The 57,671-nt window shown below is 50.5% G+C and carries 44 protein-coding genes, 7 tRNA genes and 1 pseudogene; 44 read left to right on the plus strand and 8 right to left on the minus strand.

From position 1 onward, the window contains the following. The first annotated feature begins 49 nt into the window (after positions 1 to 49). From AC27IT_RS23430 to rocF, 8 genes are all read left to right on the plus strand, one after another. Positions 50 to 125 (plus strand) — tRNA-Val (locus AC27IT_RS23430). A 20-nt stretch (positions 126 to 145) separates the two neighbouring features. Beyond that, positions 146 to 230, plus strand: a tRNA-Tyr gene (locus AC27IT_RS23435). 4 nt (positions 231 to 234) lie between these two features. Next, positions 235 to 309: transfer RNA gene (locus AC27IT_RS23440), tRNA-Gln, on the plus strand. 5 nt (positions 310 to 314) lie between these two features. Next, positions 315 to 390 (plus strand) — tRNA-Lys (locus AC27IT_RS23445). A 22-nt stretch (positions 391 to 412) separates the two neighbouring features. After that, positions 413 to 486: transfer RNA gene (locus AC27IT_RS23450), tRNA-Arg, on the plus strand. A gap of 48 nt (positions 487 to 534) precedes the next feature. Further along, positions 535 to 611 (plus strand) — tRNA-Pro (locus AC27IT_RS23455). A 48-nt stretch (positions 612 to 659) separates the two neighbouring features. After that, positions 660 to 733: transfer RNA gene (locus tag AC27IT_RS23460), tRNA-Gly, on the plus strand. Between the two features lie 195 nt (positions 734 to 928). Continuing rightward, positions 929 to 1,825 carry an arginase gene (rocF, locus tag AC27IT_RS23465; RefSeq protein ID WP_005832279.1) on the plus strand — a complete coding sequence of 299 codons (897 nt, stop codon included), beginning with the start codon at positions 929 to 931 and terminating at the stop codon, positions 1,823 to 1,825. A gap of 93 nt (positions 1,826 to 1,918) precedes the next feature. On the opposite strand, the gene AC27IT_RS23470 is transcribed toward rocF, so the two are convergent. Then, positions 1,919 to 2,068, minus strand: a complete 150-nt coding sequence (locus AC27IT_RS23470; RefSeq protein WP_005832277.1) for an aspartyl-phosphate phosphatase Spo0E family protein — start codon at positions 2,066 to 2,068, stop codon at positions 1,919 to 1,921. A 178-nt stretch (positions 2,069 to 2,246) separates the two neighbouring features. Between AC27IT_RS23470 and sigW the strand changes: the two genes are divergently transcribed. The 19 genes from sigW to AC27IT_RS23565 all read left to right on the plus strand — a co-directional run bounded on the left by sigW (position 2,247) and on the right by AC27IT_RS23565 (position 31,328). Then, positions 2,247 to 2,810 carry an RNA polymerase sigma factor SigW gene (gene sigW, locus AC27IT_RS23475; RefSeq protein ID WP_221843659.1) on the plus strand — a complete coding sequence of 188 codons (564 nt, stop codon included), beginning with the start codon at positions 2,247 to 2,249 and terminating at the stop codon, positions 2,808 to 2,810. A 17-nt stretch (positions 2,811 to 2,827) separates the two neighbouring features. Further along, the gene (locus AC27IT_RS23480; RefSeq protein WP_005832273.1) at positions 2,828 to 3,451 is read left to right on the plus strand and encodes a zf-HC2 domain-containing protein; all 624 of its coding nucleotides are present in this window, start codon (positions 2,828 to 2,830) and stop codon (positions 3,449 to 3,451) included. Positions 3,452 to 3,558: 107 nt separating this feature from the next. Further along, positions 3,559 to 4,377, plus strand: a complete 819-nt coding sequence (gene cdaA / locus AC27IT_RS23485) for a diadenylate cyclase CdaA (RefSeq protein ID WP_007780837.1) — start codon at positions 3,559 to 3,561, stop codon at positions 4,375 to 4,377. Beyond that, a complete protein-coding gene (locus AC27IT_RS23490) occupies positions 4,370 to 5,617 on the plus strand; it encodes a CdaR family protein (RefSeq protein ID WP_005832269.1) in 1,248 nt (415 codons plus the stop codon). The genes cdaA and AC27IT_RS23490 overlap by 8 nt, the downstream gene beginning before the upstream one ends. A gap of 43 nt (positions 5,618 to 5,660) precedes the next feature. After that, entirely contained in the window at positions 5,661 to 7,007 is a 1,347-nt protein-coding gene (gene glmM, locus AC27IT_RS23495) for a phosphoglucosamine mutase (protein ID WP_005832267.1), read from the plus strand. A 458-nt stretch (positions 7,008 to 7,465) separates the two neighbouring features. Beyond that, positions 7,466 to 9,298, plus strand: coding sequence for a glutamine--fructose-6-phosphate transaminase (isomerizing) (glmS, locus tag AC27IT_RS23500; protein ID WP_025845657.1), 1,833 nt, complete (start codon positions 7,466 to 7,468; stop codon positions 9,296 to 9,298). 810 nt (positions 9,299 to 10,108) lie between these two features. Beyond that, entirely contained in the window at positions 10,109 to 11,578 is a 1,470-nt protein-coding gene (locus AC27IT_RS23505) for a type I restriction-modification system subunit M (protein WP_025845659.1), read from the plus strand. After that, on the plus strand, positions 11,571 to 12,608 hold the full coding sequence (locus AC27IT_RS23510) for a restriction endonuclease subunit S (RefSeq protein ID WP_025845661.1): 1,038 nt from the start codon (positions 11,571 to 11,573) through the stop codon (positions 12,606 to 12,608). Before AC27IT_RS23505 ends, AC27IT_RS23510 begins: the two co-directional genes overlap by 8 nt. A 19-nt stretch (positions 12,609 to 12,627) precedes the next feature. Next, entirely contained in the window at positions 12,628 to 15,975 is a 3,348-nt protein-coding gene (locus AC27IT_RS23515; protein WP_025845663.1) for a DEAD/DEAH box helicase family protein, read from the plus strand. Positions 15,976 to 16,280: 305 nt separating this feature from the next. After that, on the plus strand, positions 16,281 to 17,084 hold the full coding sequence (locus AC27IT_RS23520) for a hypothetical protein (RefSeq protein ID WP_025845666.1): 804 nt from the start codon (positions 16,281 to 16,283) through the stop codon (positions 17,082 to 17,084). Beyond that, a complete protein-coding gene (locus tag AC27IT_RS23525; protein WP_025845668.1) occupies positions 17,060 to 20,557 on the plus strand; it encodes a DEAD/DEAH box helicase in 3,498 nt (1,165 codons plus the stop codon). The genes AC27IT_RS23520 and AC27IT_RS23525 overlap by 25 nt, the downstream gene beginning before the upstream one ends. 946 nt (positions 20,558 to 21,503) lie before the next feature. Next, positions 21,504 to 23,261 (plus strand): Rieske (2Fe-2S) protein, encoded by a 1,758-nt coding sequence (locus tag AC27IT_RS23530; protein ID WP_025848717.1) that lies wholly within the window; start codon positions 21,504 to 21,506, stop codon positions 23,259 to 23,261. A 217-nt stretch (positions 23,262 to 23,478) separates the two neighbouring features. Next, positions 23,479 to 24,351, plus strand: coding sequence for a LysR family transcriptional regulator (locus AC27IT_RS23535; RefSeq protein ID WP_025848715.1), 873 nt, complete (start codon positions 23,479 to 23,481; stop codon positions 24,349 to 24,351). 224 nt (positions 24,352 to 24,575) lie between these two features. After that, the gene (locus tag AC27IT_RS23540; RefSeq protein ID WP_025848714.1) at positions 24,576 to 25,697 is read left to right on the plus strand and encodes a C45 family autoproteolytic acyltransferase/hydrolase; all 1,122 of its coding nucleotides are present in this window, start codon (positions 24,576 to 24,578) and stop codon (positions 25,695 to 25,697) included. Positions 25,698 to 25,736: 39 nt separating this feature from the next. After that, complete coding sequence (locus tag AC27IT_RS23545) at positions 25,737 to 27,341, plus strand: ABC transporter substrate-binding protein (protein ID WP_025848712.1); 1,605 nt, start codon at positions 25,737 to 25,739, stop codon at positions 27,339 to 27,341. A gap of 73 nt (positions 27,342 to 27,414) precedes the next feature. Next, positions 27,415 to 28,365 (plus strand): ABC transporter permease, encoded by a 951-nt coding sequence (locus tag AC27IT_RS23550; RefSeq protein ID WP_005827881.1) that lies wholly within the window; start codon positions 27,415 to 27,417, stop codon positions 28,363 to 28,365. A 14-nt stretch (positions 28,366 to 28,379) separates the two neighbouring features. After that, a complete protein-coding gene (locus AC27IT_RS23555; protein ID WP_487092122.1) occupies positions 28,380 to 29,300 on the plus strand; it encodes an ABC transporter permease in 921 nt (306 codons plus the stop codon). Between the two features lie 20 nt (positions 29,301 to 29,320). Next, positions 29,321 to 30,340, plus strand: coding sequence for an ABC transporter ATP-binding protein (locus AC27IT_RS23560; RefSeq protein ID WP_025848707.1), 1,020 nt, complete (start codon positions 29,321 to 29,323; stop codon positions 30,338 to 30,340). Then, a complete protein-coding gene (locus tag AC27IT_RS23565; RefSeq protein WP_005827887.1) occupies positions 30,321 to 31,328 on the plus strand; it encodes an ABC transporter ATP-binding protein in 1,008 nt (335 codons plus the stop codon). The genes AC27IT_RS23560 and AC27IT_RS23565 overlap by 20 nt, the downstream gene beginning before the upstream one ends. 101 nt (positions 31,329 to 31,429) lie before the next feature. On the opposite strand, the gene glpT is transcribed toward AC27IT_RS23565, so the two are convergent. After that, entirely contained in the window at positions 31,430 to 32,794 is a 1,365-nt protein-coding gene (glpT, locus tag AC27IT_RS23570; RefSeq protein WP_005827889.1) for a glycerol-3-phosphate transporter, read from the minus strand. 408 nt (positions 32,795 to 33,202) lie between these two features. On the opposite strand from glpT, the gene AC27IT_RS23575 reads away from it, so the two are divergent. The 5 genes from AC27IT_RS23575 to AC27IT_RS23595 all read left to right on the plus strand — a co-directional run bounded on the left by AC27IT_RS23575 (position 33,203) and on the right by AC27IT_RS23595 (position 37,451). Further along, on the plus strand, positions 33,203 to 33,472 hold the full coding sequence (locus AC27IT_RS23575; protein WP_025848703.1) for a hypothetical protein: 270 nt from the start codon (positions 33,203 to 33,205) through the stop codon (positions 33,470 to 33,472). A 45-nt stretch (positions 33,473 to 33,517) separates the two neighbouring features. Continuing rightward, positions 33,518 to 34,060, plus strand: a complete 543-nt coding sequence (locus tag AC27IT_RS23580; RefSeq protein ID WP_487092127.1) for a HAMP domain-containing protein — start codon at positions 33,518 to 33,520, stop codon at positions 34,058 to 34,060. A 12-nt stretch (positions 34,061 to 34,072) separates the two neighbouring features. Then, positions 34,073 to 34,795: a sensor histidine kinase gene (locus AC27IT_RS23585; protein WP_327944590.1), complete on the plus strand. Its 723-nt coding sequence runs from the start codon at positions 34,073 to 34,075 to the stop codon at positions 34,793 to 34,795. Between the two features lie 409 nt (positions 34,796 to 35,204). Beyond that, positions 35,205 to 36,287, plus strand: coding sequence for a GNAT family N-acetyltransferase (locus AC27IT_RS23590; protein WP_487092123.1), 1,083 nt, complete (start codon positions 35,205 to 35,207; stop codon positions 36,285 to 36,287). Between the two features lie 384 nt (positions 36,288 to 36,671). Further along, positions 36,672 to 37,451 carry a TrmB family transcriptional regulator gene (locus AC27IT_RS23595; RefSeq protein ID WP_025848698.1) on the plus strand — a complete coding sequence of 260 codons (780 nt, stop codon included), beginning with the start codon at positions 36,672 to 36,674 and terminating at the stop codon, positions 37,449 to 37,451. A gap of 204 nt (positions 37,452 to 37,655) precedes the next feature. On the opposite strand, the pseudogene AC27IT_RS23600 reads toward AC27IT_RS23595, so the two are convergent. Beyond that, a pseudogene (locus tag AC27IT_RS23600) lies at positions 37,656 to 38,204 on the minus strand (SDR family oxidoreductase); the annotation flags it as partial. A gap of 198 nt (positions 38,205 to 38,402) precedes the next feature. Here AC27IT_RS23600 and AC27IT_RS23605 point away from each other — a divergent pair. The 9 genes from AC27IT_RS23605 to cntE are packed head-to-tail and all read left to right on the plus strand — an operon-like array spanning position 38,403 to position 47,724. Further along, the gene (locus tag AC27IT_RS23605) at positions 38,403 to 39,236 is read left to right on the plus strand and encodes a histidine racemase CntK family protein (RefSeq protein WP_122953350.1); all 834 of its coding nucleotides are present in this window, start codon (positions 38,403 to 38,405) and stop codon (positions 39,234 to 39,236) included. A gap of 35 nt (positions 39,237 to 39,271) precedes the next feature. Then, positions 39,272 to 40,078: a class I SAM-dependent methyltransferase gene (locus AC27IT_RS23610; RefSeq protein ID WP_025848691.1), complete on the plus strand. Its 807-nt coding sequence runs from the start codon at positions 39,272 to 39,274 to the stop codon at positions 40,076 to 40,078. Positions 40,079 to 40,089: 11 nt separating this feature from the next. Further along, complete coding sequence (locus AC27IT_RS23615; protein WP_025848689.1) at positions 40,090 to 41,415, plus strand: opine metallophore biosynthesis dehydrogenase; 1,326 nt, start codon at positions 40,090 to 40,092, stop codon at positions 41,413 to 41,415. 21 nt (positions 41,416 to 41,436) lie between these two features. Then, complete coding sequence (gene cntA / locus AC27IT_RS23620) at positions 41,437 to 43,059, plus strand: staphylopine-dependent metal ABC transporter substrate-binding lipoprotein (RefSeq protein WP_005827913.1); 1,623 nt, start codon at positions 41,437 to 41,439, stop codon at positions 43,057 to 43,059. Positions 43,060 to 43,067: 8 nt separating this feature from the next. Continuing rightward, positions 43,068 to 44,000, plus strand: a complete 933-nt coding sequence (opp1B, locus tag AC27IT_RS23625) for a nickel/cobalt ABC transporter permease (protein WP_026558565.1) — start codon at positions 43,068 to 43,070, stop codon at positions 43,998 to 44,000. Position 44,001: 1 nt separating this feature from the next. After that, positions 44,002 to 44,895 (plus strand): staphylopine uptake ABC transporter permease subunit CntC, encoded by an 894-nt coding sequence (gene cntC / locus AC27IT_RS23630; protein WP_487092124.1) that lies wholly within the window; start codon positions 44,002 to 44,004, stop codon positions 44,893 to 44,895. A 6-nt stretch (positions 44,896 to 44,901) separates the two neighbouring features. Further along, the gene (gene cntD, locus AC27IT_RS23635) at positions 44,902 to 45,723 is read left to right on the plus strand and encodes a staphylopine uptake ABC transporter ATP-binding protein CntD (RefSeq protein WP_005827919.1); all 822 of its coding nucleotides are present in this window, start codon (positions 44,902 to 44,904) and stop codon (positions 45,721 to 45,723) included. Next, entirely contained in the window at positions 45,710 to 46,453 is a 744-nt protein-coding gene (locus AC27IT_RS23640; RefSeq protein WP_005827921.1) for an ABC transporter ATP-binding protein, read from the plus strand. The genes cntD and AC27IT_RS23640 overlap by 14 nt, the downstream gene beginning before the upstream one ends. A 50-nt stretch (positions 46,454 to 46,503) precedes the next feature. After that, positions 46,504 to 47,724, plus strand: a complete 1,221-nt coding sequence (gene cntE, locus AC27IT_RS23645) for a staphylopine family metallophore export MFS transporter CntE (protein WP_005827923.1) — start codon at positions 46,504 to 46,506, stop codon at positions 47,722 to 47,724. A 108-nt stretch (positions 47,725 to 47,832) separates the two neighbouring features. On the opposite strand, the gene AC27IT_RS23650 is transcribed toward cntE, so the two are convergent. Continuing rightward, positions 47,833 to 48,885 carry a 2,3-butanediol dehydrogenase gene (locus AC27IT_RS23650; RefSeq protein ID WP_005827925.1) on the minus strand — a complete coding sequence of 351 codons (1,053 nt, stop codon included), beginning with the start codon at positions 48,883 to 48,885 and terminating at the stop codon, positions 47,833 to 47,835. 331 nt (positions 48,886 to 49,216) lie between these two features. Here AC27IT_RS23650 and AC27IT_RS23655 point away from each other — a divergent pair, with 331 nt between their 5' ends. Then, complete coding sequence (locus tag AC27IT_RS23655; protein ID WP_025848676.1) at positions 49,217 to 50,248, plus strand: LacI family DNA-binding transcriptional regulator; 1,032 nt, start codon at positions 49,217 to 49,219, stop codon at positions 50,246 to 50,248. Positions 50,249 to 50,353: 105 nt separating this feature from the next. On the opposite strand, the gene AC27IT_RS23660 is transcribed toward AC27IT_RS23655, so the two are convergent. Then, positions 50,354 to 50,959: a TetR/AcrR family transcriptional regulator gene (locus AC27IT_RS23660; RefSeq protein ID WP_283858546.1), complete on the minus strand. Its 606-nt coding sequence runs from the start codon at positions 50,957 to 50,959 to the stop codon at positions 50,354 to 50,356. A 287-nt stretch (positions 50,960 to 51,246) separates the two neighbouring features. Between AC27IT_RS23660 and AC27IT_RS23665 the strand changes: the two genes are divergently transcribed. Both AC27IT_RS23665 and AC27IT_RS23670 read left to right on the plus strand, forming a co-directional pair. Further along, positions 51,247 to 52,953, plus strand: a complete 1,707-nt coding sequence (locus AC27IT_RS23665) for a HEAT repeat domain-containing protein (protein ID WP_283858547.1) — start codon at positions 51,247 to 51,249, stop codon at positions 52,951 to 52,953. Positions 52,954 to 53,293: 340 nt separating this feature from the next. Then, positions 53,294 to 54,505: an MFS transporter gene (locus tag AC27IT_RS23670; RefSeq protein WP_283858548.1), complete on the plus strand. Its 1,212-nt coding sequence runs from the start codon at positions 53,294 to 53,296 to the stop codon at positions 54,503 to 54,505. Positions 54,506 to 54,673: 168 nt separating this feature from the next. On the opposite strand, the gene AC27IT_RS23675 is transcribed toward AC27IT_RS23670, so the two are convergent. From AC27IT_RS23675 to AC27IT_RS23685, 3 genes are all read right to left on the minus strand, one after another. Next, positions 54,674 to 55,546, minus strand: coding sequence for a LysR family transcriptional regulator (locus AC27IT_RS23675; RefSeq protein WP_005832054.1), 873 nt, complete (start codon positions 55,544 to 55,546; stop codon positions 54,674 to 54,676). 78 nt (positions 55,547 to 55,624) lie between these two features. After that, positions 55,625 to 56,839 (minus strand): MFS transporter, encoded by a 1,215-nt coding sequence (locus tag AC27IT_RS23680; RefSeq protein WP_025848669.1) that lies wholly within the window; start codon positions 56,837 to 56,839, stop codon positions 55,625 to 55,627. Between the two features lie 87 nt (positions 56,840 to 56,926). Continuing rightward, positions 56,927 to 57,589 carry a type 1 glutamine amidotransferase domain-containing protein gene (locus AC27IT_RS23685; RefSeq protein WP_122904689.1) on the minus strand — a complete coding sequence of 221 codons (663 nt, stop codon included), beginning with the start codon at positions 57,587 to 57,589 and terminating at the stop codon, positions 56,927 to 56,929. Positions 57,590 to 57,671 lie beyond the last annotated feature (82 nt).

The raw sequence follows: 57,671 nt of genomic DNA on the forward strand, positions 1-57,671 counted from the left end.
AGTACTCGGTGTTGCTACAACGCAATCTCTTCACTTTGTGGGGTACTTTGGAGGCTTAGCTCAGCTGGGAGAGCATCTGCCTTACAAGCAGAGGGTCGGCGGTTCGATCCCGTCAGCCTCCACCACTTGTTGTTGAACTGAAAATGGGGAGATAGTGAAGTGGCTAAACACGGCAGACTGTAAATCTGCTCCCTCCGGGTTCGGCGGTTCGAATCCGTCTCTCCCCACCATTTTTGGGGTATAGCCAAGCGGTAAGGCAACGGACTTTGACTCCGTCATTCCTAGGTTCGAATCCTAGTACCCCAGCCACGTGCGAGCCATTAGCTCAGTTGGTAGAGCATCTGACTTTTAATCAGAGGGTCGAAGGTTCGAGTCCTTCATGGCTCACCAGTTTTTACCTTTTATAAAATATGTGCCCTTAGCTCAGCCGGATAGAGCGTTTGACTACGAATCAAAAGGTCGGGAGTTCGAATCTCTCAGGGCACGCTTCCTTACTTCCAAAAGTGAGGAGAAGCGCTGTAAAAACAGAAAAATCGGGAAGTAGCTCAGCTTGGTAGAGTACTTGGCTTGGGACCAAGGGGTCGCAGGTTCGAATCCTGTCTTCCCGACCATTTTTCCCCGCACTTGTTGCCGGGTTTTTGTTTTCTAACTAAAATTGCGCGGGTGTAGTTCAATGGTAGAACTCCAGCCTTCCAAGCTGGTCGCGTGGGTTCGATTCCCATCACCCGCTCCATACGTATTGCCTAAAACGAGTAGCCGATTCGGTTGCTCGTTTTTTTCATAGGTAAAGACTGCTCCCATTCCATTTTGAACGACGTTAGGCCAGACGGGTTATTTATGCAAAATCCTGTCGAGTTGAGTCATTTCGCGATCGGAGGCTACAATATAGGGGTGGAGCAACAACGATCGAAGGAATGGGGGCGTCTACATGAACAAGAACATGAGTATTGTCGGTGTACCGATGGATCTGGGTGCAGACCGTCGTGGAGTAGATATGGGACCAAGTGCAATCCGTTACGCAGGTGTTGTAGCTCGTTTGGAGAAAATGGGCTTTCATATCGAGGACCGTGGAGATATTTTTGTAACACGACCTCATCGGTTTACGGAAACAGAAAACCATAAGTACTTGGATGAGGTTGTGGAAGCGAATGAAAAGCTTGCTGATGTTGTAAGCGATATCATGACGGCAGGCCGTTTCCCGCTCGTGCTGGGGGGCGATCACAGCATTGCTTTGGGAACGATTGCAGGTGTCGCCAAGCACGTGAAAAATCTCGGGGTCATCTGGTTCGATGCGCACGGAGACTTGAACACAGGAGAGACTTCTCCATCGGGAAACATCCACGGGATGCCGCTGGCGGCGAGCCTTGGCTATGGACATAAGCGTTTGACGAACATCGGCGGATTTGCGCCAAAGCTGCAGCCTGAAAACGTGGTGATTATCGGGGCGCGCGACCTCGATCAAGGCGAGCGCGATTTAATCAAGCGCATTGGCATGAAAGTGTTCACCATGCACGAGATCGACAAGCTGGGAATGGCTCGCGTGATGGAAGAAGCGATTGCCCACGTGTCCAAAAACACCGATGGCGTACACTTGAGCCTGGATTTGGACGGACTGGACCCGCATGACGCGCCAGGAGTAGGAACCCCGGTTATCGGCGGTATTTCTTACCGGGAGGGGCATGTCTCCCTGGAGATGCTGGCTGACGCTGACATTCTCTGTTCCGCAGAATTTGTGGAAGTAAATCCGATCCTCGACCGTGAAAACATGACAGCGCGCGTCGCAGTCGCGTTGATGAGCTCTGTATTCGGCGATAAACTGCTGTAACCAATCGTTGTCCGAGAACAAAAAGAGAGGCAAAAATCGCCTCTCTTTTTGCTTTTTACGCATCTTTACATTGGTGGGAGAAAGAAGTACATTCTAAGGATGGAGATGTAGTTCGTTTAATAGATGGTCAAGTTGCACGCTTAGGGCGACTAATTCAGGAGTGATGGTTGCCTGCTTCTTATACTGATCGTTGAGCTCTTTGCGTAGCTGCTCGATCTGGAGGAGAACGTCCTGCTTCGACATACGTCCCACTCTCCTTTCCAACTGAGGGATGAAAGAGTTATCATCAATAATATATAGAGGTAGGCAGTTACCTTATTCCTCTATTTCCCAACAAATTACCTGCACAAACACGCATTTAGAACGAAACCATTTGCAGTATCATCCGTATATAGGATTACGGTATTGTGGGGAGGATCGCATGGATTTTGTAGAGAAACGGTTGACTCAGCGAGCGAAGCGTGGAGACCGTGAAGCATTTGCGGAGTTGATCGAAATTTATAAAGACAAGATATTCCAACTTGCTTATCGCATGGTGGGAAACCGTCAGGATGCGGAGGACATCGCGCAGGAGACTTTTTTGCGCGTGTATGCCAATCTGCATTCGTACGATGACAGCTACAAGTTCTCCACGTGGATCTACCGGATCGCGACCAATCTATGTATCGACCGTGGCCGTAAAAAAAGACCTGACTTTTCATTGGATGAAGAAACCGAACCAGGACAGGGAATGGACTGGTATTCGCGCCTGTCTTCTAGTGAGAAAACACCGGAAGACAAAGTCGTGACGCAGGAGCTGCAGGAGACAGTGCAGAGTGCTCTGTCCCAGTTGCAGCCGAAATATCGCTCGATTATGATCTTGCGCTACATTGAGGACTTGTCGTTGCAGGAGATCAGCGATATCGTAAAACTTCCCATTACGACGATCAAGACACGCATTCACCGAGGACGGGAAGCGTTGCGAAGCAAGTTGCGATTGATGTGAGAAAGGAGAAAATCACGATGGAATGCCGGGAAATGATTATTCTCATCCACGAATATTTGGATGGGGACACTGATGAATTAGCCAATCAGCATTTGCAAGCACATATAAAAACTTGTGCGAGCTGCCGCCAGCATATGCACGAGCTGCAGCGGGCCATCGCTTTTGTACAGAGCGCTTCACATATTCATGTTTCTCCTGATTTTACGGCACGTGTACTCGCCCAATTGCCTGCGCCGACGAAGGCCAACCTGTTTTCAAGCTGGCTGCGGAACCACCCGTTTTTGACAGCAGCAGCGGTGTTTTTGTTCCTCATGACTGGCAGCTTGTGCGCGAACTGGTTTGACCGCGATAATACGTTGCAGGTATCTTCAGCCAACATGGATAAGTTGAAAATAGATCGGCAACGCAATGTCGTAGTGGTACCAGCCGGAACGAGCATTGATGGAGATTTGGTGGTGCGCAACGGCAACGTGGATGTTCAGGGGCAAGTAAAAGGAAATGTCGTGGCCATCGAAGGAAAAGTGTTCGTGGCCTCTACCGCTCAAGTGGTAGGCAATACCGAATCCATTGAAGCGATTTTCGATTGGATCTGGTATGAGGTGAAAAATATTGGAAATGACTTGCTTCCGATCTTGCCATAAGAGAAAATAGAGAGTACAGCTATCAACAGCACGGCAGTGGAGCCGTGCTTTTTCCGCAGGAGACAGGCTGACCTTATTTAGATGGAGCGAGATATGGGGGCTTCGTTATGATATCGATGGATTATGGGGATTTACTGCGGTATGGAACGGATATTTTACTCGTTACATACGTGATTTATAAAATTATTATGCTCATTCGGGGGACGCGAGCGGTACAGTTGCTGAAGGGGATCATGGTGATCGTCATCACCTGGCTGCTCAGCAAGTACTTCCAACTGACGACACTGCACTGGTTGATGTCGCAAGCTTTTACCTTCGGGGTACTGGCTGTGGTCATCATCTTCCAGCCGGAATTGCGTCGCGCGCTGGAGCAGCTTGGTCGAGGCAAGCTCTTTTCCCGCTCCAGCAGCCTGCAAGACGATGACATGGTGAACCGTGTGGTGCAAGAGGTGTGTAAATCGGTCACCTACATGGCAAAGCGGCGGATCGGGGCCTTGATCGTCATTGAGAGAGAGACGGGGCTGAACGATTACGTAGAGACGGGCATCGCGATCAACGGACGCGTGAGCTCGGAGCTGCTAATCAACATTTTCATTCCGAATACGCCTTTACATGACGGGGCCGTCATCATGCGCAAGGACGTCATTTTGGCTGCTGCCTGTTACCTTCCGCTGTCTGAGAACAACTCCATCTCGAAGGAGCTCGGGACTCGCCACCGCGCGGCAATCGGCGTCAGCGAGGTCTCGGATGGCATGTCCATCATTGTTTCGGAGGAGACAGGACAAGTGTCTTTTGCCGCGCATGGCGCGATGAACCGAAATCTGACGGAGGCGCAACTGGCAGAGATGCTGACCGAACAGCTCCAGCCTCTGTCAAAGGGCAAGTCCATTGGCAGTCGTTGGCAATGGAGGCGAAAACATGGATAAGTGGTTGAACAGTCATTGGTTTGCACGGGCCGTAGCGCTGCTTTTGGCTGTCATGATGTGGATGGTCGTCAACCTGGAGACAGAGCAAACACCGACTCCGGAAGCGAGCCAGCCCGTCTTTATTGACGGTGTGACCTTGCATGTCAAGTACGATACAGACCGTTTTCAGGTCGTCAAGCAGCAGCGAACGGTAAAGGTCGCATTGGAGAGCAACAACCCGTTCTACCGGCATAACTTTTTCCCGGCTGATTCGATGGAAGTGTACGTCGATGCCACCAATTTAGGAAAAGGGACTCACAGGGTGCCTGTCCAGTACAAAGGGTTCCCCGATGAGGTGAAAGTGGGCATTATTCCGAACATCGTGGAAATCACCCTGGAAGAGAAGAAGACGGTGGAACGGGAGGTTACGGTGGAAAAACTGGGGCAAGTAGCTCCTGGCTATACCGCAGGAGAACCGATCGTCAAGCCGTTCCGGGCACTGGTCAGAGTGCCGGAAAGCCAGGTAGACAAAGTGGCGGCTGTCAAAGCGTCTGTCGATCTGGAAGGGGCTACTTCTGCGATTAAGACTACAGTCCCACTGAAAGTAGTGGACAAGTCAGGAAATGTGATTCAAGGTGCGGATGTCATTCCGCTTACTGTAGAAGTAAATATCCCGGTCACGAGTCCTTTTGTGAAAGTGCCGATCAAATTAAACTTGACGAATGAAATGCCGAATGGCTATAGTTTGGCTAGTATGGATATGAATGTGGATGAGGTGACCGTTTTCGGTCCGAAAGAGGTCATCGACGCCATGAAGGCGAACACCTATCCGGGTCCGGAAATCGATCTTGCCAACATTACATCAGATCGCCTTCTGGAGCTAAAGATACCGTTAATGGATAACATTGTGAAGGTAGAACCGGAGTATCTCAAGGTATCGCTGAAAGTAGTTCCGTCCACAACCAAGCGTTTGGAGAAAATCCCGATTCGCATCAGCGGGTTGTCAGAGACTATGCAAGCCAAGGTGTTGTCCACCGATGGCCAGGAGTTGTCTACAATTGACTTTGAAGTAATCGGCGCGGCACAGGTGCTGGATCAATTGAGACACGAAGACTTGCAGGTCGTAGCAGATGTTAGCAACATGCCGGCTGGTGTGTACGAGGTACCTCTGAATTACATTTTCAATCAGCCGGATTATATCAAGACTTCTGCGAGCGCACCGAAAAAGGTCACAATCGAAATCACGAACAAGCAAAGGTAGACATAAGCTGTTGTGTGCACAAGGAAGGAAATGAGGGACAAACATGGGGAAGTATTTCGGAACAGACGGTGTACGTGGGGTTGCCAATACACAATTGACACCCGAGCTGGCATTTAAAATCGGACGCGTTGGCGGCTACGTTCTCACTAGACACAAGCAGGAAGGCAAACCAAAAGTGGTGATTGGGCGCGATACGCGCATTTCTGGACAGATGCTGGAAAACGCGCTTTTGGCTGGCTTGCTCTCGGTTGGAGCAGAAGTGGTCAGATTGGGTGTCATCTCCACCTCAGGCGTGGCGTATCTCACGCGTGCACTGGGTGCGGATGCGGGTGTCATGATCTCCGCCTCCCACAATCCGTTTCCGGATAACGGAATCAAGTTCTTCGGCAGCAACGGTTTCAAACTGTCCGACGAAGTGGAAGCAGAAGTAGAGCAGTACTTGGATGCGGCAGAGGACACTTTGCCAAGGCCGGTAGGAGAACAGATCGGTACGGTATTGGAATTCCTCGAGGGGGGGCAAAAGTACCTCTCTCACCTGAAAAGTACCGTATCCGAGCGTTTTGACGGCTTGAAGGTCGTTCTGGACTGCGCCAATGGAGCTGTCTCGTCGCTTGCCGCCCGTCTGTTTGCAGACGTGGACGCAGAGGTGATTACGATCGGGGCCAACCCGAACGGGGTCAACATCAACGAGCAGTGCGGTTCTACCCATCCTGAGCGTCTTCAGGAGGAAGTGCTGAAGCACAAGGCCGATCTGGGTCTTTCCTTTGACGGGGACGCAGACCGCTGTATCGCGGTTGACGAGACAGGTGAAATCATCGACGGCGACTACATCATGGCGATCTGTGCGCGCGCGCTGAAAGCAAAAGGAAAGCTCAACAACAATACAGTCGTGACGACCGTCATGGCCAACATGGGCTTTTTCAAAGGGATGGAGGAGTGCTCCATCCATACAACGAAAACCGCTGTAGGAGACCGTTACGTGGTCGAGGAGATGCTGCGCGGCGGCTACAACCTCGGCGGCGAGCAGTCCGGCCACATCGTCTTCCTGGACTACAATACGACAGGTGACGGGCTTTTGACAGGCTTGCAGCTTTTGAACATCATCAAGGAGTCGGGCAAGCCTTTGTCCGAGCTGAAACAGGTGATGGTCAAGTATCCGCAACTGCTGATTAATGTCCGCGTAGAGGACAAGTCGAAGCTGAACGGCAACGAAGCGATCGAGCAGGCCATTCGCGAAGTGGAGGAAGAGCTGGCGGGCAACGGACGCGTGCTGGTTCGTCCATCCGGCACAGAGCCAATCGTGCGCGTCATGGCAGAAGGCCCGGATGCTGCGCAACTGGAAGGGCTTGTGCATCGCATCGTTGACGTGGTAAAACAGCAACTGGTGTAAAAAAATGTTTCGGGGAGTGGTGCGACGCCACTCCCTTTTGCATACATGTAAATGACGAAGGTGTTGTCGCTCCTCTCAATCTGTGGTACAGTGTTCATGTGCATGCACGCACGATTTGAAAAAATTGGAGGAGATCGGACGAAGACAAAGCGGATACGAGGATCGGAAAACAACTGTCGTAAAGCGCCAGCACTGCGGCTGCCCGACATGGAGCCCAGTGGACGAGGTGGAGGTTTATCGAAGGATTCGGCGGGTACCTCCCGGCAGCAGTATCACTGCCGCAGAACGCAAGGACAAAGCACCAGGGTGATCTGGTGGACAAAACTTTGCGTATGATACGTTTGTAGCCACGGACAAAGGAAAAAACATAGATCATAAACATGGAATGGCGGGGGCACTCCCCCGTACCATTGGTTTTGGGTTGTGTCCCCGTCAATATGGAAGGGGATCATACACTTATGTGCGGAATCGTTGGATATATTGGAGATAAACAAGCGCAAGACATCGTGATCGGAGGCCTGCGCAAGCTGGAGTATCGCGGTTATGACTCGGCGGGAATCGCGGTAGTGAACGACAACGGCCTGGAGCTGGAAAAGGCGCAAGGACGTCTGGCTGTGCTGGAAGATCGTCTGGCGTCGAAGCCGCTTGCCGGTTGCATGGGAATCGGGCACACACGTTGGGCGACGCACGGAAAGCCGTCTGACGAGAACTCCCACCCTCATACGGACGCAAAAACGTCTTTTGCCGTCGTTCACAACGGGATTATCGAAAACTTCCTGCCGTTGAAGGAAGAGCTGCTGGCAAAAGGCTACACGTTCACTTCCGAGACAGATACCGAGGTCATCGCTCACCTGCTCGCAGACATGTACGACGGGGATATCGTGTCCACGGCGCGTCGCGCTGTGCAACGCATGCGTGGCGCTTATGCGCTGGGAATCATGACCGAGCATGAACCAGATAAGCTGGTAGCCGTTCGTCTGGCCAGCCCGCTGGTAGTCGGCGTAGGCCAGGGCGAGAGCTTTATCGGCTCGGACATCCCGGCTATCCTGGAGCATACCCGCGACGTTTACATTTTGAACGAAGGCGAAATGGCTGTTTTGACGCGCGACGGCGTGGAACTGATGGACGCAGAGACCGGAGAGAAAATCGAGCGGGAGCTGTTCCATGTCGAGTGGGATCTGGTTCAAGCGGAAAAAGGCGGCTACGATTCCTTTATGCTCAAAGAAATTTACGAGCAGCCGCAAGCGGTTCGCGACACGATGGGCGCCCGCATTGACCACGAGAACAAGCGCGTGATTTTGCCTGAGTTGAAAATGAGCGATGCCGAGCTGGCGGCGTACGACCGCATCTACATCGTCGCTTGCGGTACCTCCATGCACGCAGGTCTGGTCGGAAAAGACGTCATCGAAAAATGGACCCGCGTACCTGTAGAGGTAGCGGTGGCTTCCGAGTTCCGTTACCGTGATCCGATCTACACGGACAAAACTTTGATGATCGTCATCAGCCAATCCGGGGAGACAGCAGACACGCTGGCTGCGTTGCGTGAAGCGAAGAAGAGCAACGTGAAGGTACTCGCGATCACAAACGTCGTGGGCAGCTCGGTGGCTCGCGAGGCAGATGAAGTGATCTTCACCTGGGCCGGTCCCGAGATAGCGGTAGCTTCGACAAAAGCGTACACCTCCCAAGTGGTAGCTCTGTACCTGTTCAGCCTGTATCTGGCGCAGGTAAAAGGCACGCTTGCGGCTTCTGAGGTAGCAACTGTCGTGGAACACCTGGAGACCATTCCTGGAAAAATCGCAGCCATGCTCGAAGACGCTGAGCAGGTTCGCCACTTTGCCGAGAGCACAAAAGGGGTAAACAGCCTGTTCTTCATCGGCCGCGGCCTGGACTATGCGGTGTCGCTGGAAGGCTCCCTGAAGCTCAAGGAGATCTCCTACATCCACTCCGAGGCATACCCGGCTGGTGAATTGAAGCACGGTACTCTTGCGCTGATTGAAGAGAACGTACCAGTCGTCGCATTGGCTACACAACCAGACATCTACGAAAAAATGGTGAGCAACATCGTGGAAGTAAAAGCGCGCGGCGCCCACGTCCTGGGCTTCGCGACCGAAGGCAACCACGACCTGGCGAAGAGCGTGGACGAAGTGATCTACATGCCAGCCACCCTGCCAATGCTCACACCGATTCTGACCGTCATTCCATTGCAATTGCTCGCTTACTACGCATCCGTCGCGCGCGGCCTGGACGTGGATAAACCACGGAATTTGGCGAAGAGTGTGACGGTGGAGTAAGAGGATTTCCTACAGCATAGATTTACATCATGACTCCATTTTGGGGCTGCCTTCGGGTGGCTCCTTTTTATTTTGGGAAAATGAGTTAGGAGCGAGCAAATGGCCAAGCGCAACTGGAAAATTACTGGTGCCAAGATCGAAAAATATATTAAGAGGTCAAGGTATCGGCAAAGACTATTTGCCTTGGTTGAAGATACAAGATATTCCATTTGGGGGAAGAGCAACTCGCGGAACAGAGATATTTCCGGTTAGCGTGCAAATGAGCGTTCTTTCTCTATCGCCTGGTCGTCGTTTTTCTGTTTGTGGAAACGGGATCCGGAGGACTTGTGCTGTTGTAAAACTGGAAACTGAAAATGTGATAAAAAATGTTATTGAAATCGCTAGACCTGACGGATGGTCCATTTCGACATTAATTCTTACCCCTAGGGATCGGAGTACTAGGATAGGAAGATCGAGTATTACATCGGAATCTTGCTTGAGGGACTTGTAAACAAAAGCGGCCATTGGGATCAAGATGTGCTGGATCAGTGTATTAATTTGGATATCGAGAAATTAAGGCATTATCAAAAGGATTCTGTGGAGAGATGGGCCTATAAATTGGTGGGGAAATTATAAATTTTTTTCGTAGTGAAATATAATGGAGAGAGGTTTCAGTCATATTATTTGGCAATTTCCTAGTAGTATTTATTTTCTCATTGCTCTTATTCCAATTCGTGGCGCATGCTAATTGGTACTATGGTATACTACAATAGAACTAGCCCAATAAATTACAAATTACCTAAGATTTAATATAGATTGGAGCTTAACGTGATGCTAACAGGAGAAATTCGCAACAAGGTAGATAAAATATGGACTGATATGTGGGCCGGGGGAATTACCAACCCGTTGACTGTAATCGAGCAGCTTACATACCTGATGTTCATTCGTTCCCTGGACGAAAAGGAGCTGGAAACGGAAAGCTTTGAAGCATTAAGCGGTCAGGAAATGCCAAAGATCTTTCCACAGGATGAAGACGGACAGTCGATGCGTTGGAGTAAGTTCAAAACCAAAGATGCTCGTGTAATATATGATATTGTCGGCACGAAGGTTTTTCCGTTCATCAAATCGATGAACGGTGAAAATACGTCTGCCTTTTCCCGCTATATGCAAGATGCGATGTTTTTGATTCCGACGCCGCAGATTCTGCAAAAGATCATTACCGGTTTGGACGAGCTTTACGAGCACGACATTAAGGATTTGGACATGCAGGGCGATCTGTATGAGTATATGTTGGGCAAGCTGGCTACAGCCGGTCAAAACGGGCAGTTCCGTACGCCCAAGCACATCCGCGACATGATGGTGCGACTGCTTGCTCCTACCCCGGATGACAAGATCTGTGACCCGGCTTGTGGTACAGCGGGTTTTCTGGTCTCGGCAGCAGAGTATATCCGGGAAACGTATGAATCGGAAATGACCAGTGAGCAATGGGAGCATTTTGCCAGCGACATGTTCACTGGTTTGGACACAGACCGTACTATGTTACGTCTTTCTGCGATGAATCTGATGCTACACTCGATTACCAATCCACATATTGATTATGTAGATAGTGTTTCCAAGCAAAATGAGATTGCTGCTGCTTACGATATAATCCTCGCAAATCCGCCTTTTACGGGAACGGTAGACGCGGAGAGTATCAATGATAACCTGAAAACGGTTTGTGAAACCAAAAAGACCGAGCTGTTGTTTGTCGCGCTCTTTTTACGGATGCTGCGCAACGGTGGACGTTGTGCATGTATCGTACCGGAGGGGGTGTTGTTTGGGACAACTAAGGCACACAAGGCTTTGCGTAAAGAGTTGGTGGAGAACCATCAACTGCAGGCCGTGATCTCCATGCCGAGCGGGGTGTTTAAGCCGTATGCAGGGGTAAGCACTGCTGTGTTGATCTTTACGAAAACGGGCGCTGGTGGGACGGACAAGGTTTGGTTCTATGATATGAAAGCGGATGGGTATTCTTTGGACGATAAACGCTCTCCAATTGAGGATAACAATATTCCTGATATTCTTGCACGCTTTCATAATCTCCAAGGTGAGGCGGATCGTAAGCCGACGGAGCAGAGTTTTCTGGTGGACAAGTCTGCGATTGAGGAAAATGGGTATGATTTGTCTATTAACCGATACAAAGAGGTTGTGTATGAGAAGGTGGAGTATGATGTTCCTGAGGTAATTATGGGAAGACTGGATAAGCTGAACCTGGATATTGCAACGAAGATGGAGGAATTAAGGGGGCTTATCGGTGAGTAAGTGGGATGTTGTTAGATTGAGTGAAGTTATCTCGCTATCTAGTGGAAGGTTCTTACCGAGTAGCAAAAGGGTAGATGGAATTTACAATGTCTATGGTGGAAATGGAGTTAGTGGGAATCACAATGAATATTTTATCGATGATCCAACTGTTGTAATTGGAAGAGTTGGCGAATATTGTGGCTGTGTACATGTGACAGAACCTAAAGTATGGGTTACTGATAATGCTTTATATGTAACTAACTACTTAAAAGATATCGAATTAAAATATCTATGTTACGTATTGCAAAATAAAAATTTAAATCGTTATGCAAATAAAAGTGGACAACCATCAATTTCACAATCATCAATATTAAAACAAGAGATCCCTCTCCCCCCACTCGAAACCCAAAAACAAATCGCCAAAATCTTGGACACCGCAGCAGAACTGCTTGCCATGCGCAAACAGCAGCTTGCGGAGTTGGAGAATCTGATTAAATCTGTTTTTAATGAGATGTTTGGTGATCCTGTTACGAATGAAAAAGGATGGAAAGCAGAGGCAGGGAGTCAGATATACGTATTTTCTAGCGGCAAGTTTAATCCTTCCCATCAATTAGATGATTCTTATGAATACCCTTGTTATGGCGGTAATGGGATTACTGGTCGAAGCAAGGAGTATCTTATTGATTATCAAACACTGGTAATAGGCCGGGTAGGCGCTTACTGTGGCAGTATCCATCTTACCAGTCAAAAGTCATGGATCACGGATAATGCAATTTACTTGAAACAATACGATAAAAGTAAATTTGAATTGGAATTCCTGAAAATGCTCTTTACCGAGCTCAACTTTAATCGATTTGCCGATTTTTCCGGCCAACCCAAAATTACCCAAAAGCCATTGTTAGAATTGAGTTATATTTGTCCGCCAAGATCTTTACAAACGAAATTTGCAACGATCGTCACCAGAATCGAAGAACAAAAATCCCTAGTAAAAAAAGCACTCGAAGAAACCCAATACCTATTCGACAGTCTAATGAGCCAGTACTTCGAATAATCCAAACTGAGGTGAAACAATGATTGCAAATTTCAACTTCCTCCAGGGACAACCCGAATACAATCTATTTGCTCTGGCATGCATCGAAGCAGAGCGCGTTCTGGCCACATCACCAGCCATGTCGGCGGTGGGCAGCCGCAAAGCGCTGGAACTGGCGGTGAAGTGGGTTTATTCTGCTGACAACACTATCTCCATGCCCTACAAGGACAATTTGCAGTCATTGATTCACGAACCTTCCTTCCGCTTTGCGATGGAGAACCAGACGTGGGGCAAACTCCCTTACATCGTCAAGCTGGGCAATCTGGCGGTGCATACCGAAAAGGCAATCAGCCGCAGCGATGCCGTCCTTTCGCTTGCCGGGCTTTTTGAATTTATCCAATGGCTCGACTATTGCTATGGCTCCAACTATGAAGAACGCCACTTTGACGAGAGTAAAATCCCTACTGAAAAGGTCGTTCTCGATGAAGCGCAGATACGGGAAAAAGACAGCCTGATCGAGCAAAAGGACGCAGAGATTGAGGCTTTACGTGCTCAGATCGCAGCGATGAGTGACCGTCTGACTGCTGATAAAGAGAAGCACAAGGAAGAGCGTCAGTTCACACCGGAGGACATTTCCGAGTATATGACGCGCAAAAAATATATTGATGTAGACCTCAAACTTCTGGGCTGGACATTTGGAGACGATGTGAGGGAAGAAGTCGAACTAGTTGGTATGCCCAATCCGGAGGAAAAAGGCTACGCGGATTATGTCCTCTATGGGAAAGACGGACTTCCTCTGGCCATCATCGAAGCGAAGCGAACCTCCAAAGACCCGAAGATCGGTACACAGCAGGCCAAGCTGTACGCTGACTGCCTAGAACGGATGACAGGCAGACGTCCCATGATGTTCACGACCAATGGATTTGAAACGTATCTATGGGATGACGTCACTTCCCCACAGCGAAAAGTAAGCGGGGTTTTCTCAAAAGCGGATTTGGAAAAGCTGATGAACCGCCGAAAAGAACGCAAACCACTGGCTGATGTCCCGATTGACGACAAAATTACCGACCGTTATTACCAGAAAGAAGCGATTCGTGCGGTCAGTGAAACGATAGAAACAGGTCACCGGAAGGCATTGCTCATCATGGCTACCGGTACAGGAAAAACGAGAACGGCTTCCAGTCTGACCGATGTGCTCTCTCGGGGCGGACATGTGACCAATACACTGTTTTTGGCAGACCGTACAGCGTTGGTCAAGCAGGCGAAGGATGACTTTAAAAACTACCTGCCGGATATGTCGCTCTGCAATCTCCTTTCCAACAAGGATGATAAAACGGCAAGGATTGTTTTTTCTACCTATCCTACGATGCTAAACGCCATCGACTCCGTGAAAAGCGATGACGGGAAGCGTCTATTTAGTCCTGCCCATTTTGACTTGATTATCATCGATGAGGCGCATAGAAGTATTTTTAAGAAATACCGCACGATTTTTGAATATTTTGATGCGATCATGGTCGGTCTGACAGCTACGCCAAAGACCGAGGTTGATCGCAATACATACGAATTCTTCGAGATGGAAAGCGGCGTACCTACGTATGCTTACGACTATGAAACCGCCGTTGAAAAAGATCACGTGCTGGTTCCCTACTATAACATTGAAATAGAGACGAAAATTTTAGGACAGGGCATTGTTTACGATGATCTGTCAGAAGAAGACAAGGCACGTTATGAAGAAGATTTTGTTGACGAAGATGGCACGATGCCAGATTTCATTCCCTCCCCTGCTGTAAATGAGTACATCTTTAACCAGGCAACGGTAGATATGGTGTTGGAGGATCTGATGACCAAGGGGATCAAAGTTGCCGGTGGTGACAGACTGGGGAAAACGATCATCTTTGCGCAAAATAAAAGGCATGCAGAATATATCGTTGAGCGTTTTAACAAACTGTATCCGCAGTACCGCGGAACTTTCGCCAAGCGTGTCGTCTCCGAGGACAACTATGTCCAGACGATTATTGACGACTTCAAGGTGACTGATAAAGAGCCGCATATCGCGGTGTCGGTCGATATGATGGATACAGGAATTGATGTGCCGGACATTGTAAATCTGGTATTCTTCAAACGCGTTCGCTCCAAAGCGAAGTTCTGGCAGATGATCGGACGCGGGACAAGGCTCCGCAAGAACCTGTTTGGAGATGGTCAGGATAAAACGCACTTTCTCATCTTTGACTATCTAGGAAACTTCGAGTTTTTCCGTGCAAACAAGGAAGGGCTGATGGGAAATGAAGTACAGAGCCTGTCAGAAGCCATTTTTTCCAAGCGGGTTCGCTTGATCCATCACTTGCAGCATGCTACCTTTGTGGATGATTCGTATCAGGACATTCGGAACGATTTGATTCGAACCGTACATCATCAAATCAATGCGTTGAATACAGAGCTGACAGCGGTGAAAATGCAGTTGCAACATATTGAAAAGTATAAGCATCGGGATGCATTTGTTTGTCTTTCCGATACCGATAAACACAACCTGATCACGTACCTGGCTCCCCTTGTCTATATGGATGATCCCGATGAATATTCCAAACGCTTCGATAATTTCATGTACGGGATCATGATCGCTCAGATCGAGGGAATGCCGCAATTCAAAAAAGGGAAAAAGCAGCTGATTCATGTTTCCTCTGATCTTTCCAAGCGAGCGACGATTCCACAGATTAAAGAGAAGCTGGAGTTAATCAACATGATTGGAACGGACGAGTTTTGGCAGAATCCAGATATCCCTGTTTTTGAGAAGGTACGCATGGAATTGCGGGGATTGATGAAATTTATTGTCGATGAGGTAGGAAAGAGCCCGGTTTACACGAACCTTTCCGATGTGGTATTGGCTGTCAAAGAGGGAGAGGTACTATATCAAGCCTATGATTTTGAGGATTACAAGCTGAAGGTCAACCGGTATATCGAGAACAACCGTGATCATCTGGCTATTCATAAGCTACGTCATAATATTCCGTTGACTGCTTCTGATTATGAAAGCCTGGAGCGTATTTTCACAGGGGAATTGGGGACCAAGGAAGATTATAAGCGGGAATTTAAAGATACGCCATTTGGTTTGCTTGTACGCAAAATTGCCAAGATGGACCATGATGCTGCCATGGCTGCGTTCTCCGCGTTTATTAATGACCAGTCGCTGACTCAGGCGCAGATTGTTTTTGTGAAAAAGGTGGTAGATTATATCGTTCAGAATGGGTACATCGAAAATGTAGCTGAACTGATGAAGCCGCCATTTGATAAGCCGCAGAGTTTTATTAAGTTGTTTGATGGGGTCAGGCAAAAGCAGTTTGTGGAATTGATTTCGCAGATTAAGGAGAATGCGGTTAAAATTGTAGGCTAGATACTCACTTGAATTAATTATATGGCTTTACTGTTATTGATTTTGTTCATAAGTTTTGACTTTCTTTCTTTTTAGCTTATAGATGCAGAACAAAAACTAGCTATGGAGTTGCTACATTGAATGATTATCAATAAAATGTCCAGCTACTATACGCAGTAGTCGTTTCTGCTTGGTATAGAGATATGTGAAGTTTCGGATCGTGTTAGATTTAAAGTAAGTTTATTGAATCATGGATTCATCAAACGAAAATTAATATAGTCGAATAATTTGAATAAATGTTGTCGGAAAATTGGGGTGTTTGCATCTTGGTTAAATATATAGAAATAGAGGAAATTGATGTAACCCATGAATTTGTAAAAAAGCACATTACTTTTGTTCTTGGAGATACAAAAGTTTATGAAGAGTTCTACAATGATTTCCAACAGTACTTTTTTAGAAGTGTATTAACCGAAAAGCCTTATGAATCCTTAATGTTATTTCTAAATGGTCATACTATAAAAAATAAGCAATATATAATTAACAATTTGAATAGAATATTTAAAAATGACCAACACTTTAAGGGGATAGTTGGTGAGCACCTATTCTCCTTTTATTTCCATAAAAAAGTTCGGGATTTCTTATGGTCACATGGACCGAAAGGTCGATCCTCAGCGGAACCAGGTATTGATTATATAACTTTTACAGGTGATCCAAGTAAAAAGAATTCGATTAATGTCACCATTTGGGAAACCAAAACTACTGAGAACTCTGTTTCAACACGAGCTAGCCAAATTTATGATTTTTTTAGTGAAAACGGCAGTTTTGAGGAAAATATTGATAGTGAGATAAAAGCTATTCAAGAATTATTCCAGTACCGACCTGATGATAATCTGAAGGAAAAGGTATCCGATCTTTACGAAACCATAATAAATAGAGAGTTTTGTATTGGAGCTACAGGTATTTCTTCGAATTTCACTTCAACAAATGATACATTTAAGCAGTTTGGGGAATGTTTTAAAAGTGAACTTACTAAGGATCAGCGACTAGTCAAGCTTGTATTTATCGATTTATTAACCAAGATATTAGACGATTTGAGGGATAGGGTATGGAACAGGTTACAAACCCCCTGAACATTAATGATCTACTCTTGCGTTTGAAGAGTTCTAATATTGCTCGAGACTTTAAGAATATATTAGAAGCACTTACAGTACATTGTATAGATCTAGACTTAAATCTAATAGATGTAGGTGAAGATAAACTAGAGAGAAATATTAAGGCAATAAGATCATTGGAAAAGGTAATAATATATCTCTTCTCTGAATACAATAGCATTTTAAAACAGTATGACGGGACCCTAACCAAAAAAGCTATGCAACTGTGTGCGTTAGCAAGTGAAAAAATTGGTGATTATTTAAATCATGTAAACGAAGAAAAATTAGAGACTCTCTCTCAAGACCAAGTACTAAATAAGCAACTAAAAATGTATTGGAGGGCAACAATAGCATATACTCTTTGCGATAATCCTCCGAATTCTTTTGTTGTGGTAGAGAAATTTGAGAAAGTGTTGAGTAAACTCGAATCTAAGGAAATAATAAGCAATGAAATGCGAAACATTTATAAATTCTCTTATTTCCTTCTTAGAAGATATTTCATTAATAATATTGAAAAGCACATAGATGACGAAGAATTAATTGGAATATTTATTGAGCTAAGGGCTTTTGTACTTACTGGAGATCGTACCTCTGCCGAAAACGCTGTTCAATTATTAGACAGGCTTATAAAGAATACATTGTCTACATATAGAACAAATGAGTTTTGGCATTTGAAATATTTAGCGAGTTGTATCGAAAGGATAATAAGCAACAGTATTTGGAATAACCTAACGGATATTTTTTCAGGTACATACTTGCAACAATTAATAAAGTCAAAGCCTCCTGTATTGGAACTTTGGCCAAACCAAGTTGAAGTAGTAAATAATCCAGAAGGTTATCTAAGAAATCAAGAAATAAAACGTACTATGATAAATTTCCCGACCAGTGGGGGCAAGAGTCTTTTAGCTGAGTTTGCGATTGTCAGAGAACTTGAAAGAGATATTACTAAAAAATGCTTTTATATTGTTCCAACAAATGCACTTGTATATGAAGTTACCAAACGATTGAGGGACAGATTTAGGAGATTGGGATATAAAGTATCTAGCTCAATTAGTGGATACGAGCCGGATTTCGTTTATGGAAATTTTTCTGAAGATAATGTTGTAGTTACAACCCCTGAAAAACTTGAAATGATTATTCGTAACAATCTTTCGAATGATTTACTAAGTAACATTTCATTGATAATTTTTGATGAATTCCACAAAATCCAAGACAGAGAACGTGGATGGGTTATTGAAGGCAGCATATCTTACCTTATAAACCATGAAATATTCTCTCGTATTAAGATTATAATGCTTTCTGCTATCATTGATAATGTTCCAACGGTAATGGAATGGGTGGATGAAACAAAACAATGCTCAAGCCATTTACCAAATAATTGGAAACCGACAATAAAATTAAAGGGAGTAGTTTCTTGGGAAATAGAAAAGGATAAATACGGCAAATGGCTTCAGCTTTCACCGAAGGATGGTCTTTATAGAAAGGGTTACAAAAATTTTAGAGCAAGCGCACGAATAAAATACCGTATGAATGATACTGAAAGACAATTAGTTTTATTTAGGGCTGCAAGATACCTTAACAAACGGGACAATAAAGTTGCTGCAGAGGTAAACATCAAAAAAGAAAACTTCATAATGGGTGTAGCACAAAAGCTAAAAAACATTGGAGGAAGTCTAATTTTTTTCCATTCCAAAGATGAATGTGAAGAGTTCGTAAGAAATTACACACCCATGTTTCCAGAACGATTGGAAATCAATGATGAAATTAAGCACCTCATACTGTATATTGAGAAACGTTTGGGATCAAATCATTTGCTTACAATTGGCTTAAATAAAGGTTTAGTATATCATCATGGTAGTTTACCGATAGACATTCGTGAAGCCCTTGAGGATTATTATTTAAAAGGTCATATAAAAATAATGGTCTGCACTACTACTCTTGTTGAGGGGGTAAATTTTCCAATACAAAACTTCATACACTCTGGTAGGAGTTACCAGGGACAACGCACTTTAAGTCCAGGTGATTTTAAAAATATTGTGGGAAGGGCAGGAAGAGCTTATCAAAGTACATTCGGTCAAATTATCTATATTAACTATTTTAATAATGTAATTGATGAGCATTTAAATTACGAACAACATCCAAATATAGTTTATAGTTCACTTGTGGGTGATGATAAGTTTTTTGATGCATTAACTGAAGTCGAAAATACTGAACAAGAACTGCAGTTATCCTTATTGTTAGGACTTACCTCATATCCCTTTGTTAAGTCTTTACTTCTTTTTTATAACACACTGTCCCCTAGATCTGAAAATATTGACGGATTACTAAATAAAACTCTTTTTTCCTTGCAAGCTGATAGTGAAAAAATAGGAAAAGTAAAGCGAATCTCCCGAAAAATGTATTCATATTATGACACGCAGAGCAGAGAAGACCTTGTTAAAATTCAGGAAAGTGGGTTGTCATTCGTTTCCTATAGAATTTTACAAAAACTTTCATTACAGGTCATTGAGAAATATAATTCTTTGGGAGGGATAGTAAGTTCAATCAGCGATATAATTAGTTCGGAAATGTACGTTCAGATTTTGGGATTAAAGGAAAGTGAAAAATTTGTAGTAAGAAAGAGCTCGTCTCGTTCAGATGAAGTAGAAATAAATGATTATCAGTTATTTGTAGATTGGATAGAAAGTAATAAGACGTTCAAGCAATTATCCGAAGAGTATTTTAGGAGTGTCGAAGAACAATATAGAATGACCCGAATTGTAGAATACTCTAGGGAAATGTTTGAGTTTAAATTACCTTGGGTTTTTGGCACTCTATGTTCGATGGTAATCGACGCTGTAGGAAACATTGACTATTTTATGTATCTTCCGCTTTTCATTAAGTACGGGGTAAACCATAGTGTGGATGTAAATCTTTTTAAGCTGGGATTAAACTCACGCGAAACTGTAAAAGATTTATCTTCATTTATTCAAAATAATACTGTGCATAGAACGGTTGATGAACTAAGGAATTATCTAAAGGAAGTTGACCCATTAACATTTCTTAATGACGACAAAAGAATTACTCCTTTTGAAGTTAGAAAACTAGTTGCTCTTTCTAATAATTATAAAGAAGTGACTGATGTTTTTAATGAATATGGTATTTGTCATTTGTATGTCGCAGGAACAAGGTATTATTTTTGTCAACTTCCCGAGAGAGATATGATTCTCTCGAAATTAAATGTAGGTAGCGAGTTAACAATAATAAGAGAACATAAAAACTTTTTTGATGAGAATGCCGTTGAGGTTTATTTTGGGAATCATAAACTCGGGTATATCCCACGTCAGTATAATGAAGAAGTTTCATATTACCTTGATCTTAATTCAAGATACAAGTTACAAGTAGAGTCAGTGAAGGTAGTCGACGTGAATCGTTATATTGAACTGAAGATTCAATTGACGTTTGACCTTTGAGGTAGCTGGAATTTTTTAAACTATTAATTTGTAATGGAAAGTAGTCTAAAACTTTATTATTCAGTTTTAGACTCTTTTTTTGTCTCTTAACCACTTCAGTCTAAAACATATTGATTAGAGGAAATTAATTTTGGCTGTTGGTAAGTCCGCCAAATCAACAACCTCAGTCTACAACTTTATTATCCTTAGACAGTTGTTCTGAGAAAATAAAAGTATTAGACTGGTGATTTGGGTTATAATGACTATAAAGGAAACTTCGCAAGTCAATTAGACGGAACATCATGAATAACAATCTGACTCTATATGGGGTTGCCTTCGGGTAGCCTCGTTTTATTTTGTTCGGGGGTGGCATATTGGCGAAAAGAAAACGAGAGATTACAAGTGCCAAGATTGAGAGATTCATTAAAGAAGGCAGAGGCCAAGGCACGGGTGTGAATGCTAATCAAAAAGTTGACCATTTTTGGAGCAAACGCTCATCTTCGAGTTGACCACCTACGATGCTTTTTTTCACACAAAGTAGCATTTTATTTCCTGCACCAAGGATCGTCAAGGATAAAGGGTAAACCCCTTGCTACGCAAGCCCTTGACGATCCTTGGCTCAGTAAAAACATTTGCAATTAGGTGTGAAAATGATGACGTGTGCTCAAACTGTCAGGTGGGTAACTTTATGATGAGCAAAGTGGTCAACATTTTGGTGAGCGTTCACACAGGGGCAAGGACTATCTTCCTTAGGCTTCGCACGGCCATGTGCTTTAGATAAGCTCATCAATGTCCTATCCATATTACGCAAATACCTTTAATAGCAATCCATAGCAAATTGTCCCTAGTAGTTTTACATGAGATAGATTTAACGACGTTACCATACATTTCAAATAAAAATGTTGACAAAGTAGATGAGCGATGATAAATTTGCTTGAAAATACAGAATTTTCATGGAGGGATCAGAATGCAAAAAACCCAAAGCCAGCCTTGGATCAACGCGGGTACGCTGACGTCGATTCAAGAGAAGGGCCATAAGGTAATCCATGGTGGGATCGCCGTGTTTTATCATGAGGAACAGGTATATGCGGTAGACAATCGCTGTCCGCACATGGGATTTCCCCTGCATATGGGGAGCTTGTGCGACGGGATACTCACCTGTCATTGGCATCATGCGCGCTTTGATGTCTGCAGCGGCGGAACGTTGGATCCGTGGGCGGACGATGTCCCATCCTATGAAGTGAAAATGGAAAATGGAGTCGTTTGGGTGAATCCGCATCCAAAACAGGCAAACAGCATAGAAAAATACAAACTTCGGTTGCAAGAAGGGCTGGAGCAAAATCTCGGACTCGTGATTGCCAAAGCTGTCGTCGGATTGGTGGAAGCCGGCGTTTCAGCCGGGGAAATCATGCAGGTCGGCATCAAATTCGGCACCGCGCATGGAAGAGGGTGGGATTCGGGGCTCACCATCCTTACCGCGATGGCCAATGTGCTGCCGAAGCTAGATAAAGCAGGAACGATCCTCGCTCTTTATCAAGGGCTGCTTCACGTGGCTCGCAACAGATCCGGTGCAGCAGCGCGGCATCTGCTAAAGCCGCTGCCGGGGGCCGAAGTGCCGTTGGAACGGCTGACGGAATGGTACCGCAACTGTATCGAGGTCCGCGACACACAAGGGGCGGAAAGAGTGTTGCTCACGGCGATTCGGCAGGGAGCTTCCCTGGAGCAGCTTTCGGAGATGATGTTGCTGGCGGTGACGGACCACTTTTATTTGGACGGCGGCCATACGTTCGATTTCCACAATAAAGCTTTTGAAGCGATTGGCCTTATCGGCGAAGAGCACACCGAGCAGACGCTGACCTCGCTTGTTCGGCTCCTCGCCAATCCGACCCGGAGCGAGGAACTTCATCAATGGCAGTCACCAGTAAATCTAGTCGTTCCACTGAAGGAAGCTTTCGCCCAGTTGGATAGCCTTCCTCTGGCAGAGTCCTGTGCAGACATTTCCGCAGCAGACGAGAAGAAAATTGTGGTACAGCTTTTAAGCGACGAGCCTCTTAAAACGGTGAACCTTGTGACGGAGCTTTTGAAATCAGGTGCACATCCGGCTCAACTGGCCCAACTGGTTGCTTTGGCTGCGGCGGAGCGGATCGTTCGTTTCCATACCCAGAACGATTTCGGGGATTGGCTCTCCGTTTTGCATACCTTTACCTATGCCCACGCCGTGCATGAGCGTCTGCGTCGCTCGACCCATCCGCTGCTCATCCGCGCGATCTACCACGGGGTAATCAGAATTTATTTGGATCGTTTTTTGAATATCCCTGCGGCCCAACGCCCGGATGGCTCGGCTGTACCAGCCGTCGACACTTCTCGCCCAGAGCGGCTGCTGGAAATTTTGGATCAACGCCAGCAGGTGAAAGAAGCGGCGCAGTGGACAGCCGGCTACCTACACGCCGGCGGCGACCCTGACGCCCTGCTTAATACGTTGGGCCATGCGCTTTTACGCGAAGACGCCGAATTTCATTCGTTTCAAATGTACGAAGCGGCGGTAGCCGAGTATGATCGCTGGGCAATGCGTAGCGACGCTTTTGCCACTCATGCTGGCGAAACGATGCTTCTGGCGGCAACCCGCTATTTGGCGGCCCACGCGCCTACCCCTCGCGAACAGCCGCATATCGCCCGAATAGCCACTCGGCTGCACCGGGGCGAACGGCTGTTTGAAGAGGCGTAATCTTGAAGCAAAACTCTGAGTGAAGAGATGACTTCCTGGTCATCTCTTTTGCTGTCAAGGAAAGGAGCGCGGCCATTTACATGATGGAGAATAAGCGAAAACATGGGTCAGAGTGAAATTTTTTCGAACCCCCAAAAATAAAAGGAACCCGCCCTCCCAAGTAGAACAGTAATAAAACACCCTCATCCCCACAACCACAAAACCGCAGGAGGTAACGATGAACGAGAAGGATTGCTTAATGTTAACGTACATATACGAAGCACAGAACCTGACGAGGGCAGCAGAACTTCTCCATATCACACCACCAGCGTTGACCTATCGGCTGCAGCAGCTTGAGAAGGAGTTTGGGGTTCACATTATTTCGAAAAACGGGCGGAGCATAGAGTTTACCCCGGAGGGCAGGTATCTCGTTCAGTTTGCCAAAAAAACGTTGGCGGAGCTGAGAAAAGCGAGGGACTATGTGCTGAACATGGGCAGCGAGCCGCAGGGGACGTTGCGGTTGGGCGTTTCGCGCGTCATTGCTCATTACAAGCTTCCGCCGATCTTGAAAGAGTTCCTCAAGCTGTATCCCAAGGTCGAGATCAACGTCAACACGGGGATCAGCGACGAGATTTACGATTTGCTGCGAAATGAGGACATTCATGTCGGCATCGTGAGAGGGAACTATACTTGGTCGGAAAAGAAGTACCTGGTAAAAGAAGAGAACGTCTATTTGATCTCCAAAGAGAACATTCAGCTTGCGGATTTGCCGAAAATTCCGCGGATCAACTATAAAAACAACATCGACTTTAACGACGATATCAATAAATGGTGGTACGAACGATTCGCGGAACCGCCACTGATTTCGATGCAGGTCGATTCTTTTGAAATTTGCAGAGAGATGGTCAAAAACGAACTGGGCTATGCGATTATTCCAGACTGCTTTCTGCGCGCAGAAGACCAACTGCAAACGAAAGAACTGGTTTACAAAAGCGGGGAGGCGATTACGCTCAAAACGTGGATCATGTATCGGGAATCGGCGACCCAACTGGCAGTCGTCGATAAGTTTATCGAATACATCACTTCGTTTAACATGATGGATTATTCCTAGCGTTTCTTTTGTCAGCAGTGCACTGGGCACTGTTTTTTTATTTGCGATACTTAAAAATTTTTTTCAATTAACAACAAAAATATAAAATTTACTTTAATAATCTGCCGTGCTATTTTGATGGTACAGAATTTTATAAAAATTTGACAAGGAGTTGACCTGGCTTACCGACCCACCCACGTACAAAAAAGAGACTCAGCCGAAACAATGTGTAAGGAGAGAACCAGATGTCAGAGCAGGCGAAGAATACGTACAAGTGTCAATCATCCGCATCATTTCCGTTTTTCCGTTTTCGCGGGACGCATCGGCAGATCGGGCAACAGTTTGGGGAAGCCTGTGCGCGCTTGATCGAAAAGCATCTCGGCTACGCCAGGGAGCGTCTGGATCGCAGGTTTCAGATTTCTGCCCGCCAGCTTGAAGAGGCGGTGCTGCAATATCGGCCGTATGTGCAAAAATACGCTCCCTTCTTCGATGAAGAGGTAATGGGGATTGCCGAAGGGGCGGGTATCGCCGTCGAAGAGGCTTACTTGCTGCAATTGCGGGCGGAGATCAACAGCTATTTCAAAGCGCAAAATGAATGCACGACCTTTGCGGTTTTGGCGGAAGCGACTTCCAACGGCGTACCGTTGATCGGGCAAAACTGCGATCTTCCTGCTTTTTATTCCGAATTGGGGGTGGTCGTCGAAATCGTTCCGGACAAGGGACCAGCCACTCTCATGCTGACCACCGCCGGCCAGGTTTCGTATGTCGGCATTAACAATCGGGGCATGGGCGTTTTTGCAAACTTTTTGACCTGTGATGGATGGCGCGCAGGCTTTCCGCGCTACATGTATTCCCGGCTTGCCCTGACTGCGGCCGCGCTGGTAGAAGCGATTCAACTCGTTCGCCGCATTCATCGGGCGTCCTCGCGAAACCTGATTATGATGGACAAGCACGGCGCTGTTGACTTGGAAAACACGCCGACGCGCGAGGTCATCATTCGCCCGGAAAACGGCTTGCTCGCCCATTCCAACCACTATACGGCAGCAGAGTTAGTGGAAGAGGAACGTTTGCACGGGGTAGAGCTGGTAAATTCACGGATTCGGCTTGAGCGCATGCAGCGTTTGTTGCAGGAGAATCACGGCAAGCTGAATGTCGCGGTCATGCAGGACATTTTACGCGATCGCCATACGTATCCGCATTGTCTGTGCCAGGTTCCAGGCGACGAGGCAGTCCAATCTCCCGGAGACAACGGGGCAGACATCATCACGTTTGCTTCGGTCATTGCGGAACCGACAGAAGGGAACTTGTGGGTCGCCATCGGGCCGCCCAATCAGTACGAATACAAGCGTTACTCGTTTTCTGAATAGGGAATGAAGTTGGCGCTATCAAAAGGGGGATCATTGAAGATGAAAAGTCCGAGTCTGGCAAAAAAGCTCTGCCTGCTTTTGCTCGCTTTTTCCTTGGCGGGCTGTGGAGCGCAAACGGCGCAAAACGAAGGAGCGAAGACCGAAACAAAGACAGAAGCAAAGCCTGCGGCAGATGCCAAGGCGGGGGGCGAGTTGAAGGTGGCTTACCAGGCACAGCCCCAGACGCTTGACCCGCATGTGACGACATCCCAGGCGTCGGCAACCATTGGCAGAAATGTCTTTGAAACATTGGTCACGGTAGATTCGCGCTATCAGATCAAGCCGATGCTCGCTGATTCCTGGGAGCAGAGCGAGGATGGGAAGACGATTACGTTTCGGCTGCGAAAAGGGGTTCGTTTTCACAATGGAAAAGAGCTGACGGCAGACGATGTCGTCGCTTCGATGAACCGCTGGATCACGACGGCCAGTGCGGGTAAGGATCATTTCAAAGACGCCCGGTTTGAAGCAAAGGACGCCCATACTGCTGTGCTGCATTTGCAGCAGCCGACTGCGACTGCCATGCCTGTGCTTGCTTATTTGGGCGGGAACTACCCGGCCATTATGCCGAAGGAGATCATTGAGACAGCCGATCCGAAGGGCGTAAAAGATTACGTAGGAACAGGGCCATTCCAGTTCAAGGAGTGGAAGCAGGATCAGTATATTCATCTGGCCAAGTACCCGGATTATGCGCCGCGGGAGGAAGCGGCTGACGGTCTGGCAGGAAAACGGGAAGCTTTGGTGGACGATTTGTACTTCCAGTTTACCCCGGACGCCTCTACACAGGTGGCGGGCTTACTGTCGGGGGAATACGACGTGGCGGCTGACGTCTCCTATGATAATGTCGAGCGGCTGGAGACGGATTCCAACATCAAGATCGAGGTTGCCCCAACGGGAATGCTGACGCTTTACTTCAACAAAAAGAAAGGCTTGTTTACAAATGCAAAGGCGCGGCAAGCGATCGGTGCGGGGATAGATGCGGAGTCGATCCTGATCGGTGCCTATACGAATGAAAAGTACTACAAACTGAACCATAGCATGATGATGTACTATCAGTTGGGACAATGGTCGAGCGATGCCGGAAAAGAGCTTTACAACCAGAACAATCCAGAGAAGGCCAAGCAAATGCTGGCCGAAGCGGGGTATAAAGGGGACGAAATCAAAATCGTCACCAGCCGCGATTACGAAGATATGTACAACGGAGCGGTCGCCTTCCAGCAGCAGCTAGAAAAAATGGGCGTGAAAACGAAGCTAGAAGTGTACGATTGGCCGACCTTCACCGAGCTGCGAAACGATGAAAACAAATTCGACATCTTGGTCATTACCAATACGCCGAAGCCGGAGCCAAGCTCACTCGCCTTTATGCGCAAAGATTTTCCGGGCTGGACGGACAGCCCTGAGCTTGACAAGCTGCTGGCAAGTTTTCGGGGAGCAGCAAATCTGGAACAAGCAAAAGCCGTCTACGATGAACTGCAAAAATGGTTCTACGAATATGTGCCGGTCGTGAAAATAGGGGATGGCAACAGCGTTTCCGCAACCCAGATTTCTGTGAAAAACATGACATGGCTGGACGGACTGATCTTTTGGAACGTATCCAACCAGAAATAAAGCGGCTTCCACCCATTTGCTGTTGAAATGGGTGGATCGTTTTTGGAAGGTTCTGATAAAAGGAGGGTGAACGTTGAACATTTATTTGGCAAAAAGGCTATTCGCCCTTATTCCTGTGCTTTTTGTCGTCTCGCTCGTCATTTTTCTGATAATCCACATCACGCCTGGCGATCCGGCTACGGTCATGCTCGGAGAATCGGCCACCGCCCAAGACATTGAGGCATTGCGCGAGCAGCTTGGCCTGAACTTGCCGTTGTACCAGCAATACACGGAGTGGCTGATGAAAGTGTTCCGCGGCGATTTGGGAGAGTCGTATTTTATGAAGGAAACCGTCTTGCAGTCGATTTTGAGCCATTTGTCGCCGACGATTTCCTTGGCGATTCTCGCCCAGATTGTGGCGCTCGCCATTGCGATTCCGATCGGGATCAAGGCGGCGATTCGGCGCGGGACGGCGACTGACCAGACGATCATGGGCTTTTCGCTGTTGGGTATGGCTGTACCGAGTTTTTTGTTGGCTCTCTTTCTGATTTTGCTCGTCGGCGTGAAGCTGCAATGGTTGCCTGTGGCTGGCTACAAGCCGCTTGAGATGGGCTTGTGGACACATCTGAAATATTTGATTCTCCCTTCCCTATCGCTAGGAGCGATACAGGCTGCTTTAATCACCAGGATGACGCGTTCTTCCATGCTCGAAGTGTTAAACACGAATTATATCAAAACAGCGCGGGCGAAAGGGGTAAAAGAGCGGGGCGTTATTTACAAGCATGCTTTGCGCATCGCTTTTCTGCCGATTTTGACGGTCATTGGACAAACATTCGGGGGATTGATTACGGGAGCGGTCGTGACTGAATCCATTTTCAATATTCCCGGCATCGGGCAACTGATTATTAACTCTGTGGAACGGCGGGATTACGCGGTCATTCAGGGCGTGGTGCTGTTTGTGACGACGGCTTATGTCGTTATCAACCTGATCGTGGACGTGCTGTACGGAATGATTGATCCAAGGGTGAGACTTGAGAGGAAGTAGAAAGGAGATAGCGGATGGGTGCGCTTGAAATCAACGCTGACAAGGTCGAACTTTCCCAGATTAAACAAACGCTGAAAAAGGAGCAGCGGCGACTGTTTTACCGACGTTTCCTCGCAAACAAAATGATGCTGACCGGAAGCCTCATCGTCATCCTGATGTCGGCCCTTGCGATTTTCGGGCCTTATTTGGTGTCGCATGACCCGTATGAAATGGAGCCGGCCAATCGGTTGCAGCCGCCAGGACCCGAGCATGTATTGGGGACGGATAACTTTGGGCGCGATCTGTTGACCCGGCTGATTTACGGGGCGCAAGTTTCCATCGGGGTTGGATTTTCAGTGACCATCGTATCTTCCGTCATTGGAATGGTGATCGGATTGTATGCCAGCTATTATCGCGTGCTCGATCAAATTTTGATGCGGATTTGCGACGGGTTAATGGCGATTCCGGGGATATTGCTTGCAATCGCGCTCGTCGCTGCGTTGGGTCCGCGGAAGGAAAACGTGATTATCGCGCTCGGGATCGTCTTTATCCCGTATGTCGCGAGAATTGTTCGTTCGGCAGCACTCGTTGTTCGCGAAGAAACCTATATTGAAGCGATGAAGGCACAAGGAGCGAGCGCGACACGCATAATTTGGCTGCACATCGCCCCGAATACGCTGTCGCCGCTTGTGGTTCAGGCAACCTTTGTGTTTGCGGACGCGATTATTACGGAAGCGGCGTTAAGCTTCTTGGGCGCGGGTGTCCCTACGCCAGATCCTAGCTGGGGAAACATTTTGTACGACGGAAAAATGGTCATTTTCAAAGCGTGGTGGATGACGGTGTTTCCGGGGATTCTCATTATTTTAACGGTGATGGGACTGAATTTTTGGGGAGACGGCGTTCGGGATTGGGTAGACCCGCATTCCAATCATCCATTCAAGAGAAGGAAAAAGTGAAAAGGAAAGGGGGATTTCCCGTGCAGCATCAGCCTCTTTTGGAAGTAAAAGATTTGAAGGTGCACTTTTTTACCGAGCGCGGCCGGATTACAGCGGTGGATGGCATTTCCTTTCACGTGGAAAAAGGAGAGATTGTGGGAGTTGTCGGCGAGTCAGGGTGTGGCAAAAGCGTCACGTCGCAGGCGATTCTCCGGCTGTTTGACGAACAGCATACGGCTCAGTACGAGGGGGAAATCCGCTTTAAAGGAAAGGACATGCTTGCGCTTCCGACGTCTGCCATGGAGCATATTCGCGGCAATGAAATTTCGATGATTTTTCAGGACCCGCTCAGCTCGTTGAATCCGGTATATACAATCGGCTATCAGATCGCAGAGGCCATTTTGCTGCATCAGCATGTTTCCAAAAAGGAGGCGTATGCAAAGGCTGTCGATCTGCTGCGGATGACGGGAATCCCGGCTCCGGAAAAAAGGGTGAACGAATACCCGCATCAATTGTCGGGCGGCATGCGGCAAAGGGCGATGATCGCGATGACCTTGGCCTGTCAGCCGAGCCTGCTGATTGCCGATGAACCGACAACCGCTTTGGACGTGACGATTCAAGCCCAAATTCTCGACTTGATTCTCGATTTGAACGCAACGCAGGAGATGGGAGTTATTTTTATTACGCATGACCTGGGGGTAGTCGCTGAATTTTGCGACCGTGTCGTTGTGATGTACCTGGGGCAAATCGTGGAGGAAGCCGACACGGAAACGCTGTTTGCGAACCCGTGCCACCCGTACACAAAAGGACTGATGAAGTCGATTCCGCAACTGGATGGCGATCGTTCGCAAAAGCTGCACGTCATTGAAGGGACGGTGCCTACGTTGCACAACATTCCTGTCGGCTGTCGCTTTGCCCCGCGCTGCCCGTACGCAGATGATGTCTGTCGTGAGCACGCGCCAGAGGTGAAGGCGCATGACGCACGACACAAGGTAAGATGCTGGCACTTTGAGAAAATCGCCATGGAAGAGGAGGACCGTTATGTCTCATACGGGCAGTGAAGCAAAACAACCACTCCTCGATGTACAAGGCTTGCGCAAATATTTTCCGGTCAAAGGGCCGCTTGGGGTCTTGGGCGGGGTGAAAGGGTACGTCAAAGCGGTGAACGACGTCTCTTTCCAGCTTTACGAGGGCGAGACGCTGGGCATTGTCGGGGAATCGGGCTGCGGGAAAAGCACGATGGGCCGAACGATTTTGCGCCTGACCGAGCCGACGGAAGGAAAAGCGCTTTATGACGGCGGAGACATTTTTCAACTTTCGGGAAAAGGGCTTCGGGCGATGCGAAAAGACATGCAGATGGTGTTTCAGGACCCGTTTTCCTCGTTAAATCCGCGCAAGCGCATCGGGCAAACATTGGAGGAGCCGTTGGCGATTCACGCAATCGGTTCCAGGCATGAGCGCACGGAGCGGGTCATGGAGATCATGCATAAAGTTGGCCTGCAACTGGACCACTTTTATCGCTACCCGCATGAATTTTCCGGGGGCCAGCGGCAGCGGATCGGGTTGGCGAGGGCATTGGTGGTGAATCCGAAGATTGTAATCTGCGACGAGCCTGTTTCTGCGCTGGACGTTTCGATCCAGTCGCAAATCATTAATTTGCTGCAGCAGCTTCAGGACGAGTTTCAACTGACCTATCTGTTCATTGCGCACGATATCAGCGTGGTTCGCCATATTTCTGACCGTATCGGCGTGATGTATTTGGGGCATATGGTGGAGCAGGCGCCTACGGAGAGTTTGTTCGCACAACCGTTGCACCCTTATACGCAAGCCTTGTTATCCGCCGTGCCAATCCCTAACCCGCAAAAGCGGAGAGAGCGGGTCATCCTCCGCGGAGAAATCCCCTCTCCGCTCGACCTGCCAGCCGGCTGCGTTTTTCATACCAGGTGTCCATTTGTGCAGGACGTTTGCAAGAGCATGGCTCCAGTCAAGCAAGAAGTGGCTCCCAACCATTTTGTCTCCTGCCATTTATACGGGACAGAGAGGGAATAGCACTGGCACATAACTTGTTGAAAAGGGCGAGCGTCAAAAGAAAAAAGAAGCTGGGAAAACCGCTACAGGTTTCCCAGCTTCTTTGCTTTATCAGAGGCTTTTTAATGATTTTTAACGACTTCCTGCCCCCGCACATTCCACGTCAGCGCAAAAACAAGCGCAGCCACTACGCACGAAGCGGTCAGCAGCATGAATCCTGCATCCCAGCCGGAGGCGTCAACGATAACCCCCATCAAGGCGTTCGCTGTGACTGTACCGCCCAGGTAACCAAACAGACCTGTCAGGCCTGCAGCGGTTCCGGCAGCCTTTTTCGGAACAAAATCAAGGGCTTGCAAACCGATCAGCATGACTGGGCCGTAAATCAGGAAACCGATTGCGATCAGGCAAATCATATCGACCACGGAATTGCCCGCCGGATTGAACCAGTAGACCAGAACCGCGATCAATACACCGAGCATAAAGACAAACCCTGCGGGTCCACGGCGGCCCTTGAACAATTTGTCGGACAGCCAGCCGCACAGGAGCGTTCCCGGGATACCTGCCCATTCGTACAGGAAGTAGGCGACGCTCGACTTGTTCATGTCAAAGCCTTTTTCCTCGCTCAAATAGGTCGGCGCCCAGTCCAGAACGCCGTAACGGACGAAGTAGACGAAGATGTTGGCAATCGCGATGGCCCAGACCCATTTGTTGTTCAGCACGTATTTGAAAAGAATTTCTTTTGTGGACAATTCCGTTTCAAATGTTTTCTTCGTCTTGGTTGGGTAGTCATTGCGATATTCTTCAATCGGCGGCAGGCCGACTGACTGCGGAGTATCGCGAATCAGGAAATACGTAAGGAATGCCAGGACAATCGCAACGAGAGCAGGCAGGATAAAGACGCCTTCATACCCGGCAGCGGAATTACCGGAAAGTCCGGCAAATATCGCTGCACCTGCAACAGCGAGGGGGGCCATCAAGCCTCCGCCAACGTTATGGGCTACATTCCAAATCGCTGTTTTGCTTCCTCTTTCACTTACGCTAAACCAGTGGACGAGGACGCGCCCGGATGGCGGCCAGCCCATTCCCTGGAACCAACCGTTCAAAAACAGCATCACAAACATGATCGTGACGGACGAGGTGAAGAAAGGAACAACGCCCATCAGCAAACTGATAAGTGCAGAAAGAATCAAACCGGCAGGCAAGAACATTCGCGGGTTGCTTCGGTCTGAAAAAATGGCCATGACAAACTTGCTGATCCCGTAGGAAATCGAAATGGCGGATAACGCAAAACCAAGCTCTGTTTTTGTAAATCCTTCTTCGATCAAATAAGGCATGGCGAGCGAGAAGTTTTTGCGGATGAGATAGTACGCCGCATAACCAATGAAGATGCCGAGAAACACCTGAAGCCTGAGCTTTTTATACTCCGAATCAATTTGTTCAGCAGGCAATCTGTCAATAGGCGGTGCAGGCCTGAACAGTTTGAGCATCGTATTCCTCCCCCAAAGTAATGTCTGACAAAGATGGCGACACACGTAAAAAAACCCATACTTCGATGGCGCTTTCAAGAATGAAAGTGCCACAAAGTATGAGTCTCCGAGTCTCCATCATCGTTAACTTGTCGATAAGTGTATTCTATTACTCGGTGAAAACGTTGTCAACAAGGTTATTCTCAAGTGTTTTGAAAGAAACTTAACAGGAACAGCGCAGAAGTGAACAGATCACGCTCTTCGCTGCATGGAAACCGTTGATGCAGAAGGAAATCCGCTGCGAATGGTAACGAATCGCTTCGCTGTCATCCTCCCTTGGAAAGACCGCGCGAGGTTTATGCAACGCTAGTGATATGCCGTAAATTGATATATCATAGTTTAAGGAGAAAAAGGGAGATTGACCAATTTATGAGATTTCAAGTCAAGATGCTGTTCCTGTTCTCTTCTGTCATGCTTTTGTCCAACTCTCTTTTGTTCTGTTTCCTCTACACCTCTTCGTGCAAGCTGGTGCAGGATTCCTTCGGGATGCAAGCGAGACATATGGCTTTGTCCATCGTACATAATCTTGATGCGGAAAAATTCAAGAAAGTTGCGGAAAAGACGATGGAGGCAAAGGCCAAGCAGTTGGACAAGTCCACGATTTTAAAAATGCCCGAATATAAAGAGTTGCGGCATTAGCTCTGGCAACTGAAAAATCAACACGGGATCAAATACTTGTTTACGATGGTGGAATATCGGCCCGGGCAGTATATGTATGTAGTCGACGGATTTCCATTGGATTATCGGGGCAGGGAAGTGTCCTTGCCGACGGAGATTGAGAATAATCACTATCAGGACCTGGTGGAAGCTTTTGCGGAAAAAACGGTCAAGGTGAGTGACTTAACCTACAGCGACAAGTGGGGGGCGGCTGTTTCTACCTTTGTCCCCTTGTTTGATTCGGAGCAGAATTTTATCGGGGTCCTGGGAGTCGATGTCGACGGCACCGAGATTCATCAGCTTATGACGGAACACAGACGGCAAATCATCATCATCACGATCATTTCCACCATAGCCGGGTTGCTGTTGGTATATCTCATGACCAGGTATTTGCTTACTCCTTTGCAACTGCTCATTCACAAGATCCATCGAGTGAAAGAGGGCGATTTGCGTACAAGGCTGGACTGCGAGCGCAACGATGAAATCGGCCAGCTAGCCTCTGCCTTTAATGAAATGGTATCTGTCTTTTATTTCAATCAATTGAAAAAGAAGTCGGATGAATTGCAATAGAGAAATGAGGCATTGCTGTATATCAATCAACTGAAAGATGAATTTTTGGCGCGGACGTCCCATGAGCTGCGCACTCCGCTGAACGGAATTATCGGGCTCAGTGAATCCATTTTGGACGGGATCGGGAATCCGGTGTCGGGCACGACGAGAAAGAATCTGCTGATGATCTTGGCTGTGGCCAAGCGTTTAAGCAACCGGATCAACGATTTGCTGGATTACTCCAAAGTAAAAAACCGGAAAATCGAGCTGCATGCAAAGGCGGTGGACGTTTCCCGTTTGGTGGAGGAAGTAGTCGCTGTATGCCAGTCTCTCGCGGACAAAAAAGTGGAGATCAGAAACCGGATTCAAGAGCCGTTGTGGGTCACAGGGGATGAGGCAAGGATCGAGCAAATTTTGTACAACCTCGTGGGCAATGCGAGCAAGTTTACGTCAAGGGGATATGTAGAGATTGCCGCGAGACGAGCGGGGCAAGCGGTCAAAATTTCCGTAAAAGATACGGGCAAAGGAGTGCCTCCGGATCGGATCGATGCGATTTTTCAACCGTATGAGCAGGCCGCTTCACCGGAGCAGGAGGGCATCGCAGGAACCGGCCTTGGTTTGCATATCACCAAATATTTGGTTGAATTGCATGGCGGTACGATAGAGGCAGAGTCGCAGCTAGAAACAGGCTCCATTTTTTCCTTTACGCTCCCCAGCGCTGCCACAGAAGCGGATGTCTCCAACGGATTCGAATGACTGGCGGAGGTTGTGGAAGAAAGCGGCCTCGAGCATCAGGAGGACCGGATGAGCGAGAACATTTACGAAAAAAGCGTCCACATTTTGCTGGTTGAGGATGATCCCGTCAACGTTCAGGTGATTTGCAACCATTTTTCGTTGAAAGGATGGAAGGTGACGGTTGTCCAAAACGGAAAAGACGCGCTGGAAAAAATCGCAAGCCTCCCGTTTCAGGTTGTCTTGCTGACGGCCAAAAGCGGCACGAATGATGTGATCGAAGGATTTCGCTCGGGAGCAAATGATTATCTCACCAAGCCGGTTACCCGAGAGGAATTGTTCGTCCGGATCGAGGCACAGCTTACGATTGTGAAAGCGTCTGGGGAATTGACGCTTTTGAAGGAAGCGGTCCAGGCAGGCACTTCCTCTTTGCATGGTGGCGGCCGTCGATTATACCAACAAAAACGGATGGGATTACCAGGCGGTCTTTCAAACCTTGAACCAGCGTCCCGACATCAGTCCCGTCGATTTGGCAGAGGTGATTGCCGTGAGCTACCGCAACCATTCGCTGCAAAATCAGGAGGACGAGGATTTGCAGCAATCCGTAATCCGCCTCTCCAAAGTGGAGGAAGTGGTAAAAGAGGTAGACCTGTTCAGCAAAAAGCTGGTGGATCTCCTGCCGCAGCCGCAGACGTTCTCCCAGCTCGCGGATGCGAGGAACCGGGCCGAAAACTATGCGGACGAGGCAGACATGGTCGATCTTGCCGATTTCAGTGCGTATATTGGACAAACCATCCGCAACGATGAAGGCGCCGAGAAAATTGCCCGCGCCGTCGAGCAGGCAGTGGTGAGCAACATGAAATCGCCCGAGCATCCAAAAGGAAAGGGGATTTCCATTTACTTTCCCGCCGAGGACAAAGCTCGGTTTCAGGAGAAAGCGGACATCTATCAACAAATTGACTTTTCTCCCTATATACAAACAGCTCATCTCCCTGTATTCCCGGGAATTGATAAAACATGCAGCCACGGGCGGCAACGTCAAAACAAACGAATGACAAGGAGGATTTTGATGAAGATGATGGATCGGATGGAACGATTGCAGGAGGAGCACCTTGCCATCTTGCGGACGTGGTTTCAGGATGCGGAAGTTCAGAAGAGGATGGAAGGGATGGAGCCGCTTGAGGAGTGGTACGGGTATGTGAAGGAGAACGACTCGTATTTCGTCTGGATTGCCTTTTTGGGGGAACAGCCTGTCGGAGTAGCCATGGTGGAGATCGAGGAGGAGCATGCGGGAAGCATCGGCTTGATTGTCAACCCTTCCCTGCGCCATCGCGGGTACGGAAAGGCATTGCTGCGGGAAGCGATGCAGCGCCAGGAGCTGTCTGGTGTCCAAAAGTGGATCGCAGGAATTGAAGCGGATAACGTTGCATGCCTGCGGTGCTTCGAGGCGGCCGGGTTTGCAAAGGAAGAGCCAGTGCCGGATGAAGATGGCTTTTTCCTGCTGGTTCGCCAATGAATCAGCCGCTGCGATGAAAGCGTGGTTCAAACAAAATAGGAGCCCCTGCAAGTAGACAGGAACAAGACAATGACTGTTTAGTTGCAGGGGATATTTTTTATGAAAATGTCATGGCTCGCTGGGGGGATGACTTCTATGGAAGTGCGCGAACGGTGAATACGCATGTTTTTTTGAACTTGCGGACAAAGCTGGGGTTGGCGGGCTACATTTTCCCTACCGCTTGGCGAGCACAGGTAGTTGGCACAACCGCTGGCAGAAGCGGGGAGCGAGCCTTCGTTCCGCCATGCTTCAGCGGGCGAACGGGGGAGTTGACTCCTGTATGGAATGATAGTAGTATTTAAAAATACTATCCAAACTCGCGTGAGCAGGAAAGGAGGTACAACTTTGATAGACGAGCTTCGAAAAATCGGCTTGTCCGACCTGGAAGCGAGATGCTACCTGGTGCTTCACGAGGACCCGAAAATATCCGGTTATGAGGTCGCCAAAAAAGTGTCCGTATCCCGCACGAATGTGTATGCGGCCCTGCGTTCTTTGACGGAAAAGGGCATATGCCGGGTCATCGAAAGCGAGCCCGTCCTTTATGACGCGGTCCCGATTGAACAGCTTGTGCGTTTGCTGAAATCCGAGTTTGAACAGACAACGCGGGTGCTGCAGGAGCAATTAAGCGCGGTGCCGAAGACGGCCCCCTCCTTTTACAACTGGCAAGGCGACAAAGCGATTGAAACGGTCATCCGGCGCCTGGTCGCGAATGCGGACAAGAGCATCGTGGTAGATATTTGGTCGGAAGACGTGCACTGGGTGGAAGAGCCTCTCTTGGAAGCGGAGAAGCGCGGTGTCGCGGTGACGCTGATTTCGATCGGAGAATGCGCGACGAGCTTGAAAAATGTGCTGATCCACAAACGAAGCGAAGAGTGGAGCGCGGTGCGCGCGCGCAAGTTTTCCCTTTTGTGCGACGCCCATTCCGCGTTGCTCGGCAGCTTTGGCAAAGGGCTCAAACCTACCGTGCTGGAAACAGATCATCCCTCACTTATCGAGCTGTTGCAAAATACGTTCTACCACGATCTCATCATGGAGCAAATTGAGCGGGATTTCGGCAAGGAGCTGAGCGAAAAGTACGGGAAAGATTATGAAGCCATTATTCATCCGTATAAGGAATACTTGTGACCAGTATTCCTTTATTTTTGATCGTAATATAGTGGTATTTAAAAATACAACTAAAATCATTAGGAAAAAGGAAGTGCAGCTCTGTATGAATACGACCAATCCAGAGACCGCAAAGACGTTCGATCCGAAGCGATGGTGGGCACTGGCTGTTTTGCTCATATATCCGCTGGTTGTCGGGAGAGAAGCGGGCTGGCCGCTATCGGTTTACCAATCCGATCCTCCGCTGGCGTCAATCAGTTGTCCGGTGATCCAGCGGCTGTCCGGAGAGGCGAGGAAGGCAGTGATATCCGCCACGTCTTCCGGCTCGCCCCACCTGTTGAAAATCGACAGACCAGCGGCGTACTTTTGTCCGGCGGGATTGTTTTGCAGAGTGCCAGCATTCATCTCTGTGTTAATGATGCCGGGCAGGATGGCGTTCACCGTGATTTGTCGGCTGCCAAGCTGCTTGGCCAAGGCGAGCGTCAAAGTGTTCATGGCCCCTTTGGAGATGCTGGAGGTGAAGACGGACGGCGAGGCTGCGCGTGTGACAAACGATGACAGATTGATGATGCGCCCTTTTGCGTTCAGCCGGGGCAAAGCTTGCTGGATGAGAAAAAACGGCGCTTTGACATTGATGCTCATCACCTCGTCAAACGTTTCCTCCGTCGCTTCTTCCAGACTCAAAATTTGCCCGATGCCAGCGTTGTTGACCAAAATATCGAAGCGGTTGTCTCCTGTCCGGGTTTGCAGCGCTTCATCCAAAGCCGCGAACAAAGAAATATTGCTCTCTCATTCGCGGGGGACGGAAGGAGTGCAAACGGAGGGAAACAGCAGGAAGAAAATTTGTTTTTGGTACATTGACAATTCCCAGAAATATGAATATGATTATCCCTAATAAAGCGTAATGATTACGTTTTTCAATTAAAAAACAGGAAATGCTCCCGTAAATCATATGTTCAAAGGGTGGGGGACATGAGGAGAGAAGTCGATTTTATCAAATTCAATCCCACGCAAAACATGACGATTCTGGTGAAGACAAAGCATCCGGCGGAGGAGTACCAGCGCATTGCTTCCAGGATGATGTCCTACGACAGCGTGCACGCGGAGCAGGTAGGGTTTATCGAACAACCGGACCAGCGCGGAGCCAGTGCCCATTTGCAAATGGCGGGAGGTGAGTTTTGCGGCAACGCGTGCATGGCGCTCGCCTCCTGGATCGCCCGGGAAAACGGGCTTGGGCAGGATGAGTGGACGGAGATTTCGCTCGGGGCCTCGGGAGCGGAGCAGCTTGTGCATTGCCGGGTCAACCGGATCGCGGACGAATATTATTGTCAGGTAGCCATGCCTGTGCCGCATAAGCTGGAGCAGCGGGCGATTGCGCATGAAGGCCGCGAGTGGAGTCTGGGGCTTGTCCAATATCGGGACTTCCTGCATGTCGTGATCGAAGTGGAGCGTGCGCACGAGGAATTGCGCAGGAGTGCGGCTTCGCTGGCAAAGCGGCTCGGAGCAGAGTCAGCGTCCAGCATGATCGGCATTTTGCTGTACAAACCGGAAACGCACGAGCTGGCACCGCTCATTTACGTTCCACAGTTGGACAGCATGATTTGGGAGCGGGGCTGCGGCTCGGGGACGGCTTCCGTGGGCGCCTATTTGGCCTGGAAGCAGCAAAAGGATGCGGCGGCGGAGATCAGACAGCCAGGGGGAAGCATTCACGTGGCTGCTTCCTGGCAGGGAGAAGAAATCAAAAGCCTGCAAATCGGCGGGTCTGTCGGCATCGTTGCGCAGGGCAAAGCTTATCTGGAGATATGAGAAAACCAAACGGATTGGCTGGGAGTGTGGCGAGAATGAAAAAACCAGAACAGTTTCAGGAGTGTATCCACGATTTTCTGGGCAAATTTTCCGGATTGGCGAAGTGCTACGACGGTACGACTCAGCACAGCTACGAGCTTGCCGCCGTCATTGATGAATATTCGGCTTTTGTGACAGCAGAAGGCAACAAGGAAGCGTGGGCGTGGATGGCGCAGCATCCAACCGCTGAATTTCAGGAGCTGGTGGAGAATGTTCGGCAGGCAGCCTCTCGCTGCGTGGCGATCATGGAAAAGTACCGGGCGCTGAAGCTGTTGAGCGGGCAAGAGGAAGGAGCCGATTACTTCAAAAATATCGAGTCGTGCATCGAGCAGGAATTTGGGAGCTTTCAGGTGAGTGCAGACTCCAAAGTGCTTTTGGTCGGCTCCGGCTCGTATCCAATGACGCCGCTATTGATTGCCAAGCGGACAGGGGCGATGGTGGTGGGCATCGACATCGACGGAGAAGCGATCGAGCTGGGGCAAAAGGTGGTGGAAGCGCTGGGCAGCGGGCTGCCGATTCAGCTTGAGCAGAAGTTCGTCGAGCATCTCCCCGTCACGCGGGAGGCGACGCACATTATTTTCAGCTCGACGGTTTCCAACAAATACGAGCTGCTGGATCAGCTCTACTCGCTGACGAACGACCAGGTGGTGGTAGTCATGCGCTATGGCGATCACTTGAAGTCGCTGTTCAACTACCCGATGCAGGAGGTCGACGGCCGCAAGTGGAGGCTGGTGGAAACCGTCTTGCGTCCCGAGCATGTTTTTGACATCGCCTTGTACAAAAAAGCGGAAGTAGCAAGCTAGGAGGCTGAATGATGAGCGTTTTTCAAAAGGTGTTGCTGCTGGGAACGGGGCCGGCTGCCGTTCAACTGGCGGTTTTGCTGAAAAAGCAAGGGGACAGTCAGGTAGGCATTGTCGGGCGGGAATCCGTTCGCTCCGCGCCTTTCTTTTCGGCAGTCAAGCAAAGCAACCAGCGCCTGTCTGTACATATCCAGAATGAAAAGCATCACAGGTTGGCAGGCGAATGCGTTCTCGACCACGTTTTTTACGGATATGAAACGGTGGCGGGCGAGTGGGATACGCTGATTTTGGCGGTCACGGCAGACGCGTACATAGAAGTGCTGAAGCAACTGGGGCCACAAATCGTGCGGAAGGCCAGCCGCGTCGTACTCGTTTCCCCGACGTTTGGCTCCGCCAGCTTGATCCGTCAATTTTTGACCGAGCTGCAAGCCGAGGCGGAAGTCATCAGTTTTTCGACGTATTTGGGAGACACGCGCTGGCTGGAGGGCAGCCCGTCTCATCAGGTCATCACGACAGGCGTGAAGAAAAAAGTATTCATCGGCTCCACGCATACGCCGTCTGCCGCTGTCCAAGCGATCGGCGAGCTATACGAGCAAGTAGGCATCGAGCTTGTAGCCATGGATACGCCCATCGAGGCCGAGACACGAAACATATCGTTGTACGTGCACCCGCCGTTGTTTATGAACGAGTTTTCGCTGCGCGTCGTTTTTGGCGAGGAAAAGGTCAAAAAATACGTGTACAAAATGTTCCCGGAAGGCCCGATCACGCAAGAAGTCATCTCCGACATGCTCGGGCAGTGGAAGGAGATCACGGGCGTGGTGGAAAAGCTGGGGCTGAAAGCAGTCAACCTGCTGCAGTTCATGACAGACGACAACTATCCGGTGCGTCCGGAAAGCCTGTCGCGGCACGAGATTGAGCACTTCCCGTATTTCGAGCCGATCCGTCAGTCGTACCTGCTTTACATCCGCTACACTTCCTTGCTGGTCGATCCTTTTTCCGAGCCGGACGAGGACGGCAAATACTTCGACTTTTCCGCGGTCCCGATTCGCACCATGTTCGTCAACAAGGCAGGCGAGTGGGATATTCCGCGCATGCCCAACGAGGATTACTACAGAATCAAAATCATCCGCGGAATTGCGGCGCATCTCGGTGCGGATTGTCCGAAAATGGACAAGTTCATCGCCACGTATGAGCGCAAGCTGGAGGAAGCGGCTTCGCGGCTGGCCGGGGCAGCGCTATCGGACGCGTTTCGCGTGCAAAGCTTTGAAAGCGACGTGCAGATGATTTGCCGCGAGCTGGGCAAAGCACGCGACTATGCGGTAAATCGACACAATCAGTAGGAAATACAGGGGGACAGAAACATGAATCGAGCAAAAGCTTCCTGGCTGTGGGGCGCAGTTCTCTCGCTTGTTTTGTTGGCTGGATGCGGCAGCGAGAACGCGGCGCAGACCACTGAGCCGGATCAAAATCAAAAGCCGGCAGAGCTGGTAATGGCTACTTCCAAAGATATTAAAGACATGAACCCGCATTTGTACACAGGGGCGATGTATGCGCAAGGCATGGTCTATGAATCGCTGGTGGAAAATACCGAAGAGGGCATCAAGCCGCTTTTGGCGGAATCATGGGAGATTTCCAAAGACGGCAAGGTCTACACGTTCCATCTCCGAAAAAATGTGAAGTTCCATGACGGGGAGCCATTCAATGCAGAGGCCGTGAAGAAAAACATCGAAGCGGTGCAAAGCAATGCGAGCAAGCATTCCTGGATCAAGCTCTCGACGAAGATCAAGAGCTGCAACGTGCTGGACGAGCATACGGTGGAGCTGGTGTTGTCCGAGCCGTACTACCCGACTCTGGTGGAGCTGTCGATGACAAGGCCGTACGTGTTCGTCTCGCCCAAAAGCTTCATTGACGGCGAAACGAAAAATGGCATCAACGGCTACAACGGCACAGGGCCGTACAAGCTGACAGAGCATAAAGAGGAGCAGTTTGCCGTCTTTGAAGCGAATGAACAATACTGGGGCGGGGCACCGAAGATCAAGAAAATCACCGCGAAAGTACTGCCTGCGGGAGAGACGACCTATTTGGCGCTGCAAAAAGGCGAGGTCAATTTCGTGTTTACCGATGACCGGGGGGCCAACAGTCTGGATGTAGAAGCGATGAACCAGCTTGAACAATCCGGCAAGTACCAGATTGTTCGCAGTCAGCCGATGAATACGAGCTTTTTGGCCGTCAACAGCAGCAAGGCAGGAAGTCCTGTGCAAGACCGGGCCGTCCGTGAAGCAATTTGGCACGCGGTCGACCGGGAGACGATCAGCAAGCAAATTTTGGGCGGCACAGAGCCTCCTGCCCACACCTTGTTCTCTTCCAACGTCAACTACGCGAATGTCGAACTGACAAAGCGCGAGTACGATCCGGAAAAAGCGAAGCAGCTTCTGGAACAGGCCGGCTGGGTACAGGAGCAGGAGAACGCCGTCCGGAAGAAAAACGGCGCGCCGCTTTCCATGAAGCTCTATTACGACGTCAATTCCTCCGCCCAAAAAACGCAGGCGGAATGGATGCAGGATCAACTCGCCAAGATCGGGCTTCAGCTTGAGTTGGTCGGCGAGGAGTCCTCCTCGATTGCCAACAGAAGGGCGAGTGGAGACTACGACTTGCTGTTCAACCAGACGTGGGGACTTGCCTACGATCCGCAGAGCACGATTGCGGCCTTCACCTCCAAGTCGTCCTATTACCATACGACCAGCGGAATTGCGCGGGCCGATGAGCTGTACAAAAAAATCGAAGACGTGATGGTATCGACAGACGAGCAGGCGCGCAAGTCGCTGTACGCGGACATTTTGACGATTGTTCACGAGGAAGCAGTCTTTGTACCGCTGACCAATGGCAGCGTGACGATTGTGGCTCCCAAAGACCTGCAAGGCATTTCCTTCAAGCAGACGCAGTACGAGCTGCCGTTTGAACGCATGAATTTTGCAGGGAAGTGAGGATGGCGATGGGCAGCTATGTGTTGAAAAGGTTGCTGATCTCGATTCCTTTGCTGCTGATGGTTTCGTTTTGCACCTTTAGCCTGATCCAGTTCTCTCCGCTCGACCCTGCGGAGGTGGTCCTGCAAGCGCAGGGCGTGCCGACGATCACCGAGGAGCTGATCGCGCAGACGAGGGCGGAGCTTGGGATGGATCAACCGTTTGTCGTCCGCTACCTCGACTGGCTCGCCGACTGCCTGCAGCTTGACTTCGGCAATTCGTTTGTCACCGGAAAATCGGTATGGTCGTTGCTTGGCCCGGCTTTTGTCAACACGGTCAAGCTAACATTGGTTTCGGTCGTCGCGATTCTCGTGCTGTCTGTCGCGTTGGGCGTGCTGTGCGCCCTGCAGGCAGGCAAGCTGATCGATCAATCCGTCAGGGGCGTTTCGTTCTTTTTGGCCGCAATGCCATCCTACTGGCTGGCGGCTCTGTTGGTCTGGTATTTTGCCGTCAAGCTCGATTTGCTGCCGACGAGCGGCATGGATTCGTACAAAAGCTACATTTTGCCTGTTGCAGTCATCACGATTGGCTATGCGGGCATTTATTTCCGCATGGTCAGAAGCGCAGTGCTCGGCAACATGAACGAAGACTACGTCCGCTACAGCCGGGCCTGCGGTTTGCCGGAAAAAACGATCATGCTACACGTTGTCCGCAATTCGCTGCAGGTGACGACCTCTGTGTTTTGCATGGCGATTCCGATTATTTTGGGGGGGACCGTCGTGGTGGAAAACATCTTTGCCTGGCCAGGGCTGGGAACGCTGAGCGTGAAGGCGATCGTCAGCCGGGATTTTCCGGTCATTCAGGCGTATGTGCTCGTTTTGGCTGTCGCTTTTATTTTGTTCAATGCCGTTTCTGACGTGATTCAGGCGGTACTGAACCCGAAGCTGAGGGAAGATGGATAAGATGAGACTGCTGAAAAATGTGCTTCATGACAAAGTCGCTGTAGTTTCGCTCGCTGTGCTTGCGCTGATCGCTTTGGCTGGCATTTTTGCTCCCGTCCTCGCCCCCCATGATCCAAAGGCTGTGCATATGGAGCTGCGCTTTGCTTCGGCATCGTGGCAATATCCGCTGGGCAACGATCAGCTCGGGCGCTGCGTGTTGTCCAGACTTCTGTACGGCATTCGCCCCAGCGTGCTGTGGGTGTTCGCGGCGCTCGCCCTGTCGGCAGGAATCGGGGGTGTCGTCGGGTTTGTAGCCGGCTACTTCCGCGGGCGAGTTGATGCGATTTTGATGCGGTTGTGTGATGTCATGCTGTCTTTTCCGGGGTACGTAATGACATTGGCGATCATCGGGATCATGGGGGTAGGGCTGGAAAATATTTTGCTCGCGTTCGTGCTGTCCAAATGGCCCTGGTTTGCCCGCGTGATCCGCTCATCGGTCAGACAGTATGCCGAAGCGGAGTACGTCAAGTTTTCCAAAGCGATCAGGATGAGCCACGTCTCGATTATGGCCAGGCACATCGTCCCGGTGGCGACGCCTGAGATGGCCGTGATTGCCAGCAGCTCGTTCGGCTCGATGATTTTGCAAATCTCAGGCTTTTCCTTTCTCGGCTTAGGGATTCAGGCTCCGCATGCGGAGTGGGGCATGATGCTGAACGAAGCGCGGGAAGTCATGTTTTCCCACCCGGAATTAATGCTCGCGCCGGGGCTTGCCATCGTCATCACGGTGTCGGCCGTCAACTTTTTGTCGGACGCGCTCCAGGTCGCGCTCGACCCCAAGCTCGTTCGGACAAAAGAGCAGCCGCAAGCGAGTGTCTTTGCTTCGGCTGTCGGGCTGCAAGGAAAAGGAGGCGTGTGACCGGGCATGAACGTACTGGAAGTAGCGAATTTGCAAATTTGGGATAACCGCACCAATAAGCAATTGGTTGCGGGCAGCAGTTTTCAGCTCAAGGCCGGGAGCTGCCTGGCGATTGTCGGCGAGAGTGGCAGCGGGAAGTCGCTGACGTGCGGAGCGATCATGAGATTGAACGGCAGCGGGCTGCGCCAGTCGGGAGAGATACGGTTCCAGGGAGAGGATTTGCTTGCGCTCTCAGAAAAAGAGATGCGCCAAAAGCGCGGCAAACAGATTTGCCTGATCGTGCAAAATGGCATGCGTGCCTTTGACCCTTCTTGCGTGGTCGGGGTCCATCTGCGGGAGACGCTCGCCGCGCATTATGGCTGGAGCCGGGATGAGATCACGGCGCGGATGAAAACGGCGATGGAAAGCGTCATGCTGAAACATCCGCTTGAGATCATGAACAAGTACCCGCATCAACTGTCTGGCGGCATGCTGCAGCGGATTATGATTGCGCTGGCGATCGTCCTCGCACCGGATCTGATTATTGCAGATGAGCCGACGACTGCCTTGGACGCCGTCTCTGCGTATGAGGTCGTCGAGCAGTTTATCGCATTGCGGCAAACAATGGGCTGCTCGCTGCTGTTTGTCTCCCACGATCTGGGCGCGGTCAAAAAGATCGCGGATGAAGTGCTGGTCATGAAGGCGGGAGAAGTGGTCGAGAGCGGGACGACCCAGCAAATTTTTGCCAAAGCCCAGCATGAGTACACACGCTATCTGGTGTCCAACAAGCTTGCGCTTAGCCAGCATTTCAGTAGGGTGATGGGAGGCGTCGCGGTTGCTGAAGGTTGACGGTGTAGAAAAAGCGTATAGAAAAGGCGGCTTTTTTTCCAAGGAGAAAGAGCAGGTGCTGGCTGGCATCAGCTTCGAATGCGGGCACGGGGAATGCCTAGGAATCATCGGCGAGAGCGGCAGCGGCAAATCTACCTTGGGGCGGCTGCTGCTCGGAATCGAGCAGCCGGACCGGGGCAGCGTGTTGTTCGAGGGAGAAAGCGTGACCAAGCGCAGAGGGAGAAACGGCAGGATCAGCGCCGTTTTTCAAGACTACACGTCCTCGATCAACCCGTTTTACACGGTCGAGGCGGCATTGATGGAGCCGCTTAGGATGATGGGGATGGGGAAAAAGGAAGCCGACAGCAAGCTCGACTTTTTGCTCGCGCAAGTCGGGCTTGATTCCACTTATCGCAGCAAGCATCCGCACGAGCTGTCGGGCGGGCAGGCCCAGCGGGTGTGCATCGCCAGAGCGATCGCGACGGAGCCGAAGTGCATCGTGCTGGACGAAGCGATCAGCTCGCTGGACGGATCGGTTCAGATGCAGGTGCTGGAACTGCTGAAAGACTTGCGCAACACTTACCGCATGGGCTACATCTTCATCACGCACGATTTGCAGGCGGCCGCCTATTTGTGCGACAGAGTGATGATCGTCCGCAGCGGGCGGGTGGAGGAAACCGTTTCGGTCGAGCAACTGGGCAACGTGCAGTCCGCCTATGCCAAAAAGCTGCTGCAAACAGTCATGCTCTAATGGAAGCAAAACCGACATACATGTACGGGTAAAAGGGAGGGAACAAAGTTGTGAGAGGAGCGTTGGCCTGGCCATTTTTGCGGTTGTACCTTTTGACTCTTTTCTATTTTAGCGCCAACTCGATCCTGAACGTCATCATTCCGTTGCAAGGCTCTTCGCTGGGAGCTTCCAATACAACCATCGGGATTATTATGGGGGCGTATTTGTTTACGACGATGCTGCTGCGCCCGTGGGCGGGCCACATCATTCAAAAACGCGGGCCGATCAAGGTGTTGCGCACGATTCTCGTCCTCAACGGGGTAGCCTTGATCTTGTACACGTTTACCGGACTGGAAGGGTATTTTGTCGCCCGCATGCTGCAAGGGGTGTGCACCGCCTTTTTCTCCATGGCTTTGCAGCTCGGGATTATTGATGCCCTGCCGGAAAAGGAGCGGTCCCAAGGGATCTCTATGTACTCGCTGTGCGCGTACTTGCCGGGGATTGTCGGGCCGCTGCTCGCTCTCGGCATCTGGCAGCCAGGTGAGATGAACAGCTTCACTTTTGCGATGGTGGCGATCGCCGTTTTGACAGGCGTAGTCGGGTTTACCGCCAAAATCGACAAAGAGGATGCGCAGGCCAAGGCTGAAGCGAAAGTCGAGCAGAAGGCGGTCGGCTTTTCGTCCTTCAGCCAGTTTGTGAAAAACCCGCACCTGTTTACATGCAGCGTGCTGATGCTGACCGCTTCTCTTGTGTTCGGAGCGGTTACTGCTTTTATCCCGTTGTACGCCCTGCAAATTACAGGCGGTCATGCGGGCATTTTCCTCATGCTGCAGGCGGGGACGGTTGTCCTGGCGCGGTTTGTCTTGCGGAAAAAAATTCCTTCCGACGGGAAGTGGCGCGCATCTTTTGTCATGGGCGTCATGTTGATACTGGCCGTGGCGGCGCAAAGTGTCAGCCTTTCGACCTTTTCGGCCGCCGGAGGCTTTCTGTTTTTTTATGTCGGGGCTGTGCTGATGGGGATTGCGCAGGCGCTGCTCTATCCGACGCTGACGACGTATTTGACCTTTGTGCTGCCCCAGGCGAGCCGCAATGTTTTGATCGGCTTGTTTATTGCGACGGCTGATTTGGGCGTTTCGCTCGGGGGGATCGTCATGGGGCCGGTGGCGGATTTGTCTTCTTATTCGTTCATGTACATGCTGTGCGCAGTGTTAGGCGTGGCGATGATTTTGTTTGCCTACGAGCGGCGCAAGGCATTGGCCGAGGCAACAGCGAGCGCAAAGCCAGCTTCCTAGAGAGCAACCAGGAATAAAATGGAAAAAGAGCGGAAGGCAAGGGGGTGACCTGCCTTTTCCGCTCTGTTTTTCGCCTGGAAGCAAAAATGATAGTGGAATCGTTTTCGATTAGGCTTTCGGACTTACGAGGATTTTCACCTGGTTTTTCTCTTTCAGCAGCGCTTCGAATCCGTGGTCGACGATCTCGTCGAGCTTGATGCGCTGGGTGACGAGCTTGTCCGCAGGGAAGAAGCCTTTTTCCATCAGGCTGATGACGGCCGGGAACACGTCGCGGTAGCCGATGATGCCTGTCATCGAGCGTTCTTTCATGACGATGTTGTTCGGCTTGATTGGCGCTTCGCGTTCGAAGATGCTGACGATCATGATTTGTCCGGCGATTTTGGTCGATTCGATCGCTTGCGTGAGAACCGGAGGCACGCCTGTTACTTCAAATGCGATATCCGCGCCGCCGTTGGTGCGGTTGTGAATCTCCTGAACCACATCGCACTCTTTCGGATCGAGGACGATCGCGCCAAGCTCAGCCGCTTTGTTTTTGCGCTCAGGAGACAGCTCGACCGCGTAAATTTCCGCTGCGCCTGCTGCTTTCAGCGCTTCGATGACGAGCAGGCCGATGGGGCCGGCACCGAATACGACTGCTTTGTCGCCGGCTTTCAGTTGGCTGGAGCGCACCGCGTAGAGTGCCACTGCAGATGGTTCGACCAGTGCGCCTTGCTCGTAGGAGAGGGTGTCCGGAATTTTGTGGACCATGTGTTCATCGCACGCCACGTATTCCGAGAAGCCGCCGCCACCGCCAGCAAGTCCGAGGAAGCCCATTTTGTTGCACAGGTTGTATTTGCCTTGCGCGCACGCAGCGCAAGTTCCGCACGCGAAGACCGGCTCGACGACCACGCGATCGCCTACTTTGATCTTCGTTACGCCTTCTCCGACCTCTACGACTTGTCCGGAAAATTCGTGACCCATGACGATAGGAGCTTTTTCGCCTGTAAGCGGATGCGGTGCTCCTTCCGGAATGAAGATCGGGCCTGCCACGTATTCATGCAGGTCGCTTCCGCAAATGCCGCACCATTCCACTCTGATTTTCACTTGTCCTTTGAGGGGTTGAGGCTCCGCGATTGTCTCCAGACGGAGGTCTTTCAAACCGTGCCAGCGTAACGCTTTCATCATTTGTCAGCTCCTTGCAGGGAATTGGGATTGTATATCTGCCGAAAACAGTAATTAAAATAGGAAACGTTTCCGAAAAATAATATGTCATAACTTTGACATATTGTCAAACTGTAATATCAAGTGAAAAAAGTGCGAAGTGTAACGAAAGTGTTATGACAGCGGCTCTCTCTTTTGCCCAGGGGAGACGACCTTTTGCCAACATGGCTGGGTTGTGCTGCGGTGGCACCTCGTTACCGCGCAGACCGTGTGTGCTATAATAACGATAGATAACGAGAACAGATTCGTAGAAAGCAGAAAACGATTCCGAGAAGGAAAGGAAAGCATCGCAGTGGATACCCATAACAAAGTGACGATAGAAGACGTGGCGAAAAAGGCAGGGGTGGGGATTGCGACCGTTTCGCGGGCGATTAACGACAGCGGCGGGATCAGTCCGAAGACGAAAGCGCTGGTGCTGCAAGTAATCGAGGAGCTGGGCTTCACTCCGAACACTTCCGCGCAGAGCCTGAAGGTGCGGCAGACATATCAGATTGCGCTGGCTGTTCCGGATATTCGCAACGCGATCATTCCCGATATCGCCTGGTCGGTGGAGCAAGCGGCGAAGCAGCATGGCTATCGCGTCGTGCAAATTAACACCTCCGGCAATGCCCGCACAGAGCTGGAAACTGTGCGCGAGGTGAAAAAGCTGCACGTAGACGGGCTGATTATCATGCCGCTCGCCTATCCGAAAACGTTGGTCCCGCTCATCAACAAAGCGAGCGTCCCGGTGTCGATCATCAACTACGGCAAAAAGCTCGACGACAATGTGAAGGCGGATGTGGTCAGCATGGCCCGTCAGGAAGGGCGGCTCGTCATGGAGCACCTGATAAAAATCGGCCGGACGCGCATCGCCTACGCAGGCGCGCCAAAGGACAAGATCGAGGAACGTTACATCGCTTACGAAAGCTCGCTGACACACGTCGATCCTTCGCTCGTCTACTTTGGCGAGGACTTCTCGTTTGAAACAGGGCGGCGGGCGGCTGACTATTTTTTCAGCCTGAAAAACATGCCGGACGCGATCTACGCGGTCAACGACATGGTGGCGATCGGGATTGTGAACCGGTTCAAGGAGCTGGGCGTTCGCGTGCCGGAGGATGTCGCGATCGTGGGGATCGACAACAACGTCTGGACGACGATCACGACTCCGCAGATCAGTTCGGTTTCGATCATGGGGGAGGAAGTGGCTCGGTTGGCTACGGAGCTGCTGCTGAAACGGATTCGTGAGAATGGGGCTGGCGCCTACGAGCGCGTGCAGTTCGAGCCGCGGTTGATTGTGCGGGAGTCAAGTGTGGCGGTTATTCGCCAGTCGCCTTTGGATATTTAGCATGTCGAAAAGCAGAAGCGGCCAATAGGGCCAAAACGGCAAGCCGAGTGACGCAAGGGCTGATGATTCCTTGCGCTTCCTCGGCTTTTTTCGTGCGTGAACCAGCTAGTTCAGCGGCTGCTTCGTCGCCAGCAGTCCGTTCAACAAAGCGGAGAGGCTGCGCAGCGATTTGGACAATTCCGCCTCGGGGTCAGCGGAGTTTGCCAGCCAAAACGCGGTATCCGCCAGCCCCCCGTTCAACAGCCGGGCCAATGCCTCGGGGTCGGTCTTCACAATGATCTGTTCCTGCATCAGCTTTTGCAGCGTGTCAGTCATCGTCGCCAGACATTGCGACTGGGACGATTGCCAGTAGGCGTTGCCCAGCACCGAAGGCGCATCCCGCAGCACGATCCGCTGGATTTCCGGTTCCAGCGCCATGGCGAGATAGGCGCGGCAGCGGCACACAAAGCCTTCCCACAAGCTTTCGGCGGCGTCGGAGATCGCGGCCAGCTTTTCGTCCATTTCCGCATCGAGCTGTTTGACGACGGCGGCAAGCAAGCCTTTTTTATCGCCAAAGTGATGGTAGAGCGCCCCTCGCGTCAGGCCGACAGAAGCGGTAAGCTCATCCATCGAAGTATCTGCATAGCCGATCGTGCCAAAAGCTTGTCTGGCGGCACTGACCAACTTGGCGCGCGTTTCCGCCAACATTTCTGCGCGTGTCTTGCGGGTCATGGGATTCCTCCTGTTACGATTCTCGGGGGGCTTTTTTGTGTTCTGTTCGTAGCGCATAAAAGGAAAAGCGGGGCAGATGAGAAAGCAGTACGCGCATTGACGTACGCTGCGTATGTTTTTATGGTATTGGCATACGAGATGTATGTCAATGTGTAGTGACCAACGTGACGGGAAAGACGACATTTGTTCGCAGGCGGAGGATGTTCAACCTTTACCTTGAAATATTTAAGGCTACTGACACGAAAGGTTTTTCGGCAGCAGGTCTGGCCGCCAGGATGTAGATTTCGATGTCGGGCATCGGGATTGTCACCATGCTGTCCCAACTGCGCGGCGAGTACCTGTGCTTAGAAAGGAGAGCGAAAATGAAAGCTTTATCCAAAGAAATGCTCGCACTGATCGCAGAGCTGTACCAAAAGCCCGCTGTCCACGCCAGCTTGCATGAAACGCAACAGCGGAGAACAGACATTTTGCACACGATAGCCGAGAGTGCCAGTTTGCTTGCGTTGCCGTTCCTGCTGCCGTTTGCCATGCGCGTGGACGACCCATTCGGCAAGCTCGCGCGCAGAGCGGTACAGCACAGCTTGCAGCGCCATGGCAAGCAGGGGCTGATTTCCCTCGATCAGTACATCCGCAGGCTGACAGCATACCAGCATGCAGACAAATTGGGAGCGTGGCACGAGCTGTCGCCTGCGTCAATCGAGGCTTTCCCGATACAGGATGAGGCAGATGCGAGCTTTGTGGGGCTGTGCAGCTTTCATCGAAACGGCTACGTGCGCGAGGCGGCGGTTGTACGGCTAGCCCGGGAAGCTTCGGGGGCAGAGCTGCCGTTTTTGCTGTTGCGGTTAAATGACTGGCAGCCGAAGATACGCTTTCTGGCCTACAAGGCATTAAAGCAAAGGCTCCGCTCTGCATACGCGCCTCATTTTCTCGAATCGGTCTGCTTGGTGGACCATCTTGTCCGCTATTACCATCGGGAAAAATTTACGGATCTCGTCGACGGCATTTTTGCCCTGCTGCAACATCCTGCCCAGCGTGCGGTGCTGACTGGCGGATTTCGCTCGAAGGACTTGCATGTACGGCGGTTCAGCTTCGAGCTGGCGCTGCAAGCGGAGGGGGGAGAGCAGGAAGCCGTTTGGCGGGCAGCGATGGCACAGTCGGATGCGTTCATCAGGCAGCGAATCAGCACTTTGCTGGTAAAAAATCACTTAAACGTTTGTTTAAGCGATGGGCTAAAACTCATGAGAAACGACGTATTTCCGCCGATCAGGCAGCTTGCCTTGCAAACTTATGTGGAGCGTTACCCGGAAAAAGCCGGGGAAGCGCTGACTGCGGCGCTGCTCGATCCGCATAAAAACATTCGGGAGTTGGCGAGATTTTATCTCAAGGACCAGGGGGTCGATTTTGCGGCCTGCTATCGGGAAAAGTGCGCGGGAACGGATGAGCGGCAGCTTTTGGCCGCGATTGCAGGCGTGGGCGAAACAGGCGACAAGGCAGACGCGAACAGGCTGCTGCCGTTTCTTGCTGACGAGCGCACGCGGGTTCGCCGGACGACTGTAAAGGCAATCGCGATGCTGGACCCGGAACCGTACATCGAGCTGTTTTTCCGCTCCTTGCAATCCGAAAAGCGCAGCGAGTCGCGGGAAGCCAGGCGAGTTTTGGGCGGCATGGTGGATTTGCGGCACAGCGATAAGCTGTGGGAGATTTTCACAGGAGAGGCAGACACGCATGTGAAAAAGAACATCCTGTACTTGTTCACGCAGTTTGGGAAGGGAGACGGCATCCTCCATGTCTTGCGGGCGTGCGCTACGGATGAAGCAGAAGTCCGCGCCGAAGCGATCCGCCACGTCCAGCTCTGGGTAGACGGTTGCAACAAACGGTTTTACGTGCCCTTTGGTGCGGAGCGGCGAGAGCAGATGGAAGCTGTGCTGGCGCAGGTGCAAGCTGTCTTGCCTGCCGCATTGGCCGAGGAGCTGCGGTTTCTCATCCGCAAGTAAAAACAGATAGGAAAGCTGGTCAGCCGAAGAAAACGGGATGGCCAGCTTTTTTGTTTTCTTTACGAATTGCCGAGAAGGATCATATACGGAACTTTCTCCCAAGTTAAACTTTGGGTTAGGCCTACCTTTGCGCGGAAAAGTCTGCGGCTTTCGCGATGGCAACAAAGACGACAGGCGCCTTAGGCACTTTTCGGTGCCTATGCTACTAAAAAGTACGTACTTCCTATGAGGATACGCATGACCGATAATAGCAATCAGCAACACCGCATTCGCCAATCATGATGCGTAAGGGCCCTACCGTATGGCTGGCAAGTAAAACTGAAGGAGGATATGTTTACGCATGAGTACAACTATAGATAGCGTGCAGCAGCAAGAAAAAGGTGCGAAAAACTCCACGCTCGCTTTGCTTGCGCTTGCAATCAGTGCATTTGGCATCGGTACGACGGAATTTGTCATTGTCGGTCTGTTATCTACTGTCGCGCAAGATTTGCATGTGACCATTACGCTGGCCGGGCTGTTGATTTCCGGCTATGCGCTGGGAGTGGCTGTGGGAGCGCCGATCATTACAGCACTGACGAGCAGAATCCCGCGCAAGACGTTGCTTCTTTTGCTGATGATCGTGTTCATCGTCGGAAACAGTGTGGCAGCAATGTCTGGCAGCTTTGCGCTGCTGCTGGTTGCCCGCTTTATTACCGCATTTTCGCACGGCGTCTTCTTTTCCATCGGCTCGACAATTGCGGCTGATCTGGTGCCGGAAAACAAGCGGGCGAGCGCGATTGCGACCATGTTTACCGGATTGACGGTCGCCACCGTGACCGGAGTGCCTTTGGGGACGTTTATCGGGCAAATGTTCGGGTGGAGAGCGACTTTTTGGGGCGTAGCCATCCTTGGCCTGATTGCTCTCGTGGCGACGGCTGTGCTCGTTCCGGGCACTTTGAAAAAGGGCAAACCTGCCTCGTTGAAGGACCAAGTGAAAATTATCACAAACGGCCGACTGCTGCTGGCCTTTGCCATTACAGCGCTTGGTTACGGCGGCACGTTTGTCGCCTTCACGTTTCTCGGCCCGATTCTGGAACAGATCACGGGCTATCCTGCAGGCATCGTCAGTCTGATCCTGCTCGTGTACGGCCTGGCAATCGCCATCGGGAACACGATCGGGGGGAGAGCTGCCGACAAAAATCCGCTCCGGGCGCTCTTTTGGATGTTTGTGATTCAGGCTGTTATTCTCGTCATTCTCACGTTTACGGCTCCATTCAAAGTCGCGGGCACGATAACGATCATTCTGATGGGGCTGCTGGCCTTCATGAACGTGCCGGGACTGCAAGTCTATGTCGTACAGCTTGCCGAAAAATACGTTCCGGGTGCCGTCGATGTAGCGTCTGCGATCAATATTGCCGCGTTTAATCTCGGCATTGCCATCGGTGCTTTCGTCGGCGGAATCGTCGTGGATACAATGGGCTTGATTCATACACCGTGGATCGGGGGAGTGATGGTGGTTGGCGCTGCGCTGCTCACCGCAGCGAGCGGGAAGCTGGAGCGAGCGCGCCGCTGAGCGATTCGCCGTCTGTGCGCGTAATCTGTGCAGCAAGTTTCAGCTCACGGAAAAGTGGCAGAAAGGCTTGGAAGCCCGTCACCCAATAGTAGATTCCATCAGAAAAAGGCTGTGATCCATTCCAAGGATGACAGCCTTTTTCTTGCTTGCTTCGGCCAACGGGTGTAATCAAACCGTCCTTTTCAGCGTTTCGATCAACGCTTTCAGGTGGGGTAGGCTCCGGTTTTTCATCTGGTAGGCCAAATACAAGTCGTTCGTAACGGTGCAGGACGGGTACAAGACTTTTACCTTTCCGCTCGACAAGTGGTGATTCAGCATGAACGTGGGCAACAGGCTGATGCCTGCGCCGTGCTCAATGGCGGCCAAAACGCTGTGCAGATCGGGGACGACATGCGTCGGCTGCGTCTGCGGACGTTTTTGAAAATGCTCCCGCCAAAAGCGGCGGATGATCGGCAAGTCGAGGTCGTAGCTGATCCACGGCTGGGAGCACAGCCACGCTTCAAAAGCGTCACGCTCCGCAAAGGCAGGCTCGCTGTAATCGGGTGACGCGACCAGTACAAATTCCTCCTGCATGTAGGGGATGTACTCCACGCCAGGCACAGAAAGCTTTTGCGGCATGACGATGATGTCTGCCTTTTCCTCCAGCAGCAAGTCGAGCAGTCTGGATGCGACTCCCAAATAGGCGACGACGCGAAGCTGGTAGCTGCCGATGTGCGGGGCCAGCTTTTCCCGAAAAAACTCGTGGTTCGCCCCGATCCGGATGATCGGCAGGGAGGAGGCGGTGCTCGTTTTTAACGTTTGCGTGGTTTCTTCCAGCGCTTCAATGAGCGGGACCACTTGGGTGTAGAGGGTTTTGCCCCGCTCTGTAGGAATCATTTTGCGCGGTGCCCGCGTGAACAAAGGCTCGCCCACCTCGGCCTCCAGCGACGCCAGATGTTGGCTCATGGCAGGCTGGGTCATCATCCGTGTCCGGGCAGCTTCGGACACGGAGCCGTGCTTGTAGATGCTGACAAAGCTGCGATACCATTCAAAATCTACCATGATGTTTGGTAGCCCTCCTTTCCTTTCGTGCGGCATGTTCGTGTTAAACGGCTGCGTCCGTTCGAGGCGTTTGTCCCGTCAGGAGCGCGCTGCCTGCTTTTGCTGTCTCGCTCCCCAGAGCGTAAACAAAATCCCGATCAAGGTCGTAAGCGAAGCGACCCAAGGAACGGCAGGAAGTCCGCCGGCAAATCCCAGCTCGATGACCACGCCGCCGATATACGCCCCCAGCGCATTGCCCAGGTTGAATGCGGCGATGTTCAGCGTGGAGGCCAGCGTAGGGGCTTCCTTAGCCGTGTTCAGCATGTGGAGCTGCAGGCCGGGGACGGTGCCGAATGCGGCAATCCCCAGGACGAATACCGTTACCAGCGTGAGCGGCTTGCTCAAAGCTGTCAGGCTGAACAGGGCGAGAACCACTGTCAGCAGAGCGAGGATGCCGAGCAAGGAAGGAAACAGCTTGCGGTCTGCCAGCTTTCCTCCGTAAATGTTTCCGATCGTGATACCTACACCAAACAAGACCAGAATATAAGAAACCGAGCCGGGAGAAAAGCCGGTGATGTCCACGAGAATCGGCGCAATGTACGTAAATGCGGTGAAGACGCCCCCGAAGCCGAATACAGTCATCAACAGCGCGACGTGCACCGCCGGACGTTTCAGCACGCCCAATTCCTGGCGCAGACTGGACGCGGCGCTTGCGACCTTGGGCACGAGCAGGACGATCCCGACGAACGCAATCGCGCCGATGACCGTGATCGCCCAAAAAGTCGAACGCCAGCCATAAGCTTGCCCCAAAAACGTTCCGATTGGGACGCCCAAAATGTTCGCCAAAGTTAACCCGGTAAACATGATGGCGATCGCACCTGCGCGCTTTTCTTTCGGAACCAGCTCGGCGGCGATGACAGAGCCGACGCCGAAGAACGAGCCGTGCGTGAGGGCGGCGAGAATGCGCGCCAGCATCAAAACGGTGTAGTTGGGGGCCAGTGCGGCCAGGGCGTTGCCGACGATAAACAAAATCATTAAAAACAGCAAGAGTGCTTTGCGCGGCATTTTGTGCGTCGCGATTGTGATGACGGGAGCGCCTGCGGCAACTCCCAGAGCATACCCTGTAATCAGCAACCCGGCAAGCGGAATCGAGACGTGCAGGTCGGCCGCCACTTCCGGGAGCAAGCCCATGATGATAAACTCCGTCATGCCGATGGCAAAAGCTCCGAGCGTCAGCGCGTACAAGGCGAGCGTCGAGCCTTTGCGTGAAGATGCCGACAGGTCGGAATGACGGGCAGCGTGGTCGAATTGCATGATGATGGTTCCTCCTTTTTGCCCATTCAAATGTAAAAAGATAAACGAGGGGAGGCTGATCTCGTTTGCCTACCAGCCTCCCGTTTATTATTCACCCAGTTTGTTCAAGACTGCTTCTGTGACTGCCAGTGTAGATTGCGGATTTTGTCCGGTAATCAGGTTGCCGTCCACCTCGACGTGTGCGCTCCAGTCTGGGGCGGCCACAAAAACGGCACCAAGCTCGCGAAGTTTGCTTTCCAACAGGAACGGCAGGTAGGCGCCCAGCCCTGTCGCCGCTTCCTCGCTGTCTGTAAAAGCATTGACGCGCTTGCCTGCGACGAGCGGCTGACCGTCCGACAATGTCGCGCCTACAAGCCCGGCCGGACCGTGGCAGACTGCCGCGACGATTTTGCCCGCTTCGTAAAAGTCGCGCAGCAACTGTTGGAGCCTGGTGTTTTCCGGCAGGTCGAACATCGTGCCGTGCCCGCCTGGCAAAAAGATCGCAGCGAAGCTGTCTGCCGTCACATCCTCCAGCTTTTTCGTGTTGGCGAGCAGCTTGGCGGCATCGAGAAATTCCTGCGGGGTGTTCTCGTCCACGCTGCCCGGGTCGATCGGGCCTGCTCCGCCCAGAGGGCTTGCTACTGTGACATCATAGCCGTGCCGCTCGAAGGCGAGGTAAGCTTCGGCAAATTCGGACAGCCAGATGCCTGTCTGTTTGCCCTCGTGCATGTCTGTGTGATTGGTGACGACCATCAAAATTTGTTTTGCCATCTATATTGCCTCCTGTGAATGTGGGATTGTGGTGACAGTCGTTATTCTACGTCCGTTTTTTCGATAAAACAAATTATGTTTT

Source organism: Brevibacillus sp. YAE8 (assembly GCF_057543335.1).

What these genes read in the sequence shown, in the direction of transcription:
- AC27IT_RS23680 (WP_025848669.1), bottom strand. Translation starts at nt 56,839, where the DNA reads ATGCAATTCGACCACGCTGCCCGTCATTCCGACCTGTCGGCATCTTCA.
- AC27IT_RS23480 (WP_005832273.1), top strand. Translation starts at nt 2,828, where the DNA reads ATGGAATGCCGGGAAATGATTATTCTCATCCACGAATATTTGGATGGG.
- glpT (WP_005827889.1), bottom strand. Translation starts at nt 32,794, where the DNA reads ATGCTCAAACTGTTCAGGCCTGCACCGCCTATTGACAGATTGCCTGCT.
- AC27IT_RS23490 (WP_005832269.1), top strand. Translation starts at nt 4,370, where the DNA reads ATGGATAAGTGGTTGAACAGTCATTGGTTTGCACGGGCCGTAGCGCTG.
- AC27IT_RS23575 (WP_025848703.1), top strand. Translation starts at nt 33,203, where the DNA reads ATGAGATTTCAAGTCAAGATGCTGTTCCTGTTCTCTTCTGTCATGCTT.
- AC27IT_RS23555 (WP_487092122.1), top strand. Translation starts at nt 28,380, where the DNA reads ATGGGTGCGCTTGAAATCAACGCTGACAAGGTCGAACTTTCCCAGATT.
- cntC (WP_487092124.1), top strand. Translation starts at nt 44,002, where the DNA reads ATGAGACTGCTGAAAAATGTGCTTCATGACAAAGTCGCTGTAGTTTCG.
- glmS (WP_025845657.1), top strand. Translation starts at nt 7,466, where the DNA reads ATGTGCGGAATCGTTGGATATATTGGAGATAAACAAGCGCAAGACATC.
- AC27IT_RS23535 (WP_025848715.1), top strand. Translation starts at nt 23,479, where the DNA reads ATGAACGAGAAGGATTGCTTAATGTTAACGTACATATACGAAGCACAG.
- AC27IT_RS23580 (WP_487092127.1), top strand. Translation starts at nt 33,518, where the DNA reads ATGGTGGAATATCGGCCCGGGCAGTATATGTATGTAGTCGACGGATTT.
- rocF (WP_005832279.1), top strand. Translation starts at nt 929, where the DNA reads ATGAACAAGAACATGAGTATTGTCGGTGTACCGATGGATCTGGGTGCA.
- AC27IT_RS23565 (WP_005827887.1), top strand. Translation starts at nt 30,321, where the DNA reads ATGTCTCATACGGGCAGTGAAGCAAAACAACCACTCCTCGATGTACAA.
- AC27IT_RS23610 (WP_025848691.1), top strand. Translation starts at nt 39,272, where the DNA reads ATGAAAAAACCAGAACAGTTTCAGGAGTGTATCCACGATTTTCTGGGC.
- cntD (WP_005827919.1), top strand. Translation starts at nt 44,902, where the DNA reads ATGAACGTACTGGAAGTAGCGAATTTGCAAATTTGGGATAACCGCACC.
- AC27IT_RS23540 (WP_025848714.1), top strand. Translation starts at nt 24,576, where the DNA reads ATGTCAGAGCAGGCGAAGAATACGTACAAGTGTCAATCATCCGCATCA.
- AC27IT_RS23530 (WP_025848717.1), top strand. Translation starts at nt 21,504, where the DNA reads ATGCAAAAAACCCAAAGCCAGCCTTGGATCAACGCGGGTACGCTGACG.
- AC27IT_RS23470 (WP_005832277.1), bottom strand. Translation starts at nt 2,068, where the DNA reads ATGTCGAAGCAGGACGTTCTCCTCCAGATCGAGCAGCTACGCAAAGAG.
- glmM (WP_005832267.1), top strand. Translation starts at nt 5,661, where the DNA reads ATGGGGAAGTATTTCGGAACAGACGGTGTACGTGGGGTTGCCAATACA.
- AC27IT_RS23675 (WP_005832054.1), bottom strand. Translation starts at nt 55,546, where the DNA reads ATGGTAGATTTTGAATGGTATCGCAGCTTTGTCAGCATCTACAAGCAC.
- cdaA (WP_007780837.1), top strand. Translation starts at nt 3,559, where the DNA reads ATGATATCGATGGATTATGGGGATTTACTGCGGTATGGAACGGATATT.
- AC27IT_RS23605 (WP_122953350.1), top strand. Translation starts at nt 38,403, where the DNA reads ATGAGGAGAGAAGTCGATTTTATCAAATTCAATCCCACGCAAAACATG.
- AC27IT_RS23590 (WP_487092123.1), top strand. Translation starts at nt 35,205, where the DNA reads ATGGTGGCGGCCGTCGATTATACCAACAAAAACGGATGGGATTACCAG.
- AC27IT_RS23615 (WP_025848689.1), top strand. Translation starts at nt 40,090, where the DNA reads ATGAGCGTTTTTCAAAAGGTGTTGCTGCTGGGAACGGGGCCGGCTGCC.
- AC27IT_RS23665 (WP_283858547.1), top strand. Translation starts at nt 51,247, where the DNA reads ATGTCGGGCATCGGGATTGTCACCATGCTGTCCCAACTGCGCGGCGAG.
- opp1B (WP_026558565.1), top strand. Translation starts at nt 43,068, where the DNA reads ATGGGCAGCTATGTGTTGAAAAGGTTGCTGATCTCGATTCCTTTGCTG.
- AC27IT_RS23545 (WP_025848712.1), top strand. Translation starts at nt 25,737, where the DNA reads ATGAAAAGTCCGAGTCTGGCAAAAAAGCTCTGCCTGCTTTTGCTCGCT.
- AC27IT_RS23685 (WP_122904689.1), bottom strand. Translation starts at nt 57,589, where the DNA reads ATGGCAAAACAAATTTTGATGGTCGTCACCAATCACACAGACATGCAC.
- AC27IT_RS23650 (WP_005827925.1), bottom strand. Translation starts at nt 48,885, where the DNA reads ATGAAAGCGTTACGCTGGCACGGTTTGAAAGACCTCCGTCTGGAGACA.
- AC27IT_RS23525 (WP_025845668.1), top strand. Translation starts at nt 17,060, where the DNA reads ATGGAACAGGTTACAAACCCCCTGAACATTAATGATCTACTCTTGCGT.
- AC27IT_RS23660 (WP_283858546.1), bottom strand. Translation starts at nt 50,959, where the DNA reads ATGACCCGCAAGACACGCGCAGAAATGTTGGCGGAAACGCGCGCCAAG.
- sigW (WP_221843659.1), top strand. Translation starts at nt 2,247, where the DNA reads ATGGATTTTGTAGAGAAACGGTTGACTCAGCGAGCGAAGCGTGGAGAC.
- AC27IT_RS23670 (WP_283858548.1), top strand. Translation starts at nt 53,294, where the DNA reads ATGAGTACAACTATAGATAGCGTGCAGCAGCAAGAAAAAGGTGCGAAA.
- AC27IT_RS23515 (WP_025845663.1), top strand. Translation starts at nt 12,628, where the DNA reads ATGATTGCAAATTTCAACTTCCTCCAGGGACAACCCGAATACAATCTA.
- cntA (WP_005827913.1), top strand. Translation starts at nt 41,437, where the DNA reads ATGAATCGAGCAAAAGCTTCCTGGCTGTGGGGCGCAGTTCTCTCGCTT.
- AC27IT_RS23505 (WP_025845659.1), top strand. Translation starts at nt 10,109, where the DNA reads ATGCTAACAGGAGAAATTCGCAACAAGGTAGATAAAATATGGACTGAT.